Consider the following 48,320-nt stretch of genomic DNA (forward strand, 5'->3'; position numbering starts at 1 on the left):
TATGAATAATTCGTGACATGTGTATGAAACATTAAAAACTAACGTTTATATAGTAACTTTTTTTACCTGTAAAAACTTGAACATATCATACCATAGGTGATAATCATTTTCATTGAAAAAAATGTAAAAAAAATGTGAGTTAAATGTGAAACGCCTATATTCGAATATAGAATCAAGGCGTTTTTCACTATTTATAGAATTGAAATGTATGTGTCTCCTCATCGATTAATTTCGCCTCTTGAAAAGCATCTTCTAACGTTTTTTCATGGTTAATAAGCCCATAAAATAAGCGTATTGTAAGCATAAGTGCTGCATTCCCATCTACATAATCTATCGATCCAATATACGATTTCGCCCCACTACGTAAGAAAGATTCTGCTAGTTTTCTCTCCCCTAACGTACACCCACTATTTACAATATGTGTATTATGCAATTTTGCATATTTATAAATTTCTGCTGCACCAAAGTATCCCCTCGGTTTATCTTGTTCATATATATCTTCACCTAACTCTTCCATGACAAACTTTCCTTCCTCACCATGAAAGCAAAAAATAACATAATCGATATCGTTATATAAACCCTTTCCAGAAAGAATATTAATGAACTCTCTCGGTCTACCAATCCAGTATGTTACAACTTTTGCCCCAAAATATTCAAGCGATGCTCGGATTGATTGCGCCTCTAAATCCGAATTAAAACCAACTACTAATGCAACATTCAACATACACCCTCCATCCTATCATTAGATCTCATCCATCAAACTTTTAAGGGATAGATCCATTTCATATATACCCGTTTCTTGCAAAAAATCAGATCTAGTTAAAACGACTTTCTGTACATATTGCCGATACGCTGTAATTGTCCCGTCGTGAGATACAATACAAATCCTTTCAGCACCTAGCTCATAACACCAAAGAAGAAATTCATCTACTATTTGCTGACATCTATTCTCTGAAACAGTATTTATACCTTCCGTCCATAACTGCTTATTTGTATTTTTCTCTATCGAAAAATGTGGAAATAAATTTGTTATCATTCCCTGATCTACTATGTGATCACATGGCAATGTTTTCGCTCCATCTCGATAAGGAAAAATACGTGGGGATACATATGGATGGACGATTGTTTGACAAGATACTTTCGCACTCCATATTGCCGCCGTTTGTAAAGTTCTAAGTGTAGGGCTAGCAATTAATATATCCGTTTCTTGCAATGGCACATTGCATTGAAGTAATTTAGCCTGACTCTTTCCCTCATCCGTTAATGATGGATGCAACACTTGTAAACTTGACGGCAAATCTTTTGTATGTTCACCTTCACCGTGCCGAACAAAGATTAATTTCATAATCACCCTCCTCTCGCTATGAAATCCTCCTACATATTTCTTCCCTATATCATCCTTTATTCCTTCTATATGAAAAATCGCGATGTAAAAAATATTTGACACACCAAATTGGAAAACATTACAATTGTATATGTAAAATAATTTTTACAATAAAGAGGGGAATCACAAATATGAAATGGATAACCATCTTAATTGGAATGATTATATGAAAATATATAAACGGATTTTTTAGTAGTGATAAAACTGCTAATCCTTGGATTACAGATGATGAACGTGAAACAAAAATTAAACAGAAAGCAATTACAGCAAGCTGGTCTGGTGTTTTTATATTTTGTACCATTAACCTCTTAAACAAATGGTTAGGTGTAGGAACAAGCAATACATCACCTTACTTACCATCTTCTGTCGCAACTATTTTAAAAGAAAATGTAGAGTTACAAATTTTATTTATGCTATTTATTACGTATGGCATATTTTACGTATATTATCGAAGAAAACTAAGTGCTTAACTTTTATCTCATGATTATCCTCCTAAATGGTTATAGTAATTAGGACGAAATGAAAGGAGCGATATAAAAATGAGTAACTCAAATGACTTTTTAGGTACACTACATGAAAAACAAGCAAAAGATGAACAAAACAGAAAGCGTCAGGGGAACGGAAACCCCGCAAAAAAAAAGCCAAATAAAACACATAAATAACAATAAAAAGCGTGCCTAAAATTATCTTTTAGGCACGTTTTTTATTCTTCTTTTACCGAGATGACATTTTCCCAGTTCCATTTCTCATAATACCATTCTGGTACATCTATATTTTCAATCCACTTCTTTTCCTGTTTTCCATCACTATCGGAAACCCATACATTGGCTTTCTTACGGTCTGAACGTATCCATATTAATTGATTGTTCTTCTTCATAAAGATGGGATGATAGTCACCTTGCTTATGAGGTGGCTTTGTGATTTGATGTTGTTCGTCGCTTGTACTATCGATCTCATATAAAGATGGTAGTGGCCTTTTTTCTGGCGGAGTTTCTATCCCTGCCTCTTTTGCTCGTGAAACGATTATTACTTTATCATTCTTCCATGCAAAATCCCAATCGACATATCCTTTCGGCGTAAATGTATTCTGCTGAAGTGCTGGCAGTTCTTTTACTTTTAAATGTTTATTCTCTAACGCAACTCTCCCGCTCCCTTCAATATAAGCTAATATATTGTTGGATGGCGCCCATTTGAACCATTGTGGGTTTAATAACATTTGATCTACCTTTTCAAATCGACTTCCATCTGCTCGAACTAAGCAAAGCGTATTACTATCAGCTGACCATGAAGCTGTCGGTACCGCTAAAAATGAAATCCACCTTTGATCTGGTGACCACTCAAACCCACTTGCAACTAGCGCTAGAAAATCATCATGTTCATTTGGTAATGCATACAAATGCTTCATTTTGTGAGGATTCATATGTGCATCTTTTTGCACTTCATATAGCTGAGCTCCTGTCCACCCTGTTGGAATTAAGTGTGCTTCAGAGGATACAAGAAACTTCTTTCCATCAGGGTACCATGCATAATCACCTACACCAGCCGATACATTTTCAAAATCTGTATTCTTTTTTTTGACATCAAACGTATTTAATGTATTCGTAAATACAAATGCAATTATATTCTCTTTCGGTGACCATTGATAATTCGATACTTCAGATTGCAATGGCCTAACTTTCTTTCCATCTTCCAGTTGGTACAACTCCAAGGTGTTTTGCTTCTTTCCTTTAGCATAGGCAAGCCATTCTCCATCATAGGACCATTTCGGCCCTGTTATGTACTCACCTTTTGTTATTTCTTTTTCTTTCCCATCAATTTTAATCCAAAGGTCATGATGACGAATAAAAGCAACTTTCACCCCATTATGTTCCGCACTAGTACTAAAAATTGAAGATAAAAAAATAAACAAAACCACACTACTACTCACGATATTTTTTTTCATACGTCCCTCCATTTTTCTTATAGCATTCCTCATATTCCGCTTACTATATCCTAATTTCGCTCCATATTAATTGCACAATTGTTGTGGATTTATACTCAGTAAGGATGTGCTTCCCCCACTGTGGATGAGCCATTCGACATAATTCCAAAAAATTTCCCAAGAAATTTTTAATTCAAAGAGGATTGGTATGAATTATGTCGAAAGTATAGTTTAGCCAACATTCGATTTTATATTTCAGAACAAAAATGTAAGATAACTTTTCGGAATATTAGCACTTTTTATTAGGGGGAGTTTCAATGAAAAAAACTACATCTGCACTATTAAGTATGGCGCTTGTCTTTTCTAGTTTTGGAGCTTTAAGCGCGCATGCTGAATCGCTGCAACAGGAGAAGCAATTTAGTCCACAGTTAAAAGCGAATATTGAGCAATGGGGAGAAAACAAAATCGCGCAAAATGTTGAAACAAAAACATCAAAAGAAATTTCAGTCATTGTAGAATTGCAACATGCTCCGCTCGCTTCACAAAGTAACATTCAGCATGCTCCAGATTTTAAAAATGAAAATGTGCAATCATACCATGCACAACTAAAAAAAGCGCAAGAGGATACAACAAAGAAAATTAAAGAAAAAGCACCAAAAGCAAAGATAAAAGAAACGTATAGCACGTTATTTTCTGGATTCTCTATTTCTATCCCAGGAGATCAAGTTGCTGCTTTAGCTTCTTTACCCGAAGTAAAAGCTGTTTATCCGAACTTAACATATAAATTGCATGAAACAGCAAAAAGCGCTACTAAAGAAGAAGCGCCAAATATCGGTGGACCGACAATCGGTGCACCTGAAGCATGGAATTTAAAAAATCCATCTGGAAAACCGCTTGATGGAAAAGGTATGAAAGTCGCTATTATTGATTCTGGCGTAGACTATACACACCCCGACTTACAAGCAAACTATATCGGTGGATATGATACAGTCGATGAGGATAACGATCCGATGGATGGAAATGTCCACGGCACTCATGTAGCTGGAATTATTGCTGGTAACGGAAAAATAAAGGGGATTGCTCCGAACGCTTCTATACTCGCTTACCGTGTCATGAATGATGGTGGTACTGGCACGACCGATGATATTATTCAAGGTATTGAGCGCGCTATTCAAGATGGTGCAGATGTTTTAAATTTATCTCTCGGTCAAGATTTGAATGTCCCTGATCAACCTGTAACAATGACGTTAGAACGCGCAGCAAAACTTGGTGTTACTGCAGTCGTTTCAAATGGAAATGATGGACCAAAACCTTGGTCTGTTGATGCTCCTGGTAACGCAAGTAGTGTCATCTCTGTTGGTGCATCGACTGTTTCTATTCCATTCCCAACATTCCAAATAGCTGGTTCTAATAAATCTTACCAAGGATTACCGTTATCAAAAGCAGATTTCCAAGTAGGAAACGATGCTCAGCTTGTCTATGTTGGCTACGGTAATTCAAGCGATTACGCTAAACAAGATGTGAAAGGGAAGTTCGCCCTTGTTTTACAAGGAACTTCAAGCACGTTAGTAAAGGCAGAACAAGCGAAACAAGCTGGAGCTATCGGGGTGCTACTAATTTCTAATGAAAAAGAAATTAGTATTATGCCTGAATATTTTGGCCGTGAAGAGATAGCTCTTCCAGTTATGCAACTATCAAATACAAATGGCGAAGAATTGAAAAATTTAATTACAAAAAGAAAGAAAAATATAAAGATTGGACAACCGAACAAAACCGAACTGATTGGTAACTTCAGCTCAAGAGGACCCTCACAAGGAAGTTGGCTCATAAAACCTGATGTTGTTGCACCTGGCGTACAAATTACTAGTACGGTACCAAGGGGTGGCTATGAATCTCACAACGGAACAAGTATGGCTGCTCCGCAAGTAGCGGGAGCCGTTGCCTTACTGCGTCAAATGCATCCTGATTGGACGACAGAACAATTGAAATCTGCTCTTGCCAACACTGCAAAAACATTAAAGGATGTCAATGAAAATACATATCCTATCATGGCACAAGGATCAGGTTTAATTAACATTCCGAAAGCAGCCCAAACAGATGCATTAGTGAAACCGAACAATGTAAGTTTCGGTCTTATTAAGCCAAATAGTGGCAAAGTGAAACTAACACAAAATATTACGTTACAAAATCTTTCTAACAAAAAGAAAAACTTTTCAACTCGTATTGAATTACTAGATACAAAAACAAAAATCCAGACTTCTTTCCCTTCTTCAATTAGTTTAAAACCAAATAGTAACATCGAAAAGCCTTTTACTATTACTGTGGACAGCTCCTTATCACAAGGTGTATATACAGGAAATCTGTATGTAAAAGAACAAGGTAAAACTGAAGAAATGCGTATCCCATTTACATTTAGTATTGATCCGAAAGAATACAAGCGTATCGATGGCGTTGAAATCGTTAATTCTACTTTCAGTCCAAATAATGACAACATACTAGATGACAACCTAATCAATTACTATTTAGTTACACCTGTTGAGGATATAGCGTTTCATGCTAATTTAATTACGAAAGACCGTGTGACATATCAAGGCATGGTATACCAAGGCAAAAACGAAACACCTGGTTATAAATCTTTCAAATGGAATGGTACAAGAAAGGACGGATCTCCATTGCCTGATGGCTTATACCAAATCGAAGCTGTTGCTTCTAACTCTGGTGGAGAAACAAAACAAACAGGAGCTGTATTTATCGATCGAACAGCACCTAAGTTAACACACGAAATTGATCAAGAAAATCTCATAATTAGAGGGAAAGTTGATGATATTCTACTAGATTGGATGACAGAATCTGGTTGGATTGCACCTGGTATTCCAGTAAGAATGCAATATGAAATTAACGGAAATGGTGTATGGGAGAGTGCATTCCTAAACACTTGGGAGAAAAACTACGAAATTTATTTCGATCGTAATCAATTACAAGAAGGAAAGAATACCATTCATATCGTTGCAACCGATGCAGCTGGAAATACGACTAATTTAAATGTTGATTTAGAAGTGAAATAAAGTGAAACTTTAATCAGCACTCACCAATCGGACGTTTACGGGCAGTAAGGCTTCCATCTAACTTCTTTGCTCCGGCCAAATTTTGAGGTAGAAATTTTACTGCCCACAAATAGCGGGATAAAATTATTGTTGACAATCTTTCAAAAATAGTTTTATAATACGAAACATAGTTTAGTTGAACGAATTATATATCGGCTTTGAAGGAATACTAGTAGCGACTTATATCCCTGTCTCAGAGAACTGATGGTTGGTGCGAATCAGTACATATACAAGCGTGAATTACAATTCTGGAGCTTCTTTCCCGTAGTGCACATAATGCATGAAGAGAAAGACGGATCTTTCCGTTATCTTAAAGTGAGTGGTAAACAATTTTTCTGTTTACAATTAGGGTGGTACCGCGATTTTTATCGTCCCTATCGGATTTTCCGATAGGGGCTTTTTTGCGTCCTTCCCTTTTGCACAATTTCATATATACGCGTTGAAAGAATCGCAGTAATATCTTATATCCCTGTTACAGAGAGCTAATGGTCGGTGGAAATTAGCACATATATAAGTATGAATTACAATTCTGGAGCTTCTTTTTCGTAGTGCTTGTACGCATGAAGGAAAAGACGGAGTTTTTCCGTTATCATTAATTGAGATGTAAGTATGTTTTCACTTACAAATAGGGTGGTACCGCGATTCTTTCGCCCCTATCGGATTTTCCGATAGGGGCTTTTTCTATTTCTCACAGAAACAAATGTTAAATAATTCCGAATCTTATGATAAAATTTTATAAGCGCTTACAATTTTGAAAGGTGGTGGTTCCAGCTATACCCAACCAATATTCAATTTTATAGAAAACAAGGAGGATGTCTAAATGACAAAGAAAACAGAAATTCCATCGCATTTAAAACCATTCGTATCCACGCAGCATTATGATCAATATACACCGGTGAATCACGCTGTTTGGCGTTACATTATGAGACAAAATCATAGTTTCTTAAAAGACGTTGCTCATCCAGCCTATGTGAACGGACTACAATCATCTGGTATAAATATAGATGCAATTCCAAAGGTAGAAGAAATGAATGACTGTTTAGCACCAAGCGGATGGGGAGCTGTAACAATTGATGGACTTATTCCCGGCGTAGCATTCTTTGATTTCCAAGGACACGGCTTACTACCAATCGCAACAGATATTCGCAAAGTAGAAAATATCGAGTACACACCAGCTCCAGATATCGTACACGAAGCAGCAGGACACGCACCTATTTTACTGGATCCTACATATGCGAAGTATGTGAAACGCTTTGGACAAATTGGCGCGAAAGCTTTCTCTACAAAAGAAGAACATGATGCTTTTGAAGCTGTGCGTACATTAACAATCGTAAAAGAAAGCCCTACTTCTACTCCTGACGAAGTTGCCGCTGCTGAAAATACTGTAATTGAAAAACAAAAGTTAGTTTCTGGTTTATCAGAAGCTGAACAAATTTCACGTCTTTTCTGGTGGACAGTAGAATATGGGTTAATCGGAAATATAGATGCTCCAAAAATATATGGTGCTGGTCTCCTTTCTTCTGTTGGCGAAAGCAAACATTGCTTAACAGACGCTGTAGAAAAGGTTCCATTCTCTATCGGGGCATGTACAGGTACAACTTATGACGTAACAAAAATGCAACCACAACTATTTGTTTGTGAATCATTTGAAGAGCTGACTGAAGCACTTGAGACATTTGCTGAAACGATGGCCTTTAAAACAGGTGGAAAGGAAGGTTTAGAAAAAGCGATTCGCTCTGAAAACTATGCAACTGCTGAACTAACTAGTGGATTACAGATTACAGGTACATTCAGCGAGACAATTGAAAACGATGCAGGTAAAGTGATTTACATGCGAACAAATTCGCCAACTGCATTAGCAATTCATAATAAACAACTAGCGAATCATTCTACATCTATACACAGTGACGGCTTTGGAACACCAATTGGATTACTCACTGAAAATATTGCATTAGAAAATTGTACAGATGAACAACTACAATCATTAGGAATTACAATTGGAAATATTGCTGAGTTTACTTTTGCAAGTGGTATTCATGTAAAAGGAAAAGTAACAGATATTATAAAAAATGATAAGAAAATTGCTCTTATTTCCTTTATCGATTGCACAGTTACTTATAACGCCCGCGTATTATTTGATGCTTCATGGGGTGCATTTGATATGGCTGTTGGCTCACAAATCATTTCAGTATTCCCAGGAGCAGCAGATGCAGCATCATTTTTCCCAATTGATGAAGAAACAGAGGAAACTCCAGCACCTCTTGCATTAACTAAGCTGGATCGTATGTATCAAACAGTTCGTGATATTCGAGGTGGAGGTATTTTACACGACGCACATGTCGATCAATTAGTAGCAATTCAAGAGGTATTAAATAAATTTTATCCGAAAGAATGGCTGCTTCGCCTTGAAATATTAGAATTACTTTTAGAGCATAACAAAGGGCACGAAACATCAGCAGCATTATTACAACAACTTTCTACTTTCACAACTGACGAAGCTGTAACACGCCTTATTAACAATGGTCTTGCACTACTGCATGTAAAGGATGTGAAAAATGATGCTGCGATTAACTGAAGAAGAAGTTCAAGGGGAATTATTCAAGGTGGATAAATGGATAGTAAAAGATGAAAAATGGATTGAACGAAAATATATGTTTTCCGACTACTTAAAAGGAGTCGAATTTGTCTCTGAAGCCGCCAAACTATCAGAAGAACGTAATCACCATCCATTTATCCTTATCCAGTATAAAGCAGTCATTATTACTTTGTCATCTTGGAATACAAAAGGTTTAACGAAACTAGATTTTGAGCTTGCAAAGCAGTTTGATGAACTATTTTTACAAAACGAAAAAGCAATTATAAGAAAGTAAAAAAAGAGAAGCCTTTTTTAGGCTTCTCCTTTTATTTTGAAATGAATACAATGTCCAAATGGGTCCTCAACTTGTAATATTCCATCTTTGTACGTAGCGACTTTGCCAATATTTTTTAAGCTTTCACATACTTGCTCTTTTTGTTTTTCATCCGCTAGTACAATTGTGAAATATTTCAAGCCGACGGAATTTGGCATTTGCGGCGGTATTTCTTCACCTTGCCACGTATTTAAACCGATATGGTGATGATAGCCACCTGCCGATACGAACAACGCTCCATTACGAGCTGGGATTGTTACTTCAAAACCAAGACCATCCACATAGAAACGTTTCGCTTCTTCCAAATCAGCTACATGGAGATGAATATGTCCCATTACAGTACCCGCCGGAAATCCATTCCATGTACTTCCTTGCTGTAATAGTTCTTCACCAGCTAACGGGTTACTAACAAATGGTAGTTCTCCATTCTCATCACGCCAAACTTCTTTTTGGCGATCATGATAAATTTCAATCCCGTTTCCATCTGGATCAGCTAAATAAAGGGCCTCACTAAAGTAATGGTCGGCTCCGCCGTGCAGTGGATATACCATTTCTACAAGATGACGAAGAATATTCGCTAAATCCTGTCTGCTTGGTAATAAGATTGCGTAATGATATAACCCCGTTCTCCCTCTTTGCTTTGGTAGAGCTTCTTTCTTTTCTTCAATGATAAGGAGTGGTTCGTTATTTTCATTCCCAAATGTAACAACCATTTCATCTTCTTTTAGTACTTTCATACTTAGTACTTCTGTATAAAACTCTAGTGATTTCTTTATATTTGATACATATAAATGAACAACATCAAGTGTTGTGTCGGGATGAAGTTGAAAACTCATCTTGTTAGCCCCCCATTTAATTTAGTTCTTCTTTAACATTCTCTCTTTTAAGAAATTATCTACAAAACCGTCTGCTTTCGCAACAAATAAGTACGCACCCATTGCTAACAATGCAAGTTCTAATTCGAAGCCAGGATTTTTTCCATCTCCTAATAAACCAGCTGACCATTTTACTTTTACAATTGCTCCAACCATTACAAGTGCAAATAATAATCCAATATATCTTACACCTAAACCTAGAATTAACAATATACCACCAACTACTTCCGCTGTTGCTACACCGTATGCAAGACCTCCTGGTAAACCAATGCTTGTAAACCACCCTGCAATATTGTCAATCCCCGATTGGAATTTTGTTAAACCGTGCATAAAGAATGTTACCCCTAACACGATACGAATAATTAAGTTACCGATATGTTGATTCATTTCATTCTCTCCTTTATAGTTTTCTTATACAAAACTTTTATTTACAATACAAAACATACACTAATTTTTTTTATTCGTCAATTCATTTTCACTGGGAAAAAATATATTTTTTTTGCTATGATACAAATAGTTGTTTACAAAAAGGAGCTTGATTTTATGAATATTGGTTCTGCAATACGTGAAATTCGTCAACGTAGAGGCATAACAATTGCACAAATTTGTGAGGGAACAGGTCTTTCTAAAGGGTTTATGAGTCAGGTTGAAAATAATAAAACATCACCATCTATCTCAACTTTAGAAACAATCTCCAATTTTTTAAACGTTCCCCTTCCCTATTTATTATTAGAACAAAAAGATCGGCTGAAAGTTGTCAAAAAGGTAGAGCGTAAATACAGTGTATACGGAAAAGATGAACAAAGAATTGAACATGTTGCAGAGCAAGGTGGCCTTCGCCTAAATCTTGTGGAAATTCCTGCTGGGTTTCCGAAAGAAAATATACCAAATGCCCATGAAGGGGAAGAATGTCACCTTGTATTACGCGGAAAACTAGAAGTTCAACATGGAGAAGATATTGCAATTGTAGAAGAAGGTGATTCTTTCTCTTGGAATGCATGTGTTCCTCATATTGTTCGTAATATAGGAGAAGAAACTGCATTATTACTCATCTCTAGTCATGCAGAAAATCGAAAACGTGTTTATTAAATAAAAAAGAAGCCTGTAAATCAGGCTTCTTTTTTATCCCCTTATAACTCCATAACTTGTCCCAACTAGTACAGTCTTTTCATGTTGATTGCGATAAACTGACTCGATTGAAACCTTTTTATATCCTTCCATCTGTTCAATATTTGTTAAAGTTAGTTCACAAGTGATCGTATCTCCTGTAAAAACCGGTCTAATAAACTCACTTACTAATTCTCTTGCTATGTAATGTAATTCTTCTCCTACTTTCGTTCCAATACTAGCAGTTAATAAACCATGAACCATTAAACGTCCATTTTCATCATATTCCATATGATGCCTACCTTTATCTCCTGTAATATTTGCAAATTCAAAAACCTCTTCCTCAGTAAATCTTCTTTCGTATTTAAATACATCCCCAACTTTTATACTCATTTTTATCCCCCTAATAATAAACAGAATTTTCTTTCATTTTACCATAAAATGAGTCTCAATTCATTTTCTATTACAAAAGAATTAGAAATGCTTATAACTGTACTATTTCTTTGCTTTTCGCTCATTTACCGATGACCATCTCTTTTCGCAACTTGATACCCGTAGTACGCACATGTTCCATTTCTCGATAACTCTCTCACCTCAAAACCACAACTTCTATAAAAATCAAAATTACTCGCAGATGTATGTGCAAACCAGTCTCCATGTGGCAACTTTTGCAAACAAAGAGCGACAAGTTTCTTACCTAATCCCTTCCCTCTATATTCACATTTCACAACTAAATTTACTATGTTCGCGATCATAATTCCATCAGAAATGACTCTAACCATCGCAATCATCTCTTCTTCATCCCAAATTGTGAATGCCCATGTTGAATTTTCAAATGCTATCGTGAATTTTTCAATTTGCCAAGAAGGGATATTATCATTACTCCAACCAGCATCTTCGAATAAGGTTTTAATTGCATATGCTGGCACACCATTCGTTCCCTCACGAATAATAAGGCCATTATGATAAATATACATGTAATCCCCCCTTTATTTTTATATACCATTCTTCAAAAGATGCAATTTACCTTTTTTCATCCAACGCGTTTAATGGAATAAACGAGAACGTCCATCCCATGAAATGAAGTTGTTTTCTCATAACTAAGCCCTGTTTTTCTAGCAACAAAGATTGAGGCGGGGTGATCCGGATTAATAAGAGAAATTAATTTATTCATTCGTAACGCTTGGAAACCATAGTCTCGAAATGCTGCCGCTGCTTCTTTCGCATACCCTTTTCCCCAATACTGAGGTAATAACCAATAACCAATTTCAATTTCTTCTTTTCCACCTATCTGCTGCTTTACTAACCCTGCATGACCAATTCGTATTCCCGTTTCCTTTTCAATCAATACAAATAAACCAAGACCGTTTTTATAGCTAGGAATCACCCACTCCTCCAAACTTTTTTTACATTGCATATATGTTTTTAACGTCCCATTTCCAATATAGCGCATTACCTTCTCATTTCCCCATAGCGAAGCATAGAACTGCAAATCATCCATTGTATATTTGCGAATTTGTAAACGATCTGTATGAAACATCTCTGCACTCCTTCCCTCGAATTTGTACTTAACTACACGACCATGTTTTGTATGTATATGAATTGTTACTATCTATTATAAAGTGAAACTTTAATCAGTGGGGCGGTTTTGTTCATCCTCACTCATTATTAGCCTTCACCAATCGAATATTTACGGACAGTGGACCTCCCGCCTAACTTCTTTTCCCTAGCTGAATTTTGAGGTGGGAGTCTTACTGCCCACAAATAGTCGGATAAATGAACAAACAAATGCAGAATATTTAATCTCTAAAGAATTAAAAAAGACAGTAGACAAATATTGTCTACTGCATCCATATCATAACTAGCATAAAGAAAACTACAATTGAGGGGGGTGTAGGATTTTCAAATATACTAGATACTTATCCCGTTCTAACGGGCGGTAAACTTTTCAATTATATGAAAGTGAAAAGTTTACCGCACATAAGAACCTTTGCGGTCATTAAGAGAGCACCGTTAAGTACTCAAATACACGCTGTGCTTTTTCTCCACCCATTCGTGCATGTTGAAGAAGGGAAATACCATGTGGACCCGATGCACGCAATGCTTCTGGTTGTGCTACTAAAATAGCTTGTACAACTTCTAATTCTCCAAGCATCGCGGCCGCGAAAATGTCCATTCGAGCACCCTTTTCTAGTAAATAGAGAGCAATATCTTTACGACCTACATGTGCCGCTGCTCCTAACGCACTTTCCCAATCTGATCCGCCCCAATTGTAAGAGGCATGAAGTAAGCTTGGCGATTCAGCCAACAGTTCTTGTACTTTTTCTAAATCTCCGTGAGCTGCCATAACAAATTCTCTTACTAACTCAGTGGTAATACATTCTTCTGTTCGCATCTTGCTCCTCCTTTTTTAGAAATTCGTTTTGGTGTGAAAAATGGCTTGTCACTTCCTTGAAAAATATCTACCTCTATGCCGAACACACGTTGAAACATTTCATGACATAACACTTCTTCTGGTATACCGTCATACTGAAGCTGCCCTCGCTTTAATACGAGTAAACGATCACTATATTGAGCCGCTTGGTTAATATCATGTAAAACCATTACAATTGTCATGCCAAACTCCTCGTTTAATCGTTTCACAAGTTCCATTACTTCCAACTGATGAACGATATCTAAAAAGGTTGTTGGCTCATCTAATAATAAGACATTTGTACGTTGTGCTAGCGTCATTGCAATCCAGGCACGTTGTCTTTCTCCTCCTGATAAAGATTGTAAAAGACGATATTCATACCCTTCAAGATTTGTAACAGACAATGCCCAATCAACAATTTCTTCATCGTCTTTATTTAAGCCACCTCTCCATGATTTATGAGGTCCCCTTCCAAATTCGATTAATTCTTTCACTGTTAAATCTAATTGATGATCATGCATTTGTGGTAACATCGCTAATTGCTTCGCTACATCGGTACTTTTCATCGTATGAATACTTTTTCCATCTAAAATGATATCCCCTTCGCTTTGTTTAAGTAGTCTTGCCATTAAACGAAGCAAAGTAGATTTCCCTGATCCATTCGGTCCAATTAAACTAACGACCTCTCCAGCTTTAATATGTACATTCATATTTTGCATTTGAAATCTTTCAGAATGTGCGTACAACACTTTATTAACGGAAATCACGTTGTCTTCCTCCTCTATGAATTAAATATAAGAAGAACGGACCGCCTAAGAAGGATAATAAAATACCAACAGGCAATTCAATTGGATCGAACCAACTTCGAGCTATCGCATCCGCGAAAACAAGTAATATCCCTCCGCCAAGGCATGATAATGGCAGTAAATATTTATAGTCATTTCCAACTAATAAACGTAACATATGTGGTACAACAAGACCGACAAATCCAATAAGACCAGAAACACTAACTGCAATTCCAGCTAATAGTGTACTTACTACTATTAAATAAAACCGGCTTCTCTCCACGTTATGACCTAATAATTTCGCCATTTCATCTCCAAGCATTAATACTCGAATATGCTTTATACCAAAGAAGGCTAATATAATAGCGAATATTGCATAATAAATAATCATGTTTAAATGTGCCCAACTTACACCACCAATGCCACCTGCTAACCAAGGTAACACCGATTGTACTTTGTCACTATGTAATAACATTAACGCTGACGTCGCTGCACCAATTAATGCATTGATTGATACACCTACTAAGACAATCCTTGAAGGCGGCGCCCCTTTTTGCCATGATAAAGCATAAATGACCATCGCCGTTATGAAAGCTCCTATAAACGCCCCGAGCGGTAAAAATGCCATATGCTGAGGGAATAAAATCATAATTACAATTGCTACAAGGCCTGCTCCAGATGAAACCCCGATAATACCAGGGTCTGCAAGAGGATTTCTCATAACCCCTTGCAGCAGTGCACCAGATGCTGCTAAACATGTTCCTACTATAAATCCAACGAGCACTCTCGGTATACGAAGGTCCCATACAATTCGATGAACCGTCGAACCTTCATCTTGTATCCCTGTTAGAATATCTCGTAAAGAAAAGGATAGGCTTCCTGCGAAAAGACCGTAAAAAAGACCTAAAATCGCTAATACAACTAAAGTAACTGCTATTATCCACCTTTTTTTCGCAAAAGGATGTTCCCTTTCCCTTACTACTTCACTACTTTCCATACGTATCATTTCCTTACATCTTGTATACTTTTATACATAAAGTCCATTGCTTCTGTAACTTTTGTTCCAGGATTTGATCCAAATAAGTCTGGTGGCAAAATAACTACACGATTTTGTTTTACTGCATCTAAATTTTTCCACGCTGCATTTTTCATCATTTCGCCTTCAAATGCTTTTTTAACGCTATTTGGATCTCCATGTGTAATTAAATAAATCACATCTGGATTTGCCTCAATAATACGTTCTACACTTAGCTGCGCATATTGCGGATATTCCTTCATTTCCGGAAAATCAGCTGCAATATTTTTCCCGCCTGTTTTTTCTAAAATATCGCCTGATAAAGATGTTGGTAATGCTGCTAAATAAGTACCTGGTGCTCCATACACTAGCAATGCTTTCACATCGCTTTTTTTCTCATATGTCTTCATTTGATCATTGATTTTTTGGTTAAGTTCTTTTGCTTTATCTTCTTTCTTCATTATCGTTCCATATAGTTCAATATTCTTTTGAATATCTTGTACAGAATTCGCAGAAGAAATCATTACTTTCGTTCCTTGTCCTTCAACCGTTGGAACATTCTTTTGAAACCCATTGTTAGCAATAAGTACATCCGGTTTTAAACTAGCAATTTGCTCAAAATTCGGTTGATGTGCATTCCCGATTACTTGTACTTTCTTTAAATCCTCTGGAAGAGTTATTTTTGCATCCGGACGACCTACTATTTTTCCGCCTAAAGCATGAATAATATTCATGTCTCCCATACTTAATGTTGCAAAACTCTCTGGCACTTTATCGAATGTTACCTTTCTTCCTGACAGGTCGGTAACTTCGATTTTCTCTTTTCCTTTTTCTGTTTTTGTTGCAGATGCTTTTTCGTCTCCCTTTGCATTGCAACCTATTAACAAGAAAAAAATAGATAAAATCGCTGTGAATAGCGTAATAGATTTTTTCATTCTTTCACCTCTAACTGATAATGATAATCATTAACTACTATTCTACTTTAATTGATAAGGATTATCATTGTCAATATAAACCACATACATTTTTTTCAAAAACAAAAAGCACTACAAAAAGATTCGTTCTTTTCGTAGTGCTCTATTTCATAATATTACTCACATTCATTTCCCTCTAACTGATCTCGCATCACTTTCACACGCTGAAAGAAAAAGAATGATAAACTTAAAAATATAATGGTGCTCCCCATCATAACAAAAGATTGTATTGTTTCTTTTGCTCCATTCGGAATCAATAAGCCAACCATTAACAATGTACTTACAGCGAGAAGGATTTGTCCGAACCGAGTATAATCTTCTATTTTCCCTTGTAATTCTTTCATTATATTCTCACTCCTCCATTTCACTGTATCATATTCTATTAAACTTAAAGACCAGTAAATACAGCCATTCTGGGAGATGTTTTCCAAAAGAAAAAGAGCCGCTTTATTGCGACCCTTTCATAACCATTACTCACCTTTATATGCTTCCATATAAATTTCTTTCAGCTCTGAAATGAGAGGTAATTTTGGATTAGCTGTTGTACATTGATCTTCAAAAGCTCTTTCTGCTAATAATCCAACAACCTCTTCAAATTGGTCTTTAGCAACTCCTTGTCCTGCAATACTCATATTTATATTTAAGCTTTTTCCAAGCTCAATAATTGCTTGGACGAGTGATTCCACACCTTCTGCTGTTGAGCCTGCTGGAAGCCCGAGCATTCTCGCGATATGTGCATAGCGTTCATCAGCTACAAAGTGCTCATATTTTGGGAACAATGCGTGTTTTCTTGGCTTAATAGCATTATAGCGAACTACGTGCGGCATAAGAATTGCATTCGCACGCCCATGCGGAATGTGAAATTCTGGTCCAATTTTATGTGCTAAGCTGTGATTAATGCCTAGGAAAGCATTTGCAAATGCCATCCCTGCGATTGCAGAAGCATTATGCATTTTTTCTCGTGCTTCTTCGTCATTTCCATCTTTAAATGCTCTTGGTAAATATTTAAATACGAGATCAATGGCCTTTAATGCTAATCCATCTGTATAGTCATTTGCTAGAACAGACACATACGCCTCGATTGCATGCGTTAATACGTCCATCCCAGTGTCTGCTGTTACATGTGGTGGTACTGTCATTACAAACTGTGGATCAACAATTGCTACATCTGGTGTTAATTCATAATCCGCGAGCGGATACTTTATATTATTTTTCTTATCTGTAATAACCGCAAATGGTGTCACTTCTGATCCTGTTCCTGATGTTGTTGGAATGGCAACAAACTGCGCCTTACTTCCTAATTCCGGATATTTACATGTACGTTTTCTTATATCTAAAAACTTCTGTTTAATTCCATAGAATGTTGTTTCTGGGTGCTCATAGAAAAGCCACATCCCTTTCGCTGCATCCATAGCTGAACCACCACCAAGTGCGATAATTACATCTGGCTTAAAACTTCTCATCATTTCCGCACCTTTAAACACAGTTTCATCTGATGGATCTGGCTCGACCTCAAAGAAAACTTCGACTTTTACATCATTTGCATGTTTACGTAAATAATGCGTAACCGTATCTACATATCCGTGCTCAACCATTCCTGGATCCGTTACAATAAATGCGTGTGAAATGTTAGGCATATTTGCTAAATATGCTGTCGCATGTTTTTCAAAATAAATTTTTGGTGGTAATTTGAACCACTGCATATTCTTTTTTCTATTTGCCAACCTTTTTATATTTAATAAATGCGTCGCTGTTACGTTTTGAGAAACTGAGTTTTTCCCATACGAGCCGCAACCAAGCGTAAGTGATGGAATAAATCCATTATATATGTCACCGATTCCACCTTGTGATGAAGGGGCGTTTACAATAAGACGGCAAGCTTTCATACGTAATCCAAATTGTTTTTGTACTTCTTTATTTGTAGAATGAATGACTGCTGAATGTCCTAAACCACCGAGGTCTAACATGTCTTCGCAATATGTAAGTCCCTCTTCTAGTGAATTTGCTTTTACACAAGCTAATACTGGACTCAGTTTCTCACGAGATAGTGGATATGCTGCTCCGATACCTTGTATTTCAGCTACAAGCATTTTTGTATTTTCAGACACAGTAATTCCAACTAATGCGGCAATGTACTGTGCTGATTTCCCTACAATATCACTATTTACTGCACATGTATTTTCATTAATAACAAGCTTTTCTAATTTTCTTCTCTCTTCTTCTGTTACAAAGTAACAATTGTTTGCAATCATTTCTTTTTTCACATCATCATAAATTTCCTTATCTACAATGATTGCTTGTTCTGATGCACAAATCATACCGTTATCAAATGTTTTTGATAAAATTAAATCATTAACAGCTCGTTTTATATGCGCTGATTTCTCTATATAGCATGGTACATTACCAGGACCTACACCTAGCGCTGGTTTTCCAGTAGAATAAGCTGATTTCACCATACCTGCTCCTCCAGTGGCCAAAACAAGTGCAACCCCTTCATGGTTCATTAATTGTTTCGTTGCTTCGACAGAAGGTCTTTCAATCCACTGAATACAATGTTTTGGTGCCCCGGCCTTCACCGCAGCGTCATATACTGTTTTCGCTGCTGCAATGGAACAGTTTTGTGCTGAAGGATGAAATGCGAAAATAATTGGATTTCTCGTTTTTATCGCGATCAATGCTTTAAACATTGTTGTCGACGTTGGATTCGTTACTGGCGTTACCCCAGCTACTACACCGACAGGTTCAGCAATTTCTATTATTTCTTCATGAGGATCTTCGTGGATAATCCCTACTGTTTTATCTTTTTTTATGCTATGCCAAATATATTCAGTAGCAAAAATATTTTTAATACATTTATCTTCATATACACCACGACCTGTTTCTTCAACAGCCAACTTTGCAAGTTGCATATGTTGATCCACACCTGCTAATGCCATTTCGTGAACAATGTTGTCAATTTGCTCTTGTGTAAAACTTTCTAATGCTTGTAAAGCCTTTCGACCGTTATTCACTAACGTATTAATCATCTCTTTTACTTCCTGCATTTCATTTACAACTTTCTCTTTGACTACCATGTAAATTCCTCCTATTCTGCTATCGTGGACTAAATAAGACCCTATAGGTCATAATAAGTCCCGATTAGCGCAAAAAAAATAGAGTTGCTTTCCTACATGAACCTCATTGTTTGTGAAATATTTCACAAGATTGTTCGTGAGTAACATTTCATGAATTTAATATACATGAAATAATTTCATTTGTGTATGTCTATTTTGTGAAACGTTTCACAAAATGATGTAATAAAAATGCACTGCCTATATGAGCAGTGCATTTTTATTATGCTAGTGCTTGTGCTAAATCTTCAATTAAATCTTCACCATCTTCAATACCGACAGAAATTCGAATTAATGTATCTGTAATTCCTAGCTCTTTACGACGATCTGCTGGGATTGATGCATGTGTCATTTGAGATGGAATAGAAATTAAACTTTCTACTGCTCCTAAACTTTCAGCAAGTGTAAAGTATTGTAATTTCTCAAGTACTTTATTTAATGTTTCTTCGCTATCTACATCAAATGAGATAATAGCACCAAATCCATTTGCTTGTTCTGTTGCAAGTTCATGGTTTTGATGTGACTCAAGACCTGGGTAATATACTTTATTTACTTTTGGATGGTTATTTAAAAACTCGGCAATTGCGCGTGAATTCGTTTCATGCTCTTCCATTCGAATTCCTAATGTTTTTAAACCACGAAGTAGTAAGAAGCTATCTTGTGGGCCAAGAATGCCTCCTGTTGAGTTTTGTACAAAGTGAAGGTCTTCTGCTAATTGCGGGCTATTTACAACTACTAGGCCTGCAACTACGTCACTATGACCTCCTAAATATTTCGTTGCACTATGAAGTACAATGTCTGCTCCTAAAGTAATCGGCGACTGCCAATATGGCGTCATGAATGTGTTATCGATAATTGTTAATAAATCTTTCTCTTTAGCAAGAGTAGATATTTTCTTAATATCAGTAATTTTCAGTAATGGGTTCGTTGGTGTTTCCACATAAATCGCTTTCGTATTCGGACGAATTGCTTCTACAACTTCCTCTAAGTTGGTTGTATCTACAAATGTATGCTCAATACCGAAGCGATTTAATACTTTCGTGATAACGCGGTACGTTCCACCATACACATCATCTGTTAAAATAACGTGGTCACCTTTTGAGAACAACATAATTGTAGCTGTAATAGCAGCCATTCCTGAACCAAATGCAAAACCAGCATGACCGTTTTCTAATACTGCAATCATTTCTTCTAAAGCTGCACGTGTTGGGTTGCCTGTACGTGAATATTCATATCCTTGATGCTTACCAACTGCTTCTTGTTTGTACGTACTTGTTTGATAAATCGGTACATTTACAGATCCAGTTGAAGGTTCTCCTATGCGAATACCATGAATTAACTTTGTCTTTGCTCTCATTTTTTATTCCCATCCTTTGTATATGTCTTTACTTAAATAACGTTCACTACTATCAGGAAAAATCGTTACAATATTTGTACCTGGTGCCGCTTGCTCTGCTTCAAGTAAACTTGCATGAAATGCTGCTCCTGAAGAGCTCCCAACAAGCAGTCCTTCTTTTTGCGCTAATTCCTTTACTCGTAAAAATGCATTTCGATCAGAAATTGTATGAATTTCATCAAAATAAGATGTTTTCAAAAATGGCGGGATGAATTCAAGGCCGATCCCTTCTGTTTCATGCGAACCAGCTTTACCACCATTTAAAATGGATCCTTCTGGTTCCACAATAACCGTTTTTATATCTACATTTTTTTCTTTCAAATAAGATGCAGTCCCCATGAATGTACCACCAGTTCCTGCTCCTGCAACAAATATGTTAATCTCTCCGTTCAGTGCATCCCAAAGTTCAGGACCTAGTGTTTTGAAATAAGCACGCGGGTTTGCTTCATTCGCAAACTGACTTGGAGAGTATGAATTCGGTATTTCATTTACTAATTCTTTTGCTTTTGCAATTGCGCCGGTCATTCCTTGCTCAGTCGGTGTATGCACGACCGTTGCGCCTAGTGCTTTCATTAATTCTTGTTTTTCAATACTAAATTTCTCTGGTACACAAACAATAACGCGTAAATCATGTTGTAACGCTGCAAGTGCCAGTCCAATACCAGTATTTCCAGCAGTTGGTTCAATAATTGTTCCACCCTGGGTAACAAGCCCTTTTTCTAGCGCATCTTCGATTAATTCTCTTCCTAAACGGTCCTTAACGCTTCCACCTGGGTTATAAAATTCAAGCTTTGCAAATAAACGGACCCCTTCTGGAAGTGAAAAACGAGTAATTTCTACAATTGGTGTATGACCAATCAACTCATGAACTCCACGATATACATTCATCGTGTTCTCCCCCTTATTTGCCAATAAAGAAAAGGCAACTGTATGTATTTTCTTTATATGAGACAGTTGCCTTTTTGTTACATTACTTTAACTCTTCTAGTACTTTTACGATAAAGTTTGTAGAATGAAGAGCTGCTTGATCTAAAAATTGATCAAATGAAACATTTGATTCTTTACCAGCAATATCAGAAAGTGCACGAATAATAACAAACGGAACTTCATATTGGTGGCATACTTGTGCAACAGCTGCTGCTTCCATTTCTACTGCATAAAGGTCTTCAAATTTATCACGAATTGCTGCAACGCGGTTCGGATCACTCATAAATGAATCACCTGTTGCAATCATACCTTTTACAACTTGAATATTTTCTTCTGCCTGCATACATTTCTCAGCTAATGCAACTAATGCTTCATCAGCCTTGAATCCAGGAGGCATTCCTGGTACTTGACCATACTCATAGTTAAATGCTGTTACATCTACGTCATGATGACGAACTTCTGTTGAAATAACTACATCTCCAACGTTTAGAGAATGATGGAAGCCACCAGCTGAACCAGTATTAATTACTTTTTCAGGCTTATATCTTTCTAATAAAATTGTCGTTGACATCGCTGCATTTACTTTACCAATACCAGACTTTAACAAGATTACTTCATGTCCTGCTAATTGTCCTTTCGTAAATTCACAACCCGCAACCGTTTCTGTTTCTGCTTGTTCTAATTTGTCACGTAAAATACGTACTTCTTCTTCCATTGCTCCAATTACAGCAATTCTCAATCTAATCCCTCTTTCTATTGCTTAGTTGCCTCCATTACCCAAACGAAATGATTTAGTCTCGTAAACGTTACATGGAAGCCATTGTTTTCAAAAATAGACTGCATGACTGGAATACGTGTATAATATTCCGTTTGCAAATCGTTTGCTAACTGATGGAAACCTCTTTGTTTTGCTGTTTCAACAGTTTTATCATATGCATCTTGATCTGCAAATATCGTATCAGCAAACACTATTTTACCACCTTTGTTTAGCAATTGACTATAGTTCGCAATCGCTACATTTTTTTCATCATCTGTTAAATGATGAAATGCATAGGTGCTTACAATGGTATCAATTGAATTTGGAACTTCAAACGAAAGAAAATCACCTTCTGTAATCGAAAACTCTTGCGGCAATTTCTCTTTTGCAATCATGCGCATTTCACGTGACGGTTCTATACCGTAAACTGTGTGGCCAGCCAGTAATAATTTATTTGTTAAATTTCCAGTACCAACACCAAATTCTAATACATTACCAAATGACTTGTTAACTACATCCTCTAGAATATCCTCATAACGAGCGAAAACTTCTTTATATTGTATATCTTCGCCTTGTACGAATGAGTCGTACGTATGAGCCCACTCATCAAATAAACCATTAAATTCTGTCCCCATAAAAATTCCCCTTTTTCTTATCGGTTTTATCAGTATGATATGCCCTCTTGCTAAAAATGTCAATTGAAATGTACATGGTATTTCATTCTTTTCTTTGTTACACTATAGTTGATTACATAGGAGAGGGGTCGTCTTCGTGTCATTTACCTTTGAAATGTTAGAAGATAAAGTAGAGTTTTTCGAAGCAGGAGACTTAGCTTCTTTGGAACGAAAAATTAGCGAACAAATCGATAATAATAAAGCACTTATGCTTGAAGTTCATCACATCTCGCATCAAATGGTTATGGATCCCGAAAGCAAAAGACCATATTATAGCGCGGTTGTTCATTTTAAATTAAAGAAATTACGCTAACTAAAAAAGAGAAGCTCCTAAGGAGCCTCTCTTTTTTAGTTTAGAGTTTGAACAAGTACTGGTTTCCAGCCCTCATTTTCTACCCAATCAATATTCACATAATATTTTTTACCTGATTGTTTATCTTGTACGTTACCATAAGCTTTATTCTTACCGTTATTTCCAATTCTATGGATAACTAATTGATTTACTGGAACGTCAATTGCAGCTGAAATCGCTTGATTCATCTCATTCCAATCTGCTGTACCTTTTTTAAACGTCATCGCAGGTGTTGCACCTTGCTCTGTACCTACTGGCTTCCAAGAAGATTTCGTATAAGCATCTGTTGCCTGTGACTGTGTTTTTTCAGCTGGTGCTTTCTCGTTAGCTTTCGCTTCTTCTTCAGCTTTTTTCTGTTCTTCCTCAGCCTTTTGCTTCTCTTCTTCTTCCTGCTTCTTAGCCTCTGTCTTATCTTGCTCGTTCTTCTTCGTCTCTTCTTTGCCTTTAGCTTTCTCAGCTTTATTCTCTTTCGTTGTTTGCTGAGCTACTTTTTTATCACTAGAAGACGCTTGCTCTTTTCTTTCAGGAACAAACAATTGATATGATACAATAGCTACTAATATTAATACAATTGCAATTGCAATATTTAAAACACCGTTTTGACGACGTTTTTGTTGTTTCTGTTGGAATCTAGATCCTCCTGCCATTCTTCAAACCTCCATGCAGTTTTTCATACTTGCTATTGTAACATTAAATCTAGAAAGGTTGAACATTTACAATAATATTTTCACGAAATGAAAACATTTCAATATGAATTGCAAGATTACTTTTCATTCTCTAATCGATAGATTGATTCTACGATAGCTTTGAAAATAGGTGTAACTTCATTTACATTACTATTCGTTTCTATATCCACGACAACTAAAGCATATCTTGGATTTTCATATGGAAAATAACCTGCAAACCAACGATTCACTTTCGTCCCTTTTCCTGTTTGTGCTGTCCCAGATTTTCCGGCGACACTTAGTGGTAACGACCTGAATGCTGCTCCTGTTCCTTTCTCCGTTGTTACAACGCCCCTTAATAACTCTTGTAATGTTTTCACTGTTTCATACGAAAGCTGTTTCCCGCCTATTGTATGGTCTTCAAATGTATAAAAGTCCGTTCCATTTTTATACATTATCTTTTCAACAGCTTTCACTTCCATCTTTTCTCCATCCCTAGCAATCGTCGCCATTATATTTGCAATCGCTAGAGGTGACATGCGGACATCTTTCTGTCCAATTGCTGTTTGCGCTACCGCCTTTTTACTATTCTTATTTCCTTCACTACCCCAAATCGTAACCCTCTTCTCCTCTGGCATTTGCTCAAAATGAGTTGTATGAAATACAGAACCTTTCCATCCAACCTTACCAGCGGCTCCTAACGCTGCTACGTAAGTTTCTAACACCATCTTATCCTTTTGTATTAGCTCATTACCTAACTCTGAAAATGTCCTATTACAGCTTCTAGCAAAGCTCTCTTTAAAACTAAGTGCACCCATCATAACTTGTGGATGGTCTTCACCATATAAATCTTGATTACAATTAAATGTACGATTAAACACATTTTCATTTTGATCGATCACTGCCGCTGCAACTATTGTTTTAAAAATAGAACCGGGAAAATGTGGTGTCAACATTTGATTTTCAAGTGTAGTTGTATATAAACGCTCATCCTTCACCTGCACAGATGGTTTACTGACCATCGCTAAAATTTCATTCTTCTTTACATCAAGTAATACTAATCCCCCCTTCTTTATTTCGCTTGCTTCAACCACTTCTTCTGCTTTTTGCTGTAACCTGTTATGTAAAGTCGTTTGAATCGTCACTGGATAAAACGGATTTCCAGGCGCAGTATATTTCGCTTGTTTTCCAAAAATCGGTTCTCCTTGTCGGTCCACTTGATACAATACTTTTGCCTCTCCATCGGTCAAAAGAAATTCATCAAATGATTGCTGCAATCCTGAAATGCCAATTGGCGTTTGCCTTGAAATTTTTCTTACTTCTCCGTATCGTTTTTGAAATTCTCGTTCATTCTCCCCTACATCACCAATTAAATGATTCATCGTGCCAGTTTGCCGTAAACGAACTTCAGCTGCTACAATACCTAATACATTTAATTGATTTACCTTCTCCATCTGCTCTCGTGCCAAGCGAAATGGACCATTTCCCCTTTGCATGATAAATGCACTTTTCTTGTCTTTCATTTGACTTTCAATCTCTTGTCTCGACACACCAATGATATGCGCAATTTTCTCTAACATGTCATTTTTTATTTGTAGAAATGGAAAAACAATTAAAACAGGATACTTTTTCTCACCTATGTCCTTACCGTTCCGATCTATAAAATGGCCTCGTCCATCATCTACGGTAATGGATTGCGTCCGTTGTGTAACACTTTTTTCAATTAAATTTATCTTACGTTTTGTAAATGATTCTGTATCTATAATTTGTATTTGAACTAAACGACAAAGTAAAATAAACATGACACATATAAAACAAATTAAAACAATTGTAATTCTCCGTTTTATTTTCATAAAAAAACACCTCGTCTATTATAGTTTGGACGGAGTGTTTCATCTTTTATACAAATAAAAAAAATCACCCGCTTTTACACGAGTGATTTTTTATTATTTTACAGAGATAATCTCTACTTGCATTTCTCCACCTGGAGTTTGGATTGCTACCTTCTCACCAATTTGCTTACCTAATAAGCTTTTTGCAATTGGAGAATCGTTAGAAATTCTTCCTTCAAATGGGTCTGCTTCTGCGCTACCTACGATTGTGTAAGATTCTTCATCTCCACCTGGTAACTCTTTAAATGTTACTGTTTTACCTAATGTAACAACTGTAGATTCTTCGCCGTTATCTGTGATGATAACTGCGTTACGAATCATGTTTTCTAATTGTGTAATACGTCCTTCTACGAATGCTTGCTCATCTTTCGCTGCATCGTACTCAGAGTTCTCAGAAAGATCTCCGAAGCTACGTGCAATCTTAATGCGCTCTACAACCTCTTTACGTTTTACCGTTTTTAAATCTTCAAGTTCGTTCTCTAGCTTTTGCTTACCCTCTTGCGTCATAGGGTATGTTTTTTCTGTTGCCATATTTTCCACTCCTTTTATATACCAATCCCCCGAAAAAAAGAGGAGTTCCATATGAAAACTCCCCCACTTATATGTATAGCGGAGGTTTCTAGCACGCCTGTACTAGCGGAGTTGTCACATACAACCCCGTATTCCCAATTCTTCTTTATATAAAGAAGATATGTATGGAAAGTTGATATAAATATGCCCTCACCTATATATAGATGAGGTTGCATGTTTCATTGTATTCGATAGGAAGGGAAAAAATCCCTTCCTATCGTATATCTTTTACTATGCTATTACAAATTTACTTTTTGTTCAAGAATTGTTGCAATTTTTGTCACCATAATATCAATTGCAACATGGTTTTGTCCACCTTCAGGGATAATAATATCCGCAAATTTCTTAGAAGGCTCAATAAATTGATTGTGCATTGGACGTACAACACTTACGTATTGATCAACAACTGAATCCATCGTACGACCGCGTTCTTTAATATCACGCTGCATGCGGCGTAAAATACGAAGATCTGCATCTGTATCAACGAATAGCTTAATGTCCATTAACTCACAAAGACGTGGGTCTTCTAAAATAAGAATCCCTTCTAAAATGATTACATCTTTCGGCTCAACTGGAATAACTTCTTCTGAACGCGTATGCAATGTATAGTCATATACAGGCTTATCAATTTGCTCATATGCAAGCAACTGCTGCAAATGTTCAATTAACAGATCATTATCAAACGCAAGCGGATGATCATAATTTGTTTTTAAACGCTCTTCCATTGGTAAATGGCTTTGATCTTTGTAATAATAATCTTGCTCTAAGATTAAAATAGAATGACCTTTAAAATGGTCAAAAATCGCTTTCGTTACACTCGTTTTACCTGATCCCGAACCACCAGCAATTCCAATTACAACAGGCTTATTCGTCCCCATTCGACTATCACTCTTTCTTATTGAAGTATGCTTTTGCGCATCATATTATTCACATACACTCGTTGATCCACTTTGAATTTCACGATTTGCAACGGATGTCTCGCTGCATCTAATTCGTTTCCATCCTCATCCCAAATTTTCTCCACCGTCTGCGTAAAGTTTTCTATTTCTGGTCCAAAGAACTCGACTTCATGTCCTGGTTTGAAATGATTACGTTGCTCAATCGTTACAATGCCCGTTTCTTCATTATAATCTAACACTAAACCAGCGAAATCATACGTTGTTTTCTTACTATGATTTCCAAACATTTGCTCTTGATGTCCTGGAACCCCTTCAAAGAATGCGGGAGCTGTATCACGATTTGCACATTTATCAAGCTCATCTAACCATTCTTGTTTAAACTCAAAATTATCCGGATCCGCACAATAAGCATCAATTACTTTACGGTATACCGTTGCTACAGTCGCTACGTAATGGATTGATTTCATACGTCCTTCAACTTTTAAGCTATCAATTCCAATTTCAATCATTTTCGGAATTGATAAAATTAAATTTAAGTCTTTTGGACTCATTGCAAAGTGAGCATCTTCTTCTTGGAATAGAGGCAGCTCTTTTGCATCTTTATGTTGTGATACTGTTTGAACTAAATCATAGTCCCAACGGCAAGATTGACAACAACCACCACGGTTAGAGTCACGTGCTGTCATATGGTTACTTAACGTACATCTGCCTGAATATGCGATACACATTGCACCATGGACGAATGCTTCAATTTCAATATCCACTTTTTCTTTAATTTCTTTCATTTCTTCATAGCTTGCTTCACGAGCTAATACAAGACGATGTAAACCTTCTTCTTTCCAATACTGTGCTGCTTTCCAGTTGGATAGTGATTGTTGTGTACTTAAATGCACTTCAACAGAAGGCGCTACACGTTTACAAGTCTCAATAATAAGCGGATCAGCAACGATAATTCCCGTTACGCCAGCTTTTTCAATCCCTTTTAAATATTCCTCTAGCCCGTCCATATTTTCATTATGTGCAAAGATATTTGTTGTTACATATATTTTTGCTCCATATTTCTTTGCAAATTCAACACCTTCTGCCATTTCTTCCAGTGTAAAGTTACCTGCATTCGAACGAAGACCAAATTCTTGTCCACCTAAATATACAGCATCTGCCCCGTAATGGATAGCTACTTTTAATTTTTCTAAGTTACCCGCAGGGATTAACAGTTCAGGTTTCTTCACAATAACGCGCTTGCCATCGATTACTCGTGAAATTTCTTGTACAGTCATTTCCTACACCCTCCTCGTTTAGTAAACCGTCTCTTTAAAGAAGAATCCTGTATCTAACGGACGATTTACTGGTTGCATTTCTTCTATCTCTTTATATAAATCGTCTTTCACGTCATAATACGCATCACGATCTTCTACACATAAATCAATTGCTTTACGATATTTCTTCGTTACCTCAATAATGTATGCAGAGCTTTTTAGTACACCATCAACTTTTAAGCTAGCGACTTCAGCGTCAATTAGTTCTTCTAACTCATCGATGAAACAAATATCGTTTGGACTCATAATGTGAGTACCATTTTCATCTTCATAAATTGGATATTTATTGTTACGCTCTGGGTCATATAAGAACATATTCTCTTCATATTTTTTCTTTTCAATGTCAAGATTACGTCCTTGATACTCAAAGTAGTTTCCTACTAAGGAACGCTTCGATTGGAACATACAAGTCATACCGTGAATTTGTACTTCAAGTTCCACTTCAGCATTTTCTTTTAATTCAACAATTTCATCTAAGCTAAGCTCACGAGCTAATACAGCTCGTTTTGCTCCTCTTTGTCCCCAGTAGTTACAAGTAAACCAGTTTGTTGCTGTTGTTTCTGTATTCCAGTGCAATTGCATATTTGGCGCTACTTCTCGGACCGCCATTAATACTGCTGGGTCTCCGAAAACAATTGCATCTACACTTACTTCGTTTAAAAATGCAACATAATCTGTTAATTCGTCTACTTTATCATTGTGGAACATAGCATTCATTGCTACGTATACTTTTACACCATTTTCATGTGCAATCTTCACAGCTTGTTTCACATCTTCACGTGAAAATTCCCCTGCTAAACGTAAACCGAACTTTTGCTCACCGATCATTACCGCATCTGCTCCTGCTTTCGCAAGAGGTTCGATATCCACTACTGCTTTTGGCGTTACTAACAATTCAGGTTTCTTCATACCTTGGTCACCCTCTCTTTTTACTAACAGCTACTCCATCACCAATTGGGAAAATCGTTGTATCATATCCTTCATGGTTCATAAGCCATTCATTGTACGTCTTAATACGACGAATTAAACCACGTGTACGTCTGTTTTCAATTTTCTCTTTTGTCGTTACAAGGCCATGGTACATAACATTATCTGAAATAATTACACCACCAGGGTTTAATAACGGTTCATACAAGTCAAAAAAGCGACGATATTGTCCTTTTGCTGCATCAATAAAAATAACGTCAAACGTTCCATGTTTTTCTACTTGCTCGCCTGTTTCTAACGCATCACCGTAAATAACGGAAATACGCTCTTTAACTGGTGAACATTCTATATATTCAAGTGCTTTTTCATATCGCTCGCGATTGCGTTCAACTGTCACAATGTGAGAATTTGGAATAGCTTGCATCATACGAATACTAGAATAACCAATTGCTGTACCAAGCTCTAAAATGCTTTTTGGTCCAATTAAACGTAAAAATTGCAACATAAATTCCATTCCAAGTCGATCCATAATCGGCACATGATTTTCTTTCGCATAATCTTCCATTTCAAGAATTAATTTATCTTTTGGATCAATAAATGATAATAGGTACTCGTTAACTGCATCCTCCATAATGGTCCTCCTTATTTACATGGAGAAGTGCCTCTATGACGTCTTTTCACACATAGAATGCAATAAAAATACAAGCCAGTTTCACCCTTAGCTTGTACGTCCCGTTTTGATATTAAAAACGATTCTTCTGCCAGTTTTTAACCCGATATATTTTACCACAAAAAAGAGGGATGTGCGACCTTTTTCGCTATCCCTCCCCATTTCACTGTTTTTTCGTAATATATTTTTGCTTTAATGCATTATGCTCTTCCAATGTTTTCGCATAGTACACTTCACCAGTTGGTGCAGCTAAGAAATAATAATAATCTGTTTGCGCAGGCTCTAACGCCGCTTCCACTGAATGTTTACCAGAGTTTGCAATCGGACCAACCGGCAATCCTTTCACAACATACGTATTGTACGGTGAGTTTATCTTTAAATCTTCGTATAATACACGTTGTTTATGCTTTCCAAGTGCATATAATACCGTTGGATCAGTTTGCAGGGGCATACCTTTTTCCAAACGATTATAAAAGACACTAGAGATTTTTTGACGATCTGTAAAGCCTGTTGCCTCTTCTTCAATAAGTGAAGACAATGTTAAAAGCTGATGAACATCCCAGTTTTTCGCTTTCATTTTTGCCTCGTTTTGAACAATGATTGCATTCGTTTTCTCAAGCATTGGAATTACAATTTCTTCTAACGTCGTATCTTTTTTATAGAAAGAGTACGTCGCAGGATATAAATAACCTTCTAATGGATATTTAATATTGCTATCAAAGATTTTATCCGTTAACAACTTCGGATACTTTTGCTGCATTTTTTGAATAAATGCTTTATCGTTTAATTGACGTACGACATCATCTTTATTCCACTTTAATTCGTTTGCAACCGTTTCTGCAATTTCAGTTACTTGTGCACCTTCTTTTATCGTCACTTTATAAAGAGCTGGACGATGTACATTACCAGATGACATTTGTTCAATAACATCTGAGGCACTCATTGAAGGATTTAATAAATATGTACCCGCTTGTAAATTTTTCGATTTAGCCTTTGTATAAAAACTAAAAACTGTACCGTTTTTCACAGCACCTTTTTCTTCTAAAATCTCACCAATTTTACTAGTAGATGATCCTTTTGGAATTTCTACTTCAATCTCTTTTTTATTCCCGCTATCAACTGGCCCTAATGCGGATGAAATATACGCATAGACTGACCCACAAACTAAAAGCAGTGCAATAATTGAAAATAAAAAAAGACGTCTACGCTTTTTTTTCACTTGATTCTCTATCAACACTCTTCCTCCTTAATTAAATTGTAGACCGTATGTATATCTTTCTATACAACACGATATAAAAACACAATAAATTTATTTATCTTTTTTAGATAGACACTTTATTTTTCTACAATCCGTCTCATTATACTACAAAGGTTTACACAGTTTCGACAAAAAATCTTTCATTTTACATATAAAAAAAGATGGACTATATGTCGTCCATCTTTTCAGTACTTATTATTCAGCTTCTTGCTCATCAGCTAGAGTGTTGAACATTTCTTGTACCATTTCCCACTCTTCTTCAGATTCGATTGGAAGTAAACTTCCGCCCTCTTCTTCATTTTGCTCATAAGCCATTGCATCATAAATTGGGTCTCCATCTTCGTCTACTTCACCGATTGGAGAGAAGACTACGTATGATTTTTTGCCAAATTTTTCAGCATCAAAAGTGAAAATAATTTCACATAAATGTTCGTTACCTTTTTCGTCTACAATTGTAATTTGATTTTCTTCCATTTTGGTCACCTCTTATTTACTATCTAAAAATCCTTGTAAGATTACGACTGCAGCCATCTTATCGATTACCTGTTTTCGCTTCTTACGGCTTACATCAGCTGAAATGAGCAGACGTTCCGCTGCCATCGTTGACAAACGCTCGTCCCACATTACAACTTCTAATTGTAACAGATTTCGCAGGTTTTCTGCAAATTGCTGGCACGCTTCACCACGTGGGCCAATTGTACCATTCATATTTTTAGGTAAACCTACTACTATTTTGTCCACATTGTACTGCTTTACTAACTCAGAAATACGGTCAAAACCAAAATAGCCTCGTTCTTCGTTAATCCTGATTGTTTCCAGCCCTTGCGCTGTCCAGCCCATTTCGTCGCTCATTGCAACTCCGACTGTTTTTGTACCTACATCTAAACCTAATATCCGCATAAACTACTCCTCACGATGATGTTTCAAGTACGACTTCACAAGCTCTTCAATTAACTCATCACGTTCAAGCTTGCGAATGATGCTTCGTGCATCTTTATGGCGAGGTATGTATGCTGGGTCTCCACTTAATAAATAACCGACGATTTGGTTAATCGGATTATAGCCTTTTTCTTGAAGTGCATCATACACAGTTAAAAGTACATCATTTACATGGACACTCTGTTTTTCATCTTGAATGCTAAACTTCATTGTTTTATCAAAACCGTCCATTTCAAGCACCTCACTTATATAGTAAGTATAGGGAGAAGAACTTCTCCTCTCCCTACCATTGTACACTACTATCTCTTTATTTTGAAACAGATTTAACGTACTCTTGTACAAATGCTAAAGCTTCCTCAACTTGCGCTGGGTTTTTACCGCCTGCTTGAGCCATGTCAGGACGGCCACCACCGCCGCCGCCACAACGAGAAGCTACTTCTTTCACAAGTTTACCAGCATGGTAACCTTGGCTAATTAAATCTTTCGTTACGCCAGCTAAGATGTTTACTTTATCATCATTTACAGACGCTAATACGACAACTGCAGACTCTAATTTATTTTTCAGGTCATCCATCATCGTACGTAAGTTGTTCATATCTGCAACGTTTACTTTCGCTGCTAATACGTTTACGCCATCAACTGTCATTACTGAATCAGTTAAGTTTCCAGCTTCAATATTGCTTAATTTTGCAGCAAGAGATTCGTTTTCTTTTTGAAGTTGTTTTACTTCAGCAAATAAACCATCCACTCTTGTTAAAATATCTTTCGGATTTGTTTTCATTTTTCCTGCTGCTTCTTTTAATAAACCTACTTGATCGTTCATTAATTCGTATGCAGATTTACCAGTTACTGCTTCAATACGACGCGTTCCTGCACCGATACCAGACTCAGCAACGATTTTGAAAATACCAATTGAAGCTGTGTTATCAACGTGACAACCACCGCAAAGCTCTAAGCTATAATCGCCTACTTGTACAACGCGTACAACATCACCGTATTTTTCACCGAATAATGCCATTGCGCCCATTTCTTTCGCTTCTTCAATTGCTTTTTGAGAAATCTCAACATCAATACTTTCCCAAATTTTCTCGTTTACCATACGCTCAATTTTTTCTAATTCGTCAGCTTGTACTTGACCGAAGTGAGAGAAATCAAAGCGTAAACGTTCAGAAGTTACAAGAGAACCTGCTTGGTTAACATGCGTTCCAAGTACGTCTTTTAATGCTTGGTGTAGTAAGTGAGTTGCTGTATGGTTTTTCACAACGCTACTACGGTTTTTCGTGTCGATAATAGCTTTCACAGCCGCATCTTTCGTTAATGTACCTTCTTCAACAACAACTTTGTGTAAGTTTTGGCCATTTGGTGCTTTTTGTACATCTTTTACAAGCACTTTCACGCCGTCAGCAAGAAGGTAACCACGGTCTGCAATTTGTCCACCGCTCTCAGCATAGAATGGTGTTACATCAAGCATTAATTGCCCTTCTTCACCAGCTTGTAAGCTATCTGTGTATTCGCCGTTTTTCACAAGTGCAACAACGTTACTTTCTGTTGCAACTGTACCGTAACCAACGAACTCGCTCGCTACTTTCACTTCTCCAAGGACACCGCCTTGAACTTGCATAGAATCAACGTCTTGACGAGCAGCACGTGCGCGCTCACGTTGTTTTTCCATTTCACTTTCAAAGCCTTCCTGATCAACTGTCATACCAGCTTCTTCTGCATATTCTTCTGTTAATTCAATCGGGAAACCATATGTGTCATATAGACGGAACGCATCTACTCCAGAAATAACAGTTGTTTTTTCTTCTTTTGCTTTTGTGATAACTTCAGCTAAAATTGCTTCCCCATCATGAAGTGTTTCATGGAAACGCTCTTCTTCGTTTTTCACAACTTTTGCTATGAAATCTTTCTTTTCAAGTACTTCTGGGTAGAAGTCTTTCATTACTTCTCCAACAACCGGCACTAATTCAAACATGAATGGACGGTTGATGTTTAATTTCTTCGAATAACGAACCGCGCGGCGTAATAAACGACGTAATACATAACCACGGCCTTCGTTAGATGGAAGAGCACCGTCACCTACAGCAAATGTTACTGTACGGATATGGTCAGCAATTACTTTAAACGCCATATCTTTTTCTAAGTCACCATTACGATACTTCTCACCAGAAATTGATTCTGTTGCGCCAATCATCGGCATGAATAAGTCTGTGTCAAAGTTTGTAGGTACATCTTGAACGATAGATGTCATACGCTCTAGACCCATCCCTGTATCGATGTTTTTCTTAGGAAGCGGTGTATATGAACCGTCTGGATTATGGTTAAATTGAGAGAATACAAGGTTCCATACTTCTAAGTAACGCTCGTTTTCTCCGCCTGGATATAATTCTGGGTCACTAAAGTCATTACCATAAGCTTCTCCGCGGTCATAGAAAATCTCTGTATTCGGTCCGCTTGGTCCTTCACCGATATCCCAGAAGTTTTCTTCTAAACGGATGATGCGCTCTTTTGGAACACCCATTTTTTCATTCCAAATTGTGAATGCTTCTTCATCTTCTGGATGGATTGTAACTGATAGTAATTCTTTATCGAATCCGATCCATTTGTCGCTCGTTAAGAATTCCCAAGCCCAAGTAATTGCTTCTTCTTTAAAGTAATCACCGATTGAGAAGTTTCCTAACATTTCAAAGAATGTATGGTGACGAGCTGTTTTCCCTACGTTTTCAATATCGTTTGTACGAATTGATTTTTGAGCATTTGTAATACGTGGATTTTGCGGGATTACACGTCCATCAAAATATTTTTTTAATGTCGCTACACCACTGTTAATCCATAACAGAGATGGATCTTCATGCGGAACTAGTGATGCACTAGGTTCTACTGCATGTCCTTTTTCTTGGAAAAAGTCTAAAAACATTTGACGAATTTGTGCGCCTGTTAGTTGTTTCATTGTATTTTCCTCCTTAAATATAAAAAACTCCCGCCCCTATAAAAGGGACGAGAGTTAACTCGCGATACCACCCTAATTATGAATTGATTATTATAACAATCAATTCATCACCTCATGGTGCCGTAACGTGGCAAGACGGCAGTGATTAGCTGCTCTCAGGATTAGCTTTCTGTTACCCTTCATTTAAAGCTTCTTTCAGCCATATGGAAGCTTCTCTCTATAAATGGACTGTAACGTACTTTTTCCGTCATTGATTTAATGTATTATATGACTAAATATAATAGAATTCTCTTAAGTTTGTCAATGTAGATAATCATTTATATTGCATTAACCATAGTTATTCTACTATTCATTCTTAACAGCCTTTCAATATATTATGCATTTATTAATAAATTGTACTATCTCTATATTTTTCAGAATATTATATTTTTGTTATGATTAAATTATCAATAATAAAGGGGCGATTACAATGACAACCTTATTAAGCAAAGCTAAAAACATATTAATGACTGACGAAACAATATTGTTTTATGTAGCATGTTCATTAGACATATTTATTTATCGTTCCGTCGCAAGGCCAGGCCTATTGATTTTAACGAACAAACGGCTCTTCTTTTATGGACCAGATGTAAGTAAGAACCCAATATTTGAAGAGTACTCTTTTGCAAACATTTCTAATCTAAAAGAGCAAAAGCGTCTTTTCAGCAATCAAATTATATTTATGTACGATAATGAATGGAAAAAAATAAAACATATTCAAACAAATGATGTAAGCTCTCTCGTTCAACAAATACACGAGCAACTCTCTAAATAATGATAGCCCTCTACTTTTATAAGTAGAGGGCTATCATATTACACATTTTCTTTTTTCCAAAGAGGCCTTACATGAACGATCACCGTACGAATGACCGCTAAAACAGGAACTGATATTAATAACCCTACAATTCCTGCCACTTCTCCCCCAACTAGTAATGCGAGCATAATAATAACAGGATGCATACGAAGTGACTTACCAACGATGTAAGGTGATAAAATGTTACTTTCCAAAAATTGTAAAATAGCAATCGTAATTCCCGCCTTAATGAGTAAACTCGTTGATACCGTTGCCGCAATCATCAATGTCGGAATCGCCCCTAAAATAGGACCGAAGTACGGGATTATATCCGTTACCCCAATAATAATGCCGAGTAATAATGGATATTTCATACCGATAAACCAAAAAGAAAGAACAGATACGCCCCCTAATACTAAGCAAACAAATAACTGTCCTCGAATATAACTTCCGAGTGACTTATCAATTTCTTTCGCCAGCATTTGCCCTGTACTACGCCACTTACTCGGGACTAGTTTCCAAAAGATATGATAAAATTCACCGTAATCTTTTAATATGTAAAATACAATGAACGGTATTAAGAAAATAATAAGCAACGAGTCCAATACGCCACGGGCTGTGCTCATCACTTTATTTAAAAGTGATTGTATCTTCGTTTCTACTCCACCAAAAATTTGTTTCACCTTTTCATGAATAAAGGACGGGAAGTTCGCTGTTTGTTCCGTAACGCCATCCATCCAAGAATCATACATTTTTGTAAACTGCGGAAATTGCTCATTAATCTCTTGTAATTGCTTAATAACAATTGGCGTTCCTTTATAAATCCCATAACCAATTCCGCCAAAGAAAAGGATGTAAATGAGCAAAATAGCAAGTGTACGTGGCATCCCTTCTTTATGAATTTTTTCAATTAAAGGATGCAATAAATACGCAATAAAACACGCAATAAGAAACGGTGTAATTGCCACTTTAAATACAAAAATAATCGGTGCCCATAGCGGCTTAATTTTTAAAAAGACGAGCAAACAAAGAAATACAAGTAACAATAACCCTAAACGATATATCCAAATGATTTTAAGATTCTTCACATGAAAAACCTCCTCCACCTTTATTTTGAAAATAAATAGGGTAGGTTATGTGCGAAAGTTTTAAAATCTTTTCGTGCAGACCATACTGTTTTGTAAAGACGTACATATACATAACATAATAAGGACAACCACCCCTGAGAATGCAGCATGAAACAATATAATCAGGAGGGCTCATAATGGTTTTATTTATGCTCGTATTATCAGCACTTTTTATGATTCTTGAATGGGTTTGTATCGGGTTTGGTATTTGGAAAGGTTTCTTTATTCGTTCCTCACGAAAAGAAAGAGCGAAGCAATTATTTCATTACGGAATGCTTGGCGTTGGATGTTACGGCCTATCGTATCTCTTCTCTGAAATCGGACTTTTATATTTACATACAAGTGCATAAAAAAACTCCCTTGATGAAGGGAGTTTTTTGCGCTTATAAATAAGATTTAATCATCTTACGTGCTTTTTTCATATTGCGTTTTGAAAATACATCTTGCTTGCGAGCATATTGATATGCTGCAGCTCCAACACCTAATGCGATTAATGAATTGCGTAGATTCAAAGTAAATCCCCCTTTTCGTTATCCGATCGTTCTTTCGTTCTCATCAAATAAATCATCAAGAGAGCTTAATGAACCATCTTCCTCTACTTGATGCGTATGGATTTTCCCCTTTGAAACCGATAATTCGATATAACAATTCCAGCAATAAAATTGGTTGACACCTATTTTCCCAATGTCTTTCCCTTTGCAATTTGGACAAATGAACATATGGCTTTCATCTCCTTACAGTCTCCCAGATTCTATTCGCCATTATGTCCAAACCGCATTCATTTATACATTGCTGGAGCCTTTCAACGTTATACGTTTGAAAGTTTCACTATATAATTTCACCTTGTTACATGAAATCATACGGTGAAATGTTTTCCACGTCCATTTCTTCGCCATTAACTGTTACCATCTGTACTTCTCCTTGTGATTCTTGCAAACGACCAGCTAAAGTCGTTTGGCGCATTGCATCATCAAGGCGATTTACACCAGACTGGAAAGCGGCTTCCTCTCCGCAAATAATAAGGAACTTCTTACTTCTTGTAATGCCAGTATAAATTAAATTACGACGTAACATCCGATTGTAACTTTTTACTATCGGCATAATTACGATTGGGAACTCACTACCTTGCGACTTATGAATCGAACAGCAATAGGCATGTGTAATTTGATTTAAGTCTGGCTTTGTATACGTTACTTCAATTCCATCAAATGAAACGATAATCATATCTTGTTGTTCAACATTTTCTTTCGCATAAAACACCGAAACAATTTCTCCGATATCACCATTAAACACTTGGCTCTCCGGCTGATTAACGAGTTGTAGTACTTTATCGCCTCGTCGGTATACAACATCACCGTAAACAATTTCTTTACTCTTTTCCCTTTTCGGGTTAAACACTTCTTGCAACGCTTCGTTTAACACATTAATACCGGCAGGTCCGCGGTACATCGGGGCCAGTACTTGTACATCCCTTGCGCTAAACCCTTTTGTCTTAGCATTTTCACAAACCTTCTTAACAACCTCAACAATTTGAGCTCCTGTACAGCCGATAAATGAACGATCTTTTTGATTTTGCGCTAAATCTGGCGGGAGCGTTCCATTTTTTATAGCATGGGCGAGTTGAATAACAGATGAGCCTTCCGCTTGACGATAAATTTCAGTAAGCTTTACTGTTGGAACTGCACCTGCATTCAATAAATCTTTCAACACTTGCCCAGGTCCTACAGATGGTAATTGATCTTCATCGCCTACAACGATAACTTGAATGTTAGTCGGCAATGACTTAAACAGCTGATTTGCAAGCCAAATATCAACCATTGAAAACTCATCAATAATGAGCAATTTCCCTTGTACTGGATCCGTTTCATTACGCTGGAAAGACCCTTCTGGCGTCCAGCCAAGTAAACGGTGAATTGTACAAGCTGGAAGCCCCGTTGATTCACTCATTCGCTTCGCTGCTCTTCCTGTTGGGGCCGTTAATAATATCGGAAATGGATTATCATCACTGTATTCATTCGGATTTAACGATAATCCGTGCAGTGATGCATACATTTCAACAATTCCTTTAATAACTGTTGTCTTCCCTGTTCCTGGTCCACCTGTCAATAACATCATCGGCTTATGAAGTGCCGTTTGAATCGCTTCTTGCTGAAGCGGTGCATACTGTACGTTCAGTTGTTCTTCAATTTGACCTAACGTCTTTAACACTTCTGCTTCAGGAAATGAAGGTGTTTCTTCTTGATTCATAAGTCGGCGAATAGACTTTACAACACCTTTTTCTGAGTAGAATAACGATGCTAAATACACTCGTTCTTCTTCTATGATAACTTTCCCTTCACTTTGCATCATTTCAACGCAAGCTACAATGTCTTCCTCGGTCACTCTTCCTTCTTGATTATTTAAAAGTGACATCGTTTCTCTTACAAGTTGATTTTTCCCCATATAAACATGACCAAGTTGCAATGAAACATTCTCTAACGTATAAAAACAACCCGCACGTACACGGTCATCATGATTACCCGATATCCCTAACGCCCGTCCGATATCATCCGCTCTTCCAAATCCAATCCCATCCACTTCTTCAATAAGCTTATATGGATTATTACGAATAACTTCTAATGTCATCTCTTTATATTGCTGGTAAATCTTAATAGAAAGCTTCGTTCCAAAACCGTAACCATTTAAAAAACTCATTACTTTCTCTAATCCTTGATGTTCAACAATTGTCTCATATATTTCTTGCGCTTTTTGCTTATTGACAACACCATTTAACGCATCCGGATCATCCATAATTTTAGAAATGGCATGTTCCCCAAGATGATCCACAATTTTTTCAGCTGTACGCTTTCCTATCCCTTTAAATAAATCACTCGCTAAATATTGCACCATACCTGCTTTTGTTTGCGGCAATTCTTTCTTAAACGTTTCAACTAAATATTGTTTCCCATACTTCGGATGGTCTTTAAAATGCCCTGTCAATGTAAACACTTCATCTTCATGCATGCGGGGAAAATGACCGTTTATCATCACTTTTTTTTCGTCGTACGTTTCATTCGTCTCAATGACTTTCATACTGACAACGGAATAGAGGTTTTCTTCGTTGTGGAAAATGGTATGAAGAACTTGCGCTTTTATAAACTTTTTCTCTTCCTCAAACAAATCCATTGCATGTTGATTTCCCATCTTTCCTCTCCTTTCCGGTTCGTTTCACTTTAATGAGCAGTACATCCCCCACCTATTTAGATGAGGGATAACTACCCATTAAACTATATTTTCATCTTATTCAGCTTCTTGCTCCAATAAACGAACACCATTGCCAGCTAAAAAGTGATCTGGCTGAATTTCAGTTGCTTTCTTAAATAAAGTAAGAGCCTTCTCGTTATTTTCTTCAAATACGTACGCAACACCTAAATTATAATACGCATCTGCATGCTCTTCATCCATTTCTAATACCTTTTCAAAATAAGGTTTCGCCTCTTGAATATGTTCTAAACGTGCAAAGCAAAGTCCGCACTGAAACACAGCTTCTACATCGTTTTCATCTAATTCTGTTGCTCTTTGTAAAAACGGCAGTGCAAGACGATCATTTCCAAGTTGCACATGTGTAATACCTAACATAAATGTTACATCAGCTGATTGTAATCCCGCTTGCATCGCTTGTTCAAATACAGCCTTTGCCTCTGCAAATTGCTCTTGACCGTAATACACATTTCCTAATCCATAATAAGCAGCCGCAGATTTATCATCTAATTCTAATGCACGTTTATAAAATAAAATTGCTCTTTCACTATCACCTAGTGCATCTAATAAGTTCGCAAAATTAATGTATCCAAGCGCATCTTTCGGATTTTCTTCAATTGCTTCTGTGAAATTTTTAGCAGCTTCTTCCCAGTTTCCTTCTTGCATATATTGAATACCTGTTTCAAGTTTGTTTGACATGTCCTTCACCTCTACAACAAATTATAACAAAGAATGTATTTTCCAAGCGAACGAAAATTCGCTTTATGTAAAAGAAACCTCTAACCGCTAATCGGCAGAGGCTTCTCATTTTATCCTAAATAATCCAATTTCTTACCACTACGATATACTTCATCAATTGTAGCACCGCCTAAGCACTCATCTCCATCATAGAAAACAACTGCTTGTCCTGGTGTAATTGCACGAATTGGCTCGTCACAAAGAATACGAACTGTATTTTCATCAACGATTTGAACCGTTACTTTATTGTCTTCTTGACGATAACGGAATTTTGCTGTGCACTTAAATTCTTTTTCTTTCGCTTCATTACTTACCCAGCCGATATTCGTAGCAATAACTTCATCACCATATAGAAGTTCGTTATGGAATCCTTGATCAACATATAAAATGTTTTCTTTCAAGTTTTTCCCAACAGCAAACCACGGATCACCGTTACCACCAATACCAAGGCCATGACGTTGTCCAATTGTATAGTACATTAAACCGTCATGCTTCCCTTTCACTTCACCAGATAATGTTTGCATCACACCTGGTTGCGCTGGTAAATAGTTGCTTAAGAAATCTTTAAAGTTACGCTCACCGATAAAGCAAATACCAGTACTATCTTTCTTCGCCGCTGTCGCTAAACCAGCTTCTGTCGCCATTTCACGAATTTGCGGTTTCTTTAATTCACCTAATGGGAACATTGTTTTTGATAATTGCTCTTGGCTTAATTGATTCAAGAAATACGTTTGGTCTTTATTGTCATCAACGCCGCGAAGCATTTTATATTCGCCGTCCATATAAGCAACGCGTGCATAATGACCTGTCGCTACATAATCAGCACCAAGCGCAATTGCATGCTCTAAAAATGCTTTAAATTTAATTTCTTTATTACACATTACATCTGGGTTCGGTGTACGACCAGCTCGGTACTCATCTAAGAAGTACGTAAATACTTTATCCCAGTATTGTTTTTCAAAGTTTACTGCATAATATGGAATGCCAATTTGGTTACACACTTCAATTACATCATTGTAATCTTCCGTTGCTGTGCAGACACCATTCTCATCTGTATCATCCCAGTTTTTCATAAAAATTCCGATTACATCATAACCTTGCTCTTTTAATAAAAGAGCTGCTACAGATGAATCGACGCCACCGGACATCCCGATGACAACGCGTGTTTCTTGAGGTAGTTTGTTCATCATGTCACCTCCCATGCTAATTTTGTGTTAATCGCTTCACGATTTTCACTGTTTCGTACGCCGCTTTCTCAATTTGCTCTTTCGTATTTCCAAGCCCGAAACTAAAGCGTACGGATGAACGTATTTGATCGGAGTCTTTTCCGAACATCGCTACTAATACATGTGATGGATCAATCGAACCAGCTGTACACGCCGAGCCACTTGACACTGCAATGCCAGCTATATCTAAGTTCACAAGGAACGGTTCAATGTTCATTCCTGTAAAACTGATATTAAGCACATGTGGTAAGCGATATTCTAAGTTTCCGTTTACCTCGAAAGTAATGTCTTCATTTTTGAAGACAGATACCATTATATCTTTAAACTCTTCATATTGGGCATTTTTTTGCTCACGAGTTTTTTCAGCTAACAAAATTGCATGTTGCAAACCAACGATACTCGGTACATTTTCAGTACCAGCACGGCGTTTTCTTTCTTGCTCCCCGCCTATTAATAACGGTTCAAATTTCACATTTGCACCAGCGTATAGGAACCCTACACCTTTTGGTCCATTAATTTTATGAGCTGAAATCGATAATAAATCAATACCGAACTCTTTCACATCTATTTCTACTAATCCGTAAGCTTGTACCGCATCTGTATGAAAATAAGCTTGATGCTCTTTTAGCAACTTCCCTATTTCCACGATTGGTTGCATCGTCCCAACTTCATTATTCCCAAACATAACGGATACGAGAATCGTCTCTTCTGTTAATGCATTTTGTATGTCAGAAACTTGAACGCGTCCTGTTTCATCAACAGGTAAATATGTCACTTCAAACCCTTCGCGCTCTAACAATTCACACGTATGCAAAATTGCATGATGTTCAATTCGCGTCGTTATAATATGGTTACCTTTATGACGGTTCGCACGTGCTACACCTATAAGTGCTAAATTATCAGCTTCTGTACCACCGCTCGTAAATATAATTTCATTCGGATTCGCATGAATGCTACGTGCACCCGCCCGTCTTGCCTCATCTACTGCATGGCGCGTTTGACGTCCATAAAAGTGAATACTAGACGGGTTCCCAAATGTTTCTGTCATATATGGAATCATCTTTTCGACCACTTCTGGGTGAGTCGGAGATGTCGCAGCATGATCTAAGTAAATGCGTTCCATTAAATCTCCTTCTTTCCAAATCGTTTCACAAGGAATTAAATGTAAAACATATAGCCCCCGTGATTTTCTTCCTCATAACGTACTAAATCTTCTAACGTTGTACTATCTAACACTTCTTGCACCGCATCACGAACACGCATCCATAATTGGCGTTGTGCTGGTTCTTCTTCTTCTATCATTTCTACAACACTAATTGGACCCTCTAATACACGGATTACGTCCCCAGCTGTAATGTTAGCTGGCTGATCTGACAATACATATCCGCCATATGCCCCGCGCGTACTCTTTACTAGACGAGCGTTACGAAGTGGTGAAATTAATTGCTCTAAATAATGTTCCGATAAGTCATGTGCCTGCGCAATTGATTTTAAGGAAATCGGACCTTCACCAAATTTTTTTGCAAGATCGATCATAATTGTTAAGCCGTAGCGGCCTTTCGTTGAAATCTTCATCTATTTTGCACCTCTTTTCAAATTTTCACTTCTATTGGTTATATCTTATTTATAAAAGAACACAATTTAAAATCCTATGAAATTATAGCATAATATAGTATTATAAGAAATTTCAACTTGTGTATCAAAATGATAACATAAAATCACATTGAAAAACTCGGCAATTATTACAATTGAAAGAAAAATGAAAATATTTATATTCATTTTTCCCACAAAACAGCATCCTATTTCAAATTCCACTAAAAAAAATGATACGATAGAAAGAGATTATACATTAAGGGAGACGGTAAAAATGAAACAGCCACTCGCACATCGAATGCGCCCTACAAATATTCAAGAAATTATCGGACAACAACATTTAGTTGGTGAAGGAAAAATTTTATGGCGAATGGTCCAAGCAAATCATTTTCAATCTATGATTTTATACGGCCCTCCAGGCACAGGAAAAACATCCATTGCGAGCGCAATTGCAGGAAGTACTGGAACCCCTTTTCGCCTATTAAACGCTGTTACTCATAATAAAAAAGATATGGAAGTTGTCGTACAAGAAGCAAAGATGCATCGACACCTCGTTTTAATTTTAGATGAAGTACACCGTCTAGATAAAGCAAAACAGGATTTTCTATTACCTCATTTAGAAAGCGGACTCCTTACCTTAATCGGTGCAACAACGAGTAATCCGTTCCATGCTATTAATTCTGCTATTCGAAGTCGTTGTCAAATCTTCGAATTACACGCATTAACAGAAGATGATCTTTTAATCGGCTTAAAACGAGCACTTGAAGATAAAGAAAAAGGTCTCGGGGAATATGATGTAACGGTTACGCCTGAAGCATTACATCACTTTGCAAATGCATCTGGTGGAGACATGCGTTCTGCTTATAATGCACTTGAACTAGCTGTTTTATCTAGCTTTACAACGGACGAAAAAGCTGCGGTAATTACGCTAGAAATTGCAGAAGAATGCTTGCAAAAAAAGAGCTTCGTTCACGACAAAGGCGGTGATGCTCATTATGACGTATTATCGGCATTTCAAAAATCGGTGCGCGGAAGTGATGTAAATGCAGCACTTCATTATTTAGCACGTCTTATTGAAGCTGGTGATTTACAAAGCATTGGTAGACGTCTTCTTATTATGGCATATGAAGATATCGGACTTGCTAGCCCACAAGCCGGACCGCGTACACTAGCAGCTATAGAATCAGCGGAACGAGTTGGATTCCCGGAGGCACGCATACCACTTGCAAATGCTGTTATCGAGCTTTGCTTATCACCAAAATCAAACTCAGCTTACAAAGCACTTGATACTGCATTACACGATTTACGCAACGGTCAAACAGGCGACATTCCAAGTCATTTAAAAGATAGTCATTACAAAGGCGCAGAATCACTCGGAAGAGGCATTGGGTACTTATATCCACACGACCATCCAAATGGATGGGTACAACAACAATACTTACCTGATAAAATAAAAAACAAACAATATTATAAACCGAAAACGACAGGGAAATTTGAGCAAGCACTTTCTACTGTATATGAAAGATTACAAAGTTCGAATAAAACGAAAAATAAAGGGTAACATAAGCGAAAACGTCACCATTATGGAGGCTTCGCTTATGAAAACACGTCAAGATGCATGGACAAAAGAAGACGATCTCCTTTTAGCAGAAACTGTTTTACGACATATTCGCAGCGGTAGCACACAAATAAAAGCATTCGATGAAGTCGGCGATACATTGAACCGCACTTCCGCAGCTTGCGGATTTAGATGGAATGCTGAAGTACGACCGAATTACGAAGATGCGGTTCAACTTGCAAAAAAACAACGTAAAGAATTAAAACGCTCTGAGGCTAAAATAGAAAAAGAGCATTTCACGCAAACGAAACAACTCGTAATTGATGCCGAGTTTTCAGAAGATATTACGCCAAATAAACAAGAACTTACAATGCAAAGTGTCATTTCATTTTTGCAAAACTTAGAGCACAATAGCCCTTCACTCGCAAAGTTACAAACTGAAAATGACGTATTACAAGCTCAGCTCACGTCCCTGCAAAAAACAAACCATGAACTTGAAGCAAAATTAGCGGTCCTCTCAAAAAAACAACAAGCAATCGAAGAAGATTATGCCATGCTTGTTAGAATTATGGACCGTGCTCGAAAACTCGTTTCAGTTGAAGAACAAGAAGAACAGATCGCTCCAATTTTCAAGACAGATCAAAATGGTAATTTAGATATTGTTTATTCTGCAGAAAACTAAAAAGGATGTCACCTAGTCGGGGTTTCTGACTGTGTGGCATCTTTTTTCTCCGGTAAAAATCACATCGCTAAATTAATTTAAATAGATTAACAAACAAAATTGACAACAATAAACCTCAAGTTCACACAAATAAACATCAGGGAATAATTAGATATTTATTACTTGAATGTTACTATAAAGATATATGTTTGAAAGGAGATGGTTGCTATTTCATTAATAGTCTTCAAAATAACACTCGGTATTCTCGTTCTAACATTAGGTTTTTTTACCATTCAGAGTTTAAAAAAGACTTCCGCCTATAAGTCGGATAAATACGATTATTCTTTATTAGGATTACTTACATTCGAATTATTAGTATTGCAAATATCTGCAATTCTTTAAAACATAATAGAAAAAGCATATATCCTAGACGGATATATGCTTTCCTTTTATTCTTGCCCTACACGCTTCACTTCAACGTTTTTAATACGTTCACGTACAACGTGACTTGCCATAATTAGGCCTGCCACAGATGGTACGAATGCATTTGATGAAGGTGGTAATTTCGCTTTACGAATTTTTGCATTTTCGTCTGGTACGATTTCTTTACGTACTTCTTCACGAATTACGATTGGGTTTTCGTCAGAGAAGACAACTTTTACACCTTTTTTAATACCATCTTTACGAAGCTTCGTACGAATTACTTTCGCAATTGGATCTGTATGTGTTTTAGAGATGTCCGCAATACGGAAACGAGTTGGGTCCATTTTATTTGCTGCACCCATGCATGAGATAATTTTAATTTTTCGACGTAAGCACTGTTTAATTAAATGAATTTTGAACGTAATCGTATCAGATGCATCTACTACGAAATCCAATCCATGTTTGAAGAACTCTTCATATGTTTCATCAGTATAAAACATTTCTAGTCCAATTACTTCACAATCTGGATTAATGTCTGCGATACGCTCTTTCATTAATTCTACTTTTGAACGCCCTACAGTAGATACTAACGCGTGAATTTGACGGTTTACGTTTGTAATATCTACAACGTCTTTATCGACTAATACGAGACGTCCTACGCCAGAACGTGCTAACGCCTCTGCCGAAAATGACCCTACGCCGCCAATTCCTAAAATACCGACTGTACTATTTTTTAATATTTCAAGTCCTTCTTTACCGAAGGCTAATTCATTACGTGAAAATTGATGTAACATTCAGCTCTACACTCCTATTACAAAAATGGTCTACCATGTATTCTAGCGTTTTTCCGACTATTTGTATAGAAAAAGTTATAGAATTCCTAAAAATACATATTTCGAGAATAAAAACATAGTGTAAACCGGATTTTATTTCGTCCTAAATACACGTTTAAAAGGGAGGATTCAGAGAACCGAGCAAATCGAGGCACGTATGCTAGGAGGAGCACAGTGTAGGAGTACTACTCGAGCACCGGACTAGCATACGTAACGATGAGATGCGACAGTTATCTAAACCGGACTTTTTAAATAACCCTTTCAATATACATTTAAAAAGGAGGATTTAGAGAACCGAGC

Annotated in this window: 50 protein-coding genes and 3 other annotated features; of the genes, 11 read left to right on the top strand and 39 right to left on the bottom strand. The window is 36.9% G+C overall.

All coding sequences use genetic code 11. The features are described from left to right. Positions 1-187: 187 nt before the first annotated feature. The gene (locus AC3WTA_RS09410; protein ID WP_000935630.1) at positions 188-724 is read right to left on the bottom strand and encodes a hypothetical protein; all 537 of its coding nucleotides are present in this window, start codon (positions 722-724) and stop codon (positions 188-190) included. 18 nt (positions 725-742) lie between these two features. Next, the gene (locus AC3WTA_RS09415) at positions 743-1,345 is read right to left on the bottom strand and encodes a histidine phosphatase family protein (protein ID WP_078182761.1); all 603 of its coding nucleotides are present in this window, start codon (positions 1,343-1,345) and stop codon (positions 743-745) included. A gap of 215 nt (positions 1,346-1,560) precedes the next feature. On the opposite strand from AC3WTA_RS09415, the gene AC3WTA_RS09420 reads away from it, so the two are divergent. Then, complete coding sequence (locus AC3WTA_RS09420; RefSeq protein WP_078182840.1) at positions 1,561-1,854, top strand: phosphoglycerate mutase; 294 nt, start codon at positions 1,561-1,563, stop codon at positions 1,852-1,854. Positions 1,855-1,923: 69 nt separating this feature from the next. Further along, entirely contained in the window at positions 1,924-2,046 is a 123-nt protein-coding gene (locus tag AC3WTA_RS09425; protein ID WP_000071863.1) for a DUF4023 domain-containing protein, read from the top strand. A gap of 41 nt (positions 2,047-2,087) precedes the next feature. Here AC3WTA_RS09425 and AC3WTA_RS09430 read toward each other — a convergent pair whose 3' ends face one another. Next, a complete protein-coding gene (locus tag AC3WTA_RS09430; protein WP_000739601.1) occupies positions 2,088-3,326 on the bottom strand; it encodes an eIF2A-related protein in 1,239 nt (412 codons plus the stop codon). A 296-nt stretch (positions 3,327-3,622) separates the two neighbouring features. On the opposite strand from AC3WTA_RS09430, the gene AC3WTA_RS09435 reads away from it, so the two are divergent. The 3 genes from AC3WTA_RS09435 (at position 3,623) to AC3WTA_RS09445 (ending at position 9,279) form a co-directional block, all read left to right on the top strand. Next, entirely contained in the window at positions 3,623-6,370 is a 2,748-nt protein-coding gene (locus AC3WTA_RS09435) for a S8 family serine peptidase (protein ID WP_000754108.1), read from the top strand. 188 nt (positions 6,371-6,558) lie between these two features. Further along, positions 6,559-6,788 (top strand) — a binding site (T-box leader). A 51-nt stretch (positions 6,789-6,839) separates the two neighbouring features. After that, positions 6,840-7,067, top strand: a binding site (T-box leader). 162 nt (positions 7,068-7,229) lie between these two features. Then, positions 7,230-8,984, top strand: coding sequence for an aromatic amino acid hydroxylase (locus AC3WTA_RS09440; protein ID WP_000163175.1), 1,755 nt, complete (start codon positions 7,230-7,232; stop codon positions 8,982-8,984). Then, on the top strand, positions 8,965-9,279 hold the full coding sequence (locus tag AC3WTA_RS09445) for a 4a-hydroxytetrahydrobiopterin dehydratase (RefSeq protein ID WP_000979548.1): 315 nt from the start codon (positions 8,965-8,967) through the stop codon (positions 9,277-9,279). The genes AC3WTA_RS09440 and AC3WTA_RS09445 overlap by 20 nt, the downstream gene beginning before the upstream one ends. A gap of 17 nt (positions 9,280-9,296) precedes the next feature. Here the strand turns inward: AC3WTA_RS09445 and AC3WTA_RS09450 are convergent, their stop codons facing one another. Then, entirely contained in the window at positions 9,297-10,154 is an 858-nt protein-coding gene (locus tag AC3WTA_RS09450; RefSeq protein ID WP_000009828.1) for a VOC family protein, read from the bottom strand. Positions 10,155-10,175: 21 nt separating this feature from the next. Further along, complete coding sequence (locus tag AC3WTA_RS09455) at positions 10,176-10,580, bottom strand: DoxX family protein (protein WP_001071551.1); 405 nt, start codon at positions 10,578-10,580, stop codon at positions 10,176-10,178. Between the two features lie 156 nt (positions 10,581-10,736). Here AC3WTA_RS09455 and AC3WTA_RS09460 point away from each other — a divergent pair, with 156 nt between their 5' ends. Further along, positions 10,737-11,282, top strand: a complete 546-nt coding sequence (locus AC3WTA_RS09460; protein ID WP_001020697.1) for a helix-turn-helix domain-containing protein — start codon at positions 10,737-10,739, stop codon at positions 11,280-11,282. A 33-nt stretch (positions 11,283-11,315) separates the two neighbouring features. Here AC3WTA_RS09460 and AC3WTA_RS09465 read toward each other — a convergent pair whose 3' ends face one another. From AC3WTA_RS09465 to AC3WTA_RS09525, 13 genes are all read right to left on the bottom strand, one after another. Further along, positions 11,316-11,693 (bottom strand): hotdog family protein, encoded by a 378-nt coding sequence (locus AC3WTA_RS09465; RefSeq protein WP_000025009.1) that lies wholly within the window; start codon positions 11,691-11,693, stop codon positions 11,316-11,318. A gap of 125 nt (positions 11,694-11,818) precedes the next feature. After that, positions 11,819-12,277: a GNAT family N-acetyltransferase gene (locus AC3WTA_RS09470; RefSeq protein ID WP_000276113.1), complete on the bottom strand. Its 459-nt coding sequence runs from the start codon at positions 12,275-12,277 to the stop codon at positions 11,819-11,821. Positions 12,278-12,333: 56 nt separating this feature from the next. Then, entirely contained in the window at positions 12,334-12,840 is a 507-nt protein-coding gene (locus AC3WTA_RS09475; RefSeq protein WP_000469131.1) for a GNAT family N-acetyltransferase, read from the bottom strand. A 459-nt stretch (positions 12,841-13,299) separates the two neighbouring features. Then, positions 13,300-13,695 (bottom strand): ankyrin repeat domain-containing protein, encoded by a 396-nt coding sequence (locus AC3WTA_RS09480; RefSeq protein WP_001258431.1) that lies wholly within the window; start codon positions 13,693-13,695, stop codon positions 13,300-13,302. Next, complete coding sequence (locus AC3WTA_RS09485) at positions 13,662-14,480, bottom strand: ABC transporter ATP-binding protein (protein ID WP_000626554.1); 819 nt, start codon at positions 14,478-14,480, stop codon at positions 13,662-13,664. The genes AC3WTA_RS09480 and AC3WTA_RS09485 overlap by 34 nt, the downstream gene beginning before the upstream one ends. Continuing rightward, positions 14,467-15,495 carry a FecCD family ABC transporter permease gene (locus tag AC3WTA_RS09490; RefSeq protein ID WP_002096299.1) on the bottom strand — a complete coding sequence of 343 codons (1,029 nt, stop codon included), beginning with the start codon at positions 15,493-15,495 and terminating at the stop codon, positions 14,467-14,469. The genes AC3WTA_RS09485 and AC3WTA_RS09490 overlap by 14 nt, the downstream gene beginning before the upstream one ends. Before the next feature lie 5 nt (positions 15,496-15,500). Beyond that, entirely contained in the window at positions 15,501-16,448 is a 948-nt protein-coding gene (locus tag AC3WTA_RS09495) for an ABC transporter substrate-binding protein (RefSeq protein ID WP_000748444.1), read from the bottom strand. A gap of 155 nt (positions 16,449-16,603) precedes the next feature. Continuing rightward, the gene (locus AC3WTA_RS09500; protein WP_000661459.1) at positions 16,604-16,831 is read right to left on the bottom strand and encodes a YrhC family protein; all 228 of its coding nucleotides are present in this window, start codon (positions 16,829-16,831) and stop codon (positions 16,604-16,606) included. Between the two features lie 126 nt (positions 16,832-16,957). Further along, the gene (adhE, locus tag AC3WTA_RS09505; RefSeq protein WP_000260492.1) at positions 16,958-19,561 is read right to left on the bottom strand and encodes a bifunctional acetaldehyde-CoA/alcohol dehydrogenase; all 2,604 of its coding nucleotides are present in this window, start codon (positions 19,559-19,561) and stop codon (positions 16,958-16,960) included. A gap of 259 nt (positions 19,562-19,820) precedes the next feature. Next, positions 19,821-20,954: a bifunctional cystathionine gamma-lyase/homocysteine desulfhydrase gene (locus tag AC3WTA_RS09510; RefSeq protein ID WP_001201925.1), complete on the bottom strand. Its 1,134-nt coding sequence runs from the start codon at positions 20,952-20,954 to the stop codon at positions 19,821-19,823. 3 nt (positions 20,955-20,957) lie between these two features. Further along, positions 20,958-21,881, bottom strand: a complete 924-nt coding sequence (locus tag AC3WTA_RS09515) for an O-acetylserine dependent cystathionine beta-synthase (RefSeq protein WP_001103870.1) — start codon at positions 21,879-21,881, stop codon at positions 20,958-20,960. 82 nt (positions 21,882-21,963) lie between these two features. Then, positions 21,964-22,659 carry a 5'-methylthioadenosine/S-adenosylhomocysteine nucleosidase gene (mtnN, locus tag AC3WTA_RS09520; protein ID WP_001217038.1) on the bottom strand — a complete coding sequence of 232 codons (696 nt, stop codon included), beginning with the start codon at positions 22,657-22,659 and terminating at the stop codon, positions 21,964-21,966. A 14-nt stretch (positions 22,660-22,673) separates the two neighbouring features. Beyond that, positions 22,674-23,312, bottom strand: coding sequence for a class I SAM-dependent DNA methyltransferase (locus AC3WTA_RS09525; protein WP_000536332.1), 639 nt, complete (start codon positions 23,310-23,312; stop codon positions 22,674-22,676). Between the two features lie 136 nt (positions 23,313-23,448). Here AC3WTA_RS09525 and AC3WTA_RS09530 point away from each other — a divergent pair, with 136 nt between their 5' ends. After that, entirely contained in the window at positions 23,449-23,664 is a 216-nt protein-coding gene (locus AC3WTA_RS09530; protein ID WP_000010984.1) for a YrzA family protein, read from the top strand. A 35-nt stretch (positions 23,665-23,699) separates the two neighbouring features. On the opposite strand, the gene AC3WTA_RS09535 is transcribed toward AC3WTA_RS09530, so the two are convergent. From AC3WTA_RS09535 to alaS, 12 genes are all read right to left on the bottom strand, one after another. Next, positions 23,700-24,350, bottom strand: coding sequence for a YrrS family protein (locus AC3WTA_RS09535; RefSeq protein WP_000897090.1), 651 nt, complete (start codon positions 24,348-24,350; stop codon positions 23,700-23,702). A gap of 116 nt (positions 24,351-24,466) precedes the next feature. Continuing rightward, positions 24,467-26,221, bottom strand: a complete 1,755-nt coding sequence (locus AC3WTA_RS09540; protein WP_000695138.1) for a peptidoglycan D,D-transpeptidase FtsI family protein — start codon at positions 26,219-26,221, stop codon at positions 24,467-24,469. A 93-nt stretch (positions 26,222-26,314) separates the two neighbouring features. Next, complete coding sequence (gene greA, locus AC3WTA_RS09545; protein WP_000179964.1) at positions 26,315-26,791, bottom strand: transcription elongation factor GreA; 477 nt, start codon at positions 26,789-26,791, stop codon at positions 26,315-26,317. 278 nt (positions 26,792-27,069) lie between these two features. Then, positions 27,070-27,708 (bottom strand): uridine kinase, encoded by a 639-nt coding sequence (gene udk / locus AC3WTA_RS09550; RefSeq protein WP_000537083.1) that lies wholly within the window; start codon positions 27,706-27,708, stop codon positions 27,070-27,072. 17 nt (positions 27,709-27,725) lie between these two features. Further along, positions 27,726-29,006: a peptidase U32 family protein gene (locus AC3WTA_RS09555; protein WP_000217970.1), complete on the bottom strand. Its 1,281-nt coding sequence runs from the start codon at positions 29,004-29,006 to the stop codon at positions 27,726-27,728. Between the two features lie 18 nt (positions 29,007-29,024). Continuing rightward, positions 29,025-29,954 carry a peptidase U32 family protein gene (locus AC3WTA_RS09560; RefSeq protein WP_000742789.1) on the bottom strand — a complete coding sequence of 310 codons (930 nt, stop codon included), beginning with the start codon at positions 29,952-29,954 and terminating at the stop codon, positions 29,025-29,027. 7 nt (positions 29,955-29,961) lie between these two features. Next, the gene (locus AC3WTA_RS09565; protein WP_000389088.1) at positions 29,962-30,603 is read right to left on the bottom strand and encodes an O-methyltransferase; all 642 of its coding nucleotides are present in this window, start codon (positions 30,601-30,603) and stop codon (positions 29,962-29,964) included. 202 nt (positions 30,604-30,805) lie between these two features. Beyond that, positions 30,806-31,876 (bottom strand): endolytic transglycosylase MltG, encoded by a 1,071-nt coding sequence (gene mltG, locus AC3WTA_RS09570; RefSeq protein ID WP_097860387.1) that lies wholly within the window; start codon positions 31,874-31,876, stop codon positions 30,806-30,808. A 219-nt stretch (positions 31,877-32,095) separates the two neighbouring features. Then, a complete protein-coding gene (locus AC3WTA_RS09575) occupies positions 32,096-32,374 on the bottom strand; it encodes a DUF1292 domain-containing protein (protein ID WP_000392245.1) in 279 nt (92 codons plus the stop codon). Between the two features lie 12 nt (positions 32,375-32,386). Next, a complete protein-coding gene (gene ruvX, locus AC3WTA_RS09580) occupies positions 32,387-32,800 on the bottom strand; it encodes a Holliday junction resolvase RuvX (protein ID WP_001221205.1) in 414 nt (137 codons plus the stop codon). A 3-nt stretch (positions 32,801-32,803) separates the two neighbouring features. Further along, complete coding sequence (locus AC3WTA_RS09585) at positions 32,804-33,070, bottom strand: IreB family regulatory phosphoprotein (protein WP_000348590.1); 267 nt, start codon at positions 33,068-33,070, stop codon at positions 32,804-32,806. A gap of 76 nt (positions 33,071-33,146) precedes the next feature. Further along, a complete protein-coding gene (gene alaS, locus AC3WTA_RS09590; RefSeq protein WP_000811817.1) occupies positions 33,147-35,789 on the bottom strand; it encodes an alanine--tRNA ligase in 2,643 nt (880 codons plus the stop codon). 40 nt (positions 35,790-35,829) lie between these two features. Next, positions 35,830-36,049: a binding site (T-box leader), on the bottom strand. A gap of 209 nt (positions 36,050-36,258) precedes the next feature. On the opposite strand from alaS, the gene AC3WTA_RS09595 reads away from it, so the two are divergent. Beyond that, positions 36,259-36,603: a PH domain-containing protein gene (locus AC3WTA_RS09595; RefSeq protein WP_000209591.1), complete on the top strand. Its 345-nt coding sequence runs from the start codon at positions 36,259-36,261 to the stop codon at positions 36,601-36,603. A gap of 38 nt (positions 36,604-36,641) precedes the next feature. On the opposite strand, the gene AC3WTA_RS09600 is transcribed toward AC3WTA_RS09595, so the two are convergent. Then, positions 36,642-37,709, bottom strand: coding sequence for an AI-2E family transporter (locus AC3WTA_RS09600; RefSeq protein WP_000793122.1), 1,068 nt, complete (start codon positions 37,707-37,709; stop codon positions 36,642-36,644). Between the two features lie 176 nt (positions 37,710-37,885). Here AC3WTA_RS09600 and AC3WTA_RS09605 point away from each other — a divergent pair, with 176 nt between their 5' ends. After that, positions 37,886-38,098: a hypothetical protein gene (locus AC3WTA_RS09605; protein WP_000242555.1), complete on the top strand. Its 213-nt coding sequence runs from the start codon at positions 37,886-37,888 to the stop codon at positions 38,096-38,098. A gap of 33 nt (positions 38,099-38,131) precedes the next feature. On the opposite strand, the gene AC3WTA_RS09610 is transcribed toward AC3WTA_RS09605, so the two are convergent. The 7 genes from AC3WTA_RS09610 to cymR all read right to left on the bottom strand — a co-directional run bounded on the left by AC3WTA_RS09610 (position 38,132) and on the right by cymR (position 44,527). Next, positions 38,132-38,260, bottom strand: a complete 129-nt coding sequence (locus tag AC3WTA_RS09610) for a YrzQ family protein (protein WP_001053553.1) — start codon at positions 38,258-38,260, stop codon at positions 38,132-38,134. An 18-nt stretch (positions 38,261-38,278) separates the two neighbouring features. Continuing rightward, positions 38,279-38,467: a YrzR-like zinc ribbon domain gene (locus AC3WTA_RS09615; protein ID WP_000469281.1), complete on the bottom strand. Its 189-nt coding sequence runs from the start codon at positions 38,465-38,467 to the stop codon at positions 38,279-38,281. A 127-nt stretch (positions 38,468-38,594) separates the two neighbouring features. Next, positions 38,595-40,931: an SF1B family DNA helicase RecD2 gene (gene recD2 / locus AC3WTA_RS09620; RefSeq protein WP_000528064.1), complete on the bottom strand. Its 2,337-nt coding sequence runs from the start codon at positions 40,929-40,931 to the stop codon at positions 38,595-38,597. A 96-nt stretch (positions 40,932-41,027) separates the two neighbouring features. Further along, the gene (locus tag AC3WTA_RS09625; RefSeq protein ID WP_000066386.1) at positions 41,028-41,687 is read right to left on the bottom strand and encodes a tetratricopeptide repeat protein; all 660 of its coding nucleotides are present in this window, start codon (positions 41,685-41,687) and stop codon (positions 41,028-41,030) included. A 110-nt stretch (positions 41,688-41,797) separates the two neighbouring features. Continuing rightward, positions 41,798-42,913 carry a tRNA 2-thiouridine(34) synthase MnmA gene (gene mnmA / locus AC3WTA_RS09630; RefSeq protein WP_001038022.1) on the bottom strand — a complete coding sequence of 372 codons (1,116 nt, stop codon included), beginning with the start codon at positions 42,911-42,913 and terminating at the stop codon, positions 41,798-41,800. 16 nt (positions 42,914-42,929) lie between these two features. Continuing rightward, complete coding sequence (locus AC3WTA_RS09635; protein WP_000439916.1) at positions 42,930-44,075, bottom strand: cysteine desulfurase family protein; 1,146 nt, start codon at positions 44,073-44,075, stop codon at positions 42,930-42,932. A 35-nt stretch (positions 44,076-44,110) separates the two neighbouring features. Then, positions 44,111-44,527, bottom strand: coding sequence for a cysteine metabolism transcriptional regulator CymR (cymR, locus tag AC3WTA_RS09640; protein ID WP_000704116.1), 417 nt, complete (start codon positions 44,525-44,527; stop codon positions 44,111-44,113). A gap of 292 nt (positions 44,528-44,819) precedes the next feature. Between cymR and AC3WTA_RS09645 the strand changes: the two genes are divergently transcribed. Then, positions 44,820-46,106: a replication-associated recombination protein A gene (locus AC3WTA_RS09645; RefSeq protein ID WP_000812941.1), complete on the top strand. Its 1,287-nt coding sequence runs from the start codon at positions 44,820-44,822 to the stop codon at positions 46,104-46,106. A gap of 37 nt (positions 46,107-46,143) precedes the next feature. Continuing rightward, positions 46,144-46,785 carry an RsfA family transcriptional regulator gene (locus AC3WTA_RS09650; RefSeq protein WP_000857721.1) on the top strand — a complete coding sequence of 214 codons (642 nt, stop codon included), beginning with the start codon at positions 46,144-46,146 and terminating at the stop codon, positions 46,783-46,785. 428 nt (positions 46,786-47,213) lie between these two features. Here the strand turns inward: AC3WTA_RS09650 and AC3WTA_RS09655 are convergent, their stop codons facing one another. Then, a complete protein-coding gene (locus AC3WTA_RS09655) occupies positions 47,214-47,981 on the bottom strand; it encodes a tRNA threonylcarbamoyladenosine dehydratase (protein ID WP_000903180.1) in 768 nt (255 codons plus the stop codon). Between the last annotated feature and the right edge of the window lie 339 nt (positions 47,982-48,320).

It is taken from the genome of Bacillus sp. EB106-07-01-XG149, from assembly GCF_058791555.1.

Bases quoted from the DNA above. Each gene is read 5' to 3' on its own strand.
- AC3WTA_RS09425 (WP_000071863.1), top strand. From the start codon at position 1,924: ATGAGTAACTCAAATGACTTTTTAGGTACACTACATGAAAAACAAGCA.
- AC3WTA_RS09555 (WP_000217970.1), bottom strand. From the start codon at position 29,006: ATGACTGTACAAGAAATTTCACGAGTAATCGATGGCAAGCGCGTTATT.
- AC3WTA_RS09595 (WP_000209591.1), top strand. From the start codon at position 36,259: ATGACAACCTTATTAAGCAAAGCTAAAAACATATTAATGACTGACGAA.
- cymR (WP_000704116.1), bottom strand. From the start codon at position 44,527: ATGAAGATTTCAACGAAAGGCCGCTACGGCTTAACAATTATGATCGAT.
- AC3WTA_RS09465 (WP_000025009.1), bottom strand. From the start codon at position 11,693: ATGAGTATAAAAGTTGGGGATGTATTTAAATACGAAAGAAGATTTACT.
- ruvX (WP_001221205.1), bottom strand. From the start codon at position 32,800: ATGCGGATATTAGGTTTAGATGTAGGTACAAAAACAGTCGGAGTTGCA.
- AC3WTA_RS09635 (WP_000439916.1), bottom strand. From the start codon at position 44,075: ATGGAACGCATTTACTTAGATCATGCTGCGACATCTCCGACTCACCCA.
- AC3WTA_RS09455 (WP_001071551.1), bottom strand. From the start codon at position 10,580: ATGAATCAACATATCGGTAACTTAATTATTCGTATCGTGTTAGGGGTA.
- AC3WTA_RS09650 (WP_000857721.1), top strand. From the start codon at position 46,144: ATGAAAACACGTCAAGATGCATGGACAAAAGAAGACGATCTCCTTTTA.
- AC3WTA_RS09615 (WP_000469281.1), bottom strand. From the start codon at position 38,467: ATGTTCATTTGTCCAAATTGCAAAGGGAAAGACATTGGGAAAATAGGT.
- AC3WTA_RS09445 (WP_000979548.1), top strand. From the start codon at position 8,965: ATGATGCTGCGATTAACTGAAGAAGAAGTTCAAGGGGAATTATTCAAG.
- AC3WTA_RS09560 (WP_000742789.1), bottom strand. From the start codon at position 29,954: ATGAAGAAACCTGAATTGTTAGTAACGCCAAAAGCAGTAGTGGATATC.
- mnmA (WP_001038022.1), bottom strand. From the start codon at position 42,913: ATGAACAAACTACCTCAAGAAACACGCGTTGTCATCGGGATGTCCGGT.
- AC3WTA_RS09480 (WP_001258431.1), bottom strand. From the start codon at position 13,695: ATGCGAACAGAAGAATGTATTACCACTGAGTTAGTAAGAGAATTTGTT.
- AC3WTA_RS09410 (WP_000935630.1), bottom strand. From the start codon at position 724: ATGTTGAATGTTGCATTAGTAGTTGGTTTTAATTCGGATTTAGAGGCG.
- greA (WP_000179964.1), bottom strand. From the start codon at position 26,791: ATGGCAACAGAAAAAACATACCCTATGACGCAAGAGGGTAAGCAAAAG.
- AC3WTA_RS09450 (WP_000009828.1), bottom strand. From the start codon at position 10,154: ATGAGTTTTCAACTTCATCCCGACACAACACTTGATGTTGTTCATTTA.
- AC3WTA_RS09625 (WP_000066386.1), bottom strand. From the start codon at position 41,687: ATGTCAAACAAACTTGAAACAGGTATTCAATATATGCAAGAAGGAAAC.
- AC3WTA_RS09575 (WP_000392245.1), bottom strand. From the start codon at position 32,374: ATGGAAGAAAATCAAATTACAATTGTAGACGAAAAAGGTAACGAACAT.
- recD2 (WP_000528064.1), bottom strand. From the start codon at position 40,931: ATGGGAAATCAACATGCAATGGATTTGTTTGAGGAAGAGAAAAAGTTT.
- AC3WTA_RS09605 (WP_000242555.1), top strand. From the start codon at position 37,886: ATGGTTTTATTTATGCTCGTATTATCAGCACTTTTTATGATTCTTGAA.
- adhE (WP_000260492.1), bottom strand. From the start codon at position 19,561: ATGGTAGTCAAAGAGAAAGTTGTAAATGAAATGCAGGAAGTAAAAGAG.
- AC3WTA_RS09585 (WP_000348590.1), bottom strand. From the start codon at position 33,070: ATGGACGGTTTTGATAAAACAATGAAGTTTAGCATTCAAGATGAAAAA.
- AC3WTA_RS09430 (WP_000739601.1), bottom strand. From the start codon at position 3,326: ATGAAAAAAAATATCGTGAGTAGTAGTGTGGTTTTGTTTATTTTTTTA.
- AC3WTA_RS09470 (WP_000276113.1), bottom strand. From the start codon at position 12,277: ATGTATATTTATCATAATGGCCTTATTATTCGTGAGGGAACGAATGGT.
- AC3WTA_RS09460 (WP_001020697.1), top strand. From the start codon at position 10,737: ATGAATATTGGTTCTGCAATACGTGAAATTCGTCAACGTAGAGGCATA.
- AC3WTA_RS09500 (WP_000661459.1), bottom strand. From the start codon at position 16,831: ATGAAAGAATTACAAGGGAAAATAGAAGATTATACTCGGTTCGGACAA.
- udk (WP_000537083.1), bottom strand. From the start codon at position 27,708: ATGGGGACGAATAAGCCTGTTGTAATTGGAATTGCTGGTGGTTCGGGA.
- AC3WTA_RS09475 (WP_000469131.1), bottom strand. From the start codon at position 12,840: ATGTTTCATACAGATCGTTTACAAATTCGCAAATATACAATGGATGAT.
- AC3WTA_RS09515 (WP_001103870.1), bottom strand. From the start codon at position 21,881: ATGAATGTATATCGTGGAGTTCATGAGTTGATTGGTCATACACCAATT.
- AC3WTA_RS09440 (WP_000163175.1), top strand. From the start codon at position 7,230: ATGACAAAGAAAACAGAAATTCCATCGCATTTAAAACCATTCGTATCC.
- AC3WTA_RS09535 (WP_000897090.1), bottom strand. From the start codon at position 24,350: ATGGCAGGAGGATCTAGATTCCAACAGAAACAACAAAAACGTCGTCAA.
- alaS (WP_000811817.1), bottom strand. From the start codon at position 35,789: ATGAAACAACTAACAGGCGCACAAATTCGTCAAATGTTTTTAGACTTT.
- AC3WTA_RS09565 (WP_000389088.1), bottom strand. From the start codon at position 30,603: ATGGAGGATGCAGTTAACGAGTACCTATTATCATTTATTGATCCAAAA.
- AC3WTA_RS09495 (WP_000748444.1), bottom strand. From the start codon at position 16,448: ATGAAAAAATCTATTACGCTATTCACAGCGATTTTATCTATTTTTTTC.
- AC3WTA_RS09645 (WP_000812941.1), top strand. From the start codon at position 44,820: ATGAAACAGCCACTCGCACATCGAATGCGCCCTACAAATATTCAAGAA.
- AC3WTA_RS09415 (WP_078182761.1), bottom strand. From the start codon at position 1,345: ATGAAATTAATCTTTGTTCGGCACGGTGAAGGTGAACATACAAAAGAT.
- AC3WTA_RS09435 (WP_000754108.1), top strand. From the start codon at position 3,623: ATGAAAAAAACTACATCTGCACTATTAAGTATGGCGCTTGTCTTTTCT.
- AC3WTA_RS09525 (WP_000536332.1), bottom strand. From the start codon at position 23,312: ATGGGGACAGAATTTAATGGTTTATTTGATGAGTGGGCTCATACGTAC.
- AC3WTA_RS09510 (WP_001201925.1), bottom strand. From the start codon at position 20,954: ATGAGAGCAAAGACAAAGTTAATTCATGGTATTCGCATAGGAGAACCT.
- AC3WTA_RS09540 (WP_000695138.1), bottom strand. From the start codon at position 26,221: ATGAAAATAAAACGGAGAATTACAATTGTTTTAATTTGTTTTATATGT.
- AC3WTA_RS09655 (WP_000903180.1), bottom strand. From the start codon at position 47,981: ATGTTACATCAATTTTCACGTAATGAATTAGCCTTCGGTAAAGAAGGA.
- AC3WTA_RS09490 (WP_002096299.1), bottom strand. From the start codon at position 15,495: ATGGAAAGTAGTGAAGTAGTAAGGGAAAGGGAACATCCTTTTGCGAAA.